The sequence below is a fragment of the Streptomyces noursei genome (genome assembly GCF_001646665.1).
GTDB lineage: Bacteria > Actinomycetota > Actinomycetes > Streptomycetales > Streptomycetaceae > Streptomyces > Streptomyces lavendulocolor.
Genome location: NZ_LWBU01000179.1, coordinates 6,759 through 64,429 on the forward strand (window position 1 = coordinate 6,759; position 57,671 = coordinate 64,429).

The 57,671-nt window shown below is 74.2% G+C and carries 42 protein-coding genes and 1 riboswitch (1 of these 43 only partly in view); of the genes, 15 read left to right on the top strand and 27 right to left on the bottom strand.

Features of this window, described 5'->3' with window-relative positions; genetic code table 11:
* The coding region (locus A4V12_RS37515; protein WP_159028872.1) for a cell division protein PerM at positions 1 to 1,254 on the bottom strand (1,254 nt) is incomplete at its 3' end.
* A 117-nt stretch (positions 1,255 to 1,371) separates the two neighbouring features.
* Here A4V12_RS37515 and A4V12_RS15135 point away from each other — a divergent pair.
* A complete protein-coding gene (locus A4V12_RS15135) occupies positions 1,372 to 2,658 on the top strand; it encodes a sigma factor-like helix-turn-helix DNA-binding protein (protein WP_064069875.1) in 1,287 nt (428 codons plus the stop codon).
* Between the two features lie 137 nt (positions 2,659 to 2,795).
* Here A4V12_RS15135 and sucD read toward each other — a convergent pair whose 3' ends face one another.
* From sucD to A4V12_RS15175, 8 genes are all read right to left on the bottom strand, one after another.
* A complete protein-coding gene (sucD, locus tag A4V12_RS15140) occupies positions 2,796 to 3,680 on the bottom strand; it encodes a succinate--CoA ligase subunit alpha (RefSeq protein ID WP_064069876.1) in 885 nt (294 codons plus the stop codon).
* A 20-nt stretch (positions 3,681 to 3,700) separates the two neighbouring features.
* Entirely contained in the window at positions 3,701 to 4,879 is a 1,179-nt protein-coding gene (gene sucC, locus A4V12_RS15145) for an ADP-forming succinate--CoA ligase subunit beta (protein WP_064069877.1), read from the bottom strand.
* A gap of 286 nt (positions 4,880 to 5,165) precedes the next feature.
* Positions 5,166 to 6,065 carry a hypothetical protein gene (locus A4V12_RS15150; RefSeq protein ID WP_064069878.1) on the bottom strand — a complete coding sequence of 300 codons (900 nt, stop codon included), beginning with the start codon at positions 6,063 to 6,065 and terminating at the stop codon, positions 5,166 to 5,168.
* A gap of 98 nt (positions 6,066 to 6,163) precedes the next feature.
* Positions 6,164 to 7,105, bottom strand: a complete 942-nt coding sequence (locus A4V12_RS15155) for a hypothetical protein (RefSeq protein WP_064069879.1) — start codon at positions 7,103 to 7,105, stop codon at positions 6,164 to 6,166.
* A gap of 93 nt (positions 7,106 to 7,198) precedes the next feature.
* Entirely contained in the window at positions 7,199 to 8,359 is a 1,161-nt protein-coding gene (locus A4V12_RS15160; protein ID WP_064069880.1) for a VWA domain-containing protein, read from the bottom strand.
* Positions 8,356 to 10,761 carry a DUF5682 family protein gene (locus A4V12_RS15165; RefSeq protein ID WP_064069881.1) on the bottom strand — a complete coding sequence of 802 codons (2,406 nt, stop codon included), beginning with the start codon at positions 10,759 to 10,761 and terminating at the stop codon, positions 8,356 to 8,358. Before A4V12_RS15165 ends, A4V12_RS15160 begins: the two co-directional genes overlap by 4 nt.
* Complete coding sequence (locus A4V12_RS15170) at positions 10,758 to 11,912, bottom strand: ATP-binding protein (protein ID WP_079137057.1); 1,155 nt, start codon at positions 11,910 to 11,912, stop codon at positions 10,758 to 10,760. Before A4V12_RS15170 ends, A4V12_RS15165 begins: the two co-directional genes overlap by 4 nt.
* 145 nt (positions 11,913 to 12,057) lie before the next feature.
* Positions 12,058 to 12,480: an MmpS family transport accessory protein gene (locus A4V12_RS15175; RefSeq protein ID WP_064069882.1), complete on the bottom strand. Its 423-nt coding sequence runs from the start codon at positions 12,478 to 12,480 to the stop codon at positions 12,058 to 12,060.
* Positions 12,481 to 12,612: 132 nt separating this feature from the next.
* Here A4V12_RS15175 and A4V12_RS15180 point away from each other — a divergent pair, with 132 nt between their 5' ends.
* Together A4V12_RS15180 and A4V12_RS15185 are read left to right on the top strand one after the other, a co-directional pair.
* Positions 12,613 to 13,968, top strand: a complete 1,356-nt coding sequence (locus tag A4V12_RS15180) for an SWIM zinc finger family protein (protein WP_199831296.1) — start codon at positions 12,613 to 12,615, stop codon at positions 13,966 to 13,968.
* A gap of 15 nt (positions 13,969 to 13,983) precedes the next feature.
* Entirely contained in the window at positions 13,984 to 15,609 is a 1,626-nt protein-coding gene (locus A4V12_RS15185) for a DUF5691 domain-containing protein (protein WP_064069884.1), read from the top strand.
* 627 nt (positions 15,610 to 16,236) lie between these two features.
* On the opposite strand, the gene A4V12_RS15190 is transcribed toward A4V12_RS15185, so the two are convergent.
* On the bottom strand, positions 16,237 to 16,650 hold the full coding sequence (locus A4V12_RS15190) for a cobalamin B12-binding domain-containing protein (protein WP_064069885.1): 414 nt from the start codon (positions 16,648 to 16,650) through the stop codon (positions 16,237 to 16,239).
* A 302-nt stretch (positions 16,651 to 16,952) separates the two neighbouring features.
* Here A4V12_RS15190 and A4V12_RS15195 point away from each other — a divergent pair, with 302 nt between their 5' ends.
* Both A4V12_RS15195 and A4V12_RS15200 read left to right on the top strand, forming a co-directional pair.
* Positions 16,953 to 17,783, top strand: a complete 831-nt coding sequence (locus tag A4V12_RS15195) for an esterase/lipase family protein (protein ID WP_234372191.1) — start codon at positions 16,953 to 16,955, stop codon at positions 17,781 to 17,783.
* A gap of 228 nt (positions 17,784 to 18,011) precedes the next feature.
* Positions 18,012 to 19,451: a M23 family metallopeptidase gene (locus tag A4V12_RS15200; protein WP_064069886.1), complete on the top strand. Its 1,440-nt coding sequence runs from the start codon at positions 18,012 to 18,014 to the stop codon at positions 19,449 to 19,451.
* Here A4V12_RS15200 and pcrA read toward each other — a convergent pair whose 3' ends face one another.
* Entirely contained in the window at positions 19,452 to 21,953 is a 2,502-nt protein-coding gene (gene pcrA, locus A4V12_RS15205) for a DNA helicase PcrA (RefSeq protein WP_064069887.1), read from the bottom strand. It lies immediately after the preceding gene.
* 210 nt (positions 21,954 to 22,163) lie between these two features.
* Positions 22,164 to 22,330: riboswitch (cyclic di-AMP (ydaO/yuaA leader) on the top strand.
* 7 nt (positions 22,331 to 22,337) lie between these two features.
* Here pcrA and A4V12_RS15210 point away from each other — a divergent pair.
* The gene (locus A4V12_RS15210) at positions 22,338 to 23,678 is read left to right on the top strand and encodes a C40 family peptidase (RefSeq protein WP_159028873.1); all 1,341 of its coding nucleotides are present in this window, start codon (positions 22,338 to 22,340) and stop codon (positions 23,676 to 23,678) included.
* 99 nt (positions 23,679 to 23,777) lie between these two features.
* Here the strand turns inward: A4V12_RS15210 and A4V12_RS15215 are convergent, their stop codons facing one another.
* Positions 23,778 to 24,131: a hypothetical protein gene (locus A4V12_RS15215; RefSeq protein WP_064069889.1), complete on the bottom strand. Its 354-nt coding sequence runs from the start codon at positions 24,129 to 24,131 to the stop codon at positions 23,778 to 23,780.
* 247 nt (positions 24,132 to 24,378) lie between these two features.
* Between A4V12_RS15215 and A4V12_RS15220 the strand changes: the two genes are divergently transcribed.
* Entirely contained in the window at positions 24,379 to 25,434 is a 1,056-nt protein-coding gene (locus tag A4V12_RS15220) for a C40 family peptidase (RefSeq protein WP_064070105.1), read from the top strand.
* 155 nt (positions 25,435 to 25,589) lie between these two features.
* Here A4V12_RS15220 and A4V12_RS15225 read toward each other — a convergent pair whose 3' ends face one another.
* The 3 genes from A4V12_RS15225 to A4V12_RS15235 all read right to left on the bottom strand — a co-directional run bounded on the left by A4V12_RS15225 (position 25,590) and on the right by A4V12_RS15235 (position 29,039).
* Positions 25,590 to 26,933 carry an alpha/beta hydrolase gene (locus A4V12_RS15225; protein ID WP_079137059.1) on the bottom strand — a complete coding sequence of 448 codons (1,344 nt, stop codon included), beginning with the start codon at positions 26,931 to 26,933 and terminating at the stop codon, positions 25,590 to 25,592.
* Positions 26,934 to 27,075: 142 nt separating this feature from the next.
* The gene (locus A4V12_RS15230; RefSeq protein WP_064069891.1) at positions 27,076 to 27,771 is read right to left on the bottom strand and encodes a LuxR C-terminal-related transcriptional regulator; all 696 of its coding nucleotides are present in this window, start codon (positions 27,769 to 27,771) and stop codon (positions 27,076 to 27,078) included.
* Entirely contained in the window at positions 27,768 to 29,039 is a 1,272-nt protein-coding gene (locus A4V12_RS15235; protein ID WP_064069892.1) for an ATP-binding protein, read from the bottom strand. The genes A4V12_RS15230 and A4V12_RS15235 overlap by 4 nt, the downstream gene beginning before the upstream one ends.
* 150 nt (positions 29,040 to 29,189) lie before the next feature.
* On the opposite strand from A4V12_RS15235, the gene A4V12_RS15240 reads away from it, so the two are divergent.
* Positions 29,190 to 30,494: a PspC domain-containing protein gene (locus A4V12_RS15240; protein ID WP_064069893.1), complete on the top strand. Its 1,305-nt coding sequence runs from the start codon at positions 29,190 to 29,192 to the stop codon at positions 30,492 to 30,494.
* Complete coding sequence (locus A4V12_RS15245) at positions 30,481 to 30,768, top strand: hypothetical protein (protein WP_064069894.1); 288 nt, start codon at positions 30,481 to 30,483, stop codon at positions 30,766 to 30,768. Before A4V12_RS15240 ends, A4V12_RS15245 begins: the two co-directional genes overlap by 14 nt.
* Here A4V12_RS15245 and A4V12_RS15250 read toward each other — a convergent pair.
* The gene (locus tag A4V12_RS15250; protein ID WP_064069895.1) at positions 30,675 to 31,193 is read right to left on the bottom strand and encodes a DoxX family membrane protein; all 519 of its coding nucleotides are present in this window, start codon (positions 31,191 to 31,193) and stop codon (positions 30,675 to 30,677) included. The genes A4V12_RS15245 and A4V12_RS15250 overlap by 94 nt on opposite strands.
* Before the next feature lie 232 nt (positions 31,194 to 31,425).
* On the opposite strand from A4V12_RS15250, the gene A4V12_RS15255 reads away from it, so the two are divergent.
* The gene (locus A4V12_RS15255) at positions 31,426 to 31,890 is read left to right on the top strand and encodes a cupin domain-containing protein (RefSeq protein WP_064069896.1); all 465 of its coding nucleotides are present in this window, start codon (positions 31,426 to 31,428) and stop codon (positions 31,888 to 31,890) included.
* Positions 31,891 to 31,990: 100 nt separating this feature from the next.
* Here A4V12_RS15255 and guaA read toward each other — a convergent pair whose 3' ends face one another.
* Entirely contained in the window at positions 31,991 to 33,574 is a 1,584-nt protein-coding gene (gene guaA / locus A4V12_RS15260; protein WP_064069897.1) for a glutamine-hydrolyzing GMP synthase, read from the bottom strand.
* Positions 33,575 to 33,883: 309 nt separating this feature from the next.
* On the opposite strand from guaA, the gene A4V12_RS15265 reads away from it, so the two are divergent.
* The gene (locus tag A4V12_RS15265) at positions 33,884 to 34,171 is read left to right on the top strand and encodes a chorismate mutase (RefSeq protein ID WP_064069898.1); all 288 of its coding nucleotides are present in this window, start codon (positions 33,884 to 33,886) and stop codon (positions 34,169 to 34,171) included.
* A 666-nt stretch (positions 34,172 to 34,837) separates the two neighbouring features.
* On the top strand, positions 34,838 to 35,977 hold the full coding sequence (locus A4V12_RS15270) for an LPXTG cell wall anchor domain-containing protein (RefSeq protein WP_159028874.1): 1,140 nt from the start codon (positions 34,838 to 34,840) through the stop codon (positions 35,975 to 35,977).
* Between the two features lie 92 nt (positions 35,978 to 36,069).
* Here the strand turns inward: A4V12_RS15270 and A4V12_RS15275 are convergent, their stop codons facing one another.
* From A4V12_RS15275 to A4V12_RS15300, 6 genes are all read right to left on the bottom strand, one after another.
* A complete protein-coding gene (locus tag A4V12_RS15275; RefSeq protein WP_064069900.1) occupies positions 36,070 to 37,878 on the bottom strand; it encodes a GMC oxidoreductase in 1,809 nt (602 codons plus the stop codon).
* Between the two features lie 41 nt (positions 37,879 to 37,919).
* Positions 37,920 to 39,563, bottom strand: coding sequence for a succinic semialdehyde dehydrogenase (locus A4V12_RS15280; RefSeq protein WP_064069901.1), 1,644 nt, complete (start codon positions 39,561 to 39,563; stop codon positions 37,920 to 37,922).
* A gap of 103 nt (positions 39,564 to 39,666) precedes the next feature.
* A complete protein-coding gene (locus A4V12_RS15285) occupies positions 39,667 to 41,586 on the bottom strand; it encodes a serine/threonine protein kinase (protein ID WP_079137078.1) in 1,920 nt (639 codons plus the stop codon).
* A gap of 100 nt (positions 41,587 to 41,686) precedes the next feature.
* Complete coding sequence (locus tag A4V12_RS15290; RefSeq protein ID WP_079137060.1) at positions 41,687 to 43,570, bottom strand: serine/threonine-protein kinase; 1,884 nt, start codon at positions 43,568 to 43,570, stop codon at positions 41,687 to 41,689.
* Between the two features lie 145 nt (positions 43,571 to 43,715).
* Positions 43,716 to 46,421, bottom strand: coding sequence for a protein kinase (locus A4V12_RS15295; protein WP_064069903.1), 2,706 nt, complete (start codon positions 46,419 to 46,421; stop codon positions 43,716 to 43,718).
* A gap of 138 nt (positions 46,422 to 46,559) precedes the next feature.
* A complete protein-coding gene (locus A4V12_RS15300) occupies positions 46,560 to 48,398 on the bottom strand; it encodes a serine/threonine-protein kinase (protein WP_064070106.1) in 1,839 nt (612 codons plus the stop codon).
* Positions 48,399 to 49,417: 1,019 nt separating this feature from the next.
* Here A4V12_RS15300 and A4V12_RS15305 point away from each other — a divergent pair.
* Positions 49,418 to 50,533: a serine hydrolase domain-containing protein gene (locus tag A4V12_RS15305; protein ID WP_064069904.1), complete on the top strand. Its 1,116-nt coding sequence runs from the start codon at positions 49,418 to 49,420 to the stop codon at positions 50,531 to 50,533.
* Between the two features lie 102 nt (positions 50,534 to 50,635).
* Here the strand turns inward: A4V12_RS15305 and A4V12_RS15310 are convergent, their stop codons facing one another.
* Positions 50,636 to 52,342, bottom strand: a complete 1,707-nt coding sequence (locus A4V12_RS15310) for a glycerol-3-phosphate dehydrogenase/oxidase (protein WP_064069905.1) — start codon at positions 52,340 to 52,342, stop codon at positions 50,636 to 50,638.
* A 234-nt stretch (positions 52,343 to 52,576) separates the two neighbouring features.
* Here A4V12_RS15310 and A4V12_RS15315 point away from each other — a divergent pair, with 234 nt between their 5' ends.
* Entirely contained in the window at positions 52,577 to 53,818 is a 1,242-nt protein-coding gene (locus A4V12_RS15315) for a nucleotide sugar dehydrogenase (protein ID WP_064069906.1), read from the top strand.
* Between the two features lie 130 nt (positions 53,819 to 53,948).
* Entirely contained in the window at positions 53,949 to 54,440 is a 492-nt protein-coding gene (locus A4V12_RS15320) for a hypothetical protein (protein ID WP_064069907.1), read from the top strand.
* 78 nt (positions 54,441 to 54,518) lie between these two features.
* Here the strand turns inward: A4V12_RS15320 and A4V12_RS15325 are convergent, their stop codons facing one another.
* From A4V12_RS15325 to A4V12_RS15335, 3 genes are all read right to left on the bottom strand, one after another.
* Positions 54,519 to 55,643 carry a GuaB3 family IMP dehydrogenase-related protein gene (locus A4V12_RS15325; RefSeq protein WP_064069908.1) on the bottom strand — a complete coding sequence of 375 codons (1,125 nt, stop codon included), beginning with the start codon at positions 55,641 to 55,643 and terminating at the stop codon, positions 54,519 to 54,521.
* Positions 55,644 to 55,749: 106 nt separating this feature from the next.
* Positions 55,750 to 57,252 carry an IMP dehydrogenase gene (gene guaB / locus A4V12_RS15330; RefSeq protein WP_064069909.1) on the bottom strand — a complete coding sequence of 501 codons (1,503 nt, stop codon included), beginning with the start codon at positions 57,250 to 57,252 and terminating at the stop codon, positions 55,750 to 55,752.
* 133 nt (positions 57,253 to 57,385) lie between these two features.
* Positions 57,386 to 57,671 carry the 3' portion of a sigma-70 family RNA polymerase sigma factor gene (locus tag A4V12_RS15335; protein ID WP_064069910.1) on the bottom strand. The gene runs 302 nt beyond the window's last position, so the window shows 286 of its 588 coding nt (coding positions 303-588); its start codon lies beyond the right edge, outside the window; it ends in the stop codon at positions 57,386 to 57,388.

Below are 57,671 nucleotides of genomic sequence, written 5' to 3' on the forward strand. Positions count from 1 at the left end.
GGGGGGGGCGCCGCCCCGCCGCCGCCCCGCCCGCAGGCCCACCCCCCCCGGTACGCCGAGGCCCGCGGCCCACGCCGCGGCGGCCCCGCCGGTACGCCACCACACCGGGCCGAACGCGGCCAGCCGGCCGGTCCCCAGGGGCCCGCCCGCGGCGGCCGCCAGGACCGCCACCGCCGCCCCGACCAGCACGGCCGCCAGCAGGGCGGCGAACGCCGCGTCCCGCAGGCCGCCGTCCCGGGCGCCCGCGCCGCGCCGCCCGCCCCCGCACGTCCAGCCCACCGCCGCGCCCGCCGCGACGGGCACCACCGCGACCGTCCAGTTCACCCAGGTCCCGGGGCCGCCCGCCGGCACCGCGGCCAGCAGCGGGAAGGGGGGCGCCACGGCGGTCCCGGTCACCCCGAGGGGGGTCACCGCCACGCCCGTACCCAGCAGGAAACCCGGGCCGAGCCCGTAGGCGGCGCCCCACACCGCGGCGTTCGGCGCGAGCGCGACGGCCAGCAGCAGGAGCGCCATCCGGCCCGACCAGACGCCGGACAGGCCCAGCAGCGACTCCCGTGCCGCGCCCGCGTGCCAGGCCAGCGACACCGCGACGAGCACCGCTCCCCCGCCGAGCAGCACACCCAGTCCGATGGCGGCGGCGCGTACCGCGAGGGCCGTCCGGGAACGGGCGAGCCCGACCCTGATCCGCTCCGGCACACGGCCCGGCAGCGGCCCCGTCGGCCGGCCGTGCGCCGTCCACACCCCGGCGGCCGCCGCGAGCGCGACGAGGGGCGGAAGGTGGAGCGCCGCGCCGAGGGGTTCGGCCGGCAGCGGCCCGCCGGTCCCGTACGCCAGCGCCGCCGCCCCGACCAGCAGGTAGCCGGCCGTGACGGCGCCCACCGCGCCGCGCGCGGACGGGCCGGGCCGGTCGAGCGCGGGCTCGGCGGCGTCCCGCGCCGTCCGGTACACCAGCCACACCGGCAGCGCCACCAGCGCCAGGGGGACCACGCCCACGGGCGCGGGCGCCCCGCCGAGGGTCGCGGGGCGGACCAGCTCGGCGCCGTGGACGAGGAGCCAGACGCCCGCGGCCACGTGGAGGGCGCCACCGGGGCCGCTGTCGGGGTACGGGGAGCTGATCCACATCACCATCACCAGGACGGTGACGGAGCCGAGCCCGAGCCCGGCGGCGAGCGCGCCGCGCACACAGGCCCCGGCCAGCGCGGCGGTCCGGCCGCCCTGCACGGGGGCCGGCGAGTGGTCGGTCGCTTCGGTCACGGGCGCCATGCTGCCAACGACACGCGCTTGATCCGCGTAACGGCGGAATAGCCGGTGTGGCGCGCAATATACGGTTATGTACTTTTTCGCCGAGTGCAGCGCTTCAGGGGGCCGGCCATGACCCGGACCACGACCGATGCCGTCCGTCCCGCGTCCCCGCTGCCCACCCCCAAGGAGCGGCGCCGGCTGCGCGAGGCGCTGTCGCTGTCCGAGGAACAGCTCGCCCAGCTGGTCGGGGTGACCCGCGCGACGGTCCGCTCCTGGGAGACGGGACGCACCAGCCCGCGCGGCCGCAAGCGGGACACGTACATGAGGATCCTGGGCGGCGCCGGGGCGGACCACCCGACCGGTACCGGTCGCGCCCACCGGGAGGCGGAGCGGGACCAGCGGGACGAGGGCGTACGACGGTCCGCCGCGCGCCGCTCCGCGCCGGACGCTCCGGCGCACCAGGCCGGCGCCACCCCGGCGGACGGGTCGCAGGACACGGCCGGGACGGAGAGCGCGGGCGGGACGCGGGGTGCGGGCGGGACGCGGGACGTGAGCGGCGCGCAGGACGCGGGCGGTGCCGTGCCGGCGGACGGGTCGGAGGCGGAGCCCGCCGTACCCTCCGACGCGTTCGAGGCGTTCGACGCCCTGTACGCGTACGCCGCGCCCGCCCTCGTCCAGCAGGCCTACCTGCTCACCGGCCGGCGGAAGCTGTCCCGCGAGGCCGTGGAGTACGCCTTCCACCTGGCCTGGGAACGTTGGCCGGAGGTCGCGGTCGACCGGGACCCGGCGGGCTGGGTGAGGGTCGCCACGCACGAGTACGCCCTGTCCCCCTGGCACCGGCTGCGCCGCGCGCACCGGCACCCCGACGCCCCGGCCACCGACCGGGCCGCCCAGGAGCTGCACACCGCGCTGCTGGAGCTGCCGCCCGCGTACCGCCGCGCGCTGCTGCTCTACGACGGCCTCGGCCTGGGCCTGCCCGAGACGGCCGCAGAGACGGAGGCGAGCACCCCCGCGACGGGCAACCGCGTCCTGCACGCCCGCGAGCTGCTGGCGGAACGGATCCCGGAGCTGGCCGACCCGCGGAGGCTGCACGAGCGGCTGGTGGCGCTCCTCGCCAAGGGCCCGGCCGTGGTGCCGGCCCCGCCCCGGACCGTACGCACGGGCAGCGAGCGCCGGGTCAGGCTCTGGACCAGGGGGGCCGTCGCGCTGACGGCGGTCGTCGTCGCGGCGACCGCCTTCACGCTGGCCACCGCGCCGACCGCGTACCAGCCGCCCCTGGCGCCGGGCGAGCCGGTCGCCGGGGTCCCGGCCCTCGGCGGCCCGCAGCGGCTCACCCCGCAGGACGAGGCGCTCCGCGACCGGCTCCGCGCCGAACCGGTCAGCGGCCCGGCCCGCCTGGTGCCCGACCCGCACTGACCGCCCCGGTCACCACCCGGCCCGGCCCCGTACCCCGTGCCGGCCCCGTGAACGGGCGATGGGCCCGCCCCCGGAGGTTCCGGGGGCGGGCCCATCGTCGGTGCGGCGGTGTGCGTGCCGTGCCGGGCGACCGGTGGTCAGCCGGCGAGGATGGCGCGCGCCAGCTTGGCCGTCTCGGTCGGCGTCTTGCCGACCTTGACGCCCGCGGCCTCGAGGGCCTCCTTCTTCGCCTGCGCGGTGCCGGACGAACCGGACACGATCGCACCGGCGTGGCCCATCGTCTTGCCCTCGGGGGCGGTGAAGCCCGCGACGTAGCCGACGACCGGCTTGGTGACGTTCGCCTTGATGAAGTCGGCCGCCCGCTCCTCCGCGTCGCCACCGATCTCGCCGATCATCACGATCAGCTCGGTCTCGGGGTCGGCCTCGAAGGCCGCGAGGCAGTCGATGTGGGTGGTGCCGATGACCGGGTCGCCACCGATGCCGACGGCGGACGAGAAGCCGATGTCGCGCAGCTCGTACATCATCTGGTAGGTCAGCGTGCCGGACTTCGACACCAGACCGATCTTGCCGGGCTTGGTGATGTCGCCCGGGATGATGCCGGCGTTGGACTGGCCCGGCGTGATCAGGCCGGGGCAGTTCGGGCCGATGATCCGGGTCTTGCCGCCCTTCTCCACCGCGTACGCGTAGAACGCGGCGGAGTCGTGGACCGCGATGCCCTCGGTGATGACGACGGCCAGCGGGATCTCGGCGTCGATGGCCTCGACGACGGCGGCCTTCGCGAAGGCCGGCGGCACGAAGAGGACGGAGACGTCCGCGCCGGTCTCCTTCATCGCCTCGGCGACCGTGCCGAAGACGGGGACGGACGTGCCGTCGAAGTCGACGGACGTGCCCGCCTTGCGCGGGTTGACGCCACCGACGATGTTGGTGCCGTCACCCAGCATCAGCTTGGTGTGCTTCATGCCCGTGGCACCGGTCATGCCCTGGACGATGACCTTGCTTTCCTTGGTCAGGAAGATAGCCATGGTGTTTCCGACCTCGTCCCTTACTTCGCAGCCGCGAGCTCGGCGGCCTTGTCGGCCGCGCCGTCCATGGTGTCCACGCGCTGGACCAGCGGGTGGTTGGCGTCCGACAGGATCTTGCGACCCAGCTCCGCGTTGTTGCCGTCGAGGCGCACGACCAGCGGCTTGGTGACGTCCTCGCCCTTGTCGGCGAGCAGCTGCAGCGCCTGGACGATGCCGTTGGCGACCTCGTCGCAGGCGGTGATGCCACCGAAGACGTTGACGAAGACGGACTTGACGTCCGGGTCGCCGAGGATGATCTCCAGGCCGTTCGCCATCACCTGGGCGGACGCGCCGCCACCGATGTCGAGGAAGTTGGCGGGCTTCACACCGCCGTGCGCCTCACCGGCGTACGCGACGACGTCCAGGGTCGACATGACCAGGCCGGCGCCGTTGCCGATGATGCCGACCTCGCCGTCGAGCTTGACGTAGTTGAGGTTCTTGGCCTTGGCGGCAGCCTCGAGCGGGTTGGCTGCGGCCTTGTCCTCGAGGGCCTCGTGCTCCGGCTGGCGGAAGTCGGCGTTGGCGTCCAGCGACACCTTGCCGTCGAGCGCGATCACGCGGCCGTCGGCGACCTTGGCCAGCGGGTTGACCTCGACGAGGAGGGCGTCCTCGGCGACGAAGGTCTTCCACAGGGTCACCAGGATCTCGGCGACCTGGTCCTTGACCGCGTCCGGGAACTTGGCGGCCTCGACGATCTCGCGGGCCTTGGCCTCGGTGACACCCTCGTTGGCGTCGACGGGGATCTTCGCCAGGGCCTCGGGCTTGGTGGCCGCGACCTCCTCGATGTCCATGCCGCCCTCGACGGACGCCATGGCGAGGAAGGTGCGGTTGGTGCGGTCGAGGAGGTACGAGACGTAGTACTCCTCGGCGATCTCGGGTGCCGTCTCGGCGATCATCACCTTGTGGACCGTGTGGCCCTTGATGTCCATACCGAGGATGTCCGTCGCGCGGGCGACGGCCTCGTCCGGCGTGGCCGCCAGCTTGACGCCACCGGCCTTGCCGCGGCCGCCGACCTTCACCTGCGCCTTGACGACCGAACGGCCGCCCAGTCGCTCGGTCGCCTCGCGCGCCGCCTCAGGCGTGTCGATGACTTCACCGGCCAGCACCGGTACACCGTGCTTGGCGAAGAGGTCCCTCGCCTGGTACTCGAACAGGTCCACGCGCGTCCGTCCCTTTTCTGGTGATCGCGGTTCGTTGTCTGCGTGGGCGTGCCGCGGAGGGCAACGTGACTGCGCTGTCACAAGGGAGGCGTACACGGTGTCCGTGGACGCGGCATGTCCGTCTCGCAGGTTATCCCCGGGAGACCGAGGGTCCTAAATCACAGATCACACCGGAGCGGTGATACCTGTCACAAGCACGGACCTCAAACGGGCGGCCCCCCTGGCTGTGAGGCCGCCCGTTGCTGCGGATTTCGTACCGGATCAGACTCCGGTCACACGGGTACGGTCACCCGCCGTACGGGAGGTAGTCCGGGGTGACCGCGCCGACCGTGCCGTGCGCACCGGTGACGGCGTTGCCGGCGAGCGGCTGGACGTCCCCGGTCACGCCCTCCACGAGGCCGGCCGCGAAGGGCCGCACCTCGCCGGTCACGCCGTACGCGAACGGCGTCGCCGCGCCGGTCACGCCCTGCGCCAGGCCGGTGGCGCTGCCGCCCACGCCCCCGACGACCGGCTGGACCTGGTCGGCGACGGCCTGGACGAGCGGCCGCACCGAGCCGGTGACGCCGTCCGCGAAGGGGTGGACCTCGCCGGCCACCCCGCCGGCGAGCGGCTGGACACCCGAGACGACGCCCTCGGCGAAGGGGTACGCATTGGAGACGACGTCCTCGGCGAGGACGCCCGCGTCGCCGGCGGCCTGGCCGGCGACCGGGAGGACCGAGTGGACCGCGCGGTACGCGACGGGCGGCAGGGTGTCCTGGGCGGCGGCGTCCGCGACGGGCGTGGCGGTGGCGGCGGGGTCGTTCGCCACCTCGTGGGCGAAGGCCGCGAGCGGCCCGAACAGGTAGTCGATCTCGCTCTCCGCCTCGGCGCCCGCCGACTGAACGGGCGCGGACACGTACCCGGCGTCGGTCCGCACGTCCTGGGTCACCTGGCCGGCGGCGTCCTGGGTGCGGTCGGCGGTCGTGCCGGTGACCGCGGTGGCGGTGCCCGTGGGGCTGCCGACGGCGGCGGTGGCCGTGCCGGCGGCGGTGTCGGCGGCGGTGTCGGCGGCCTCGAACGCCTGGTCCGGGGTGGAGAGCGGCACCGGCAGGGACACCTCGGCCGCGCTCGCGGCGGCGGTGCCGATGGCCCACATGCCGGTGGCGGTGGCGGCGACGGCTATGGAACGGCGGATGTTCTGGTGCATGGGTACGTCGGATCCTTCGAATTCGGTTCTCGGCTGGAGATGACGGGCAGACCTGTCCCGCCCCCGCGCGGCAGGTCCTGAGCGGGGGAAGGGCTGCCCTAGCCGGGGAATTCGAGAACGTCGTGGGGCCGGTCCCGCACGGGCGCGGCCGTCGCCGGCCCCGCGGTGCCGGGGGCCGGTGCGGTGTGCGCGTCCGCCGGGGACGCCACGGCCTGCTGGTCGCCCGGGCGCGGCGTGCCGCCGTCGCCGGCGGTCGACTGCCGCACGGCGCCGCCGCACGGGCCGGGTCCGAAGGGCGGTGACGGCACGGCGGCGTACGCGTCCGTGCCGCGGTGCGCGGTCGCGGTGGCGGCCGTCGCGCCGAACGCCGCGGGATGGAGGTGGGCGGCGGCCGTACGGTGCGCGGCGGCGGCCCCGCCGGGAGCCGCGGCGTCCCGGCCGGTGGCCTCGGCGGCCGGGCCGGCGCCGGCCCGCGGCGCGTCCGGGTCGGCCCAGGCGCCGGCCGGCGGGGCCTGCGATACGCCGGGACCGGAGGGCGCCGTGAGCGCCGGGAGCGCGGTGGGCGGGGCCGGGAGCACGGGCGCCGTCGACGGCACCTCGGGCAGCACCCCGGCGACCTCGGACAGGGTTTCCGTGAGCCTGGGCAGCGCCCCGGCGACGTCGCCCGCCGTGGCCGCGACGGGCCCGGTGACGACCCCCACCACCGGCTCGGCGGCCTCGCCGGCCCCGTCGACCGCACGCACGGCGGCCGTGACGGGGCCGGTCGTGAGGGAGTCGGTAGTGACGCGGTCGGTCGTGTCCCGGCCGGGCGTGAGGTGACCGGTCGTGACAGACCCGTCCACGACCGCCGTGCCCGTCCCGGGCGTGCCGCCGAGCCGGTCGGTCGTCCCGCCGGTCTCCGCCGCGTGCGCCGGGCCGCCGAGCAGGAGGCCGAGGGCCAGCAGACCGCCGAGGAACAGCAGGACCGCCAGCGCGCGGCTCGCCGCCGCCCCGCGCGCGAGGCGCGGGGCGGTGGCGGGCACGACGGCTGCTGCGGTCACGGTCTGCGGATTCCTCCCTGTCGCGGAAGGCTTCCTTCCGCGTACGTCGGGCTGATGCTCGCACGAACCCGCCGGGGTGACGCAACCCCTGTGTTACTGATGGGTCACCATGTCCGGTATGGGCAGGGGTCGTTTCTCGATCGCGGCCGCCATCACCTCGGGGAAGAGGTCGGGGGTACAGGCGAACGCCGGTGCGCCGAGTGCCGCGAGCGCCGCCGCGTGCTCACGGTCATAGGCCGGGGCGCCCTCGTCGGAGAGCGCGAGCAGCGCCACGAACTGCACGCCCGACGCCTTCATCGCCGCCACCCGCTTGAGCATCTCGTCGCGTATGCCGCCCTCGTAGAGGTCGCTGATCAGGACTACGATCGTGTCGGCGGGGCGGGTGATCTGCGACTGGCAGTACGCCAGCGCCCGGTTGATGTCCGTGCCGCCGCCGAGCTGGGTGCCGAACAGGACGTCGACCGGGTCGTCGAGCTGGTCGGTGAGGTCGACGACGGCGGTGTCGAAGACGACCAGCCGGGTCGCGATGGACCGCATGGACGCCAGCACGGCGCCGAACACCGAGGCGTACACCACGGACGCCGCCATCGAACCGGACTGGTCGATGCAGAGCACCACGTCCTTCTTCACCGACTGCGCCGCACGCCCGAAGCCGATGAGCCGCTCCGGCACGACCGTGCGGTACTCCGGCAGGTAGTTCTTCAGGTTGGCGCGGACGGTGCGGTCCCAGTCGATGTTCCGGTGGCGCGGCCTGCTGACGCGCGCACTGCGGTCGAGCGCGCCGGTGAGCGTGGCGCGCGTGCGGGTGGCCAGCCGCTTCTCCAGGTCGTCGACGACCTTGCGGACGACGGCCCGTGCCGTTTCCCTCGTGGCGTCCGGCATCGCCTTGTTCAGCGAGAGGAGCGTGCCGACGAGGTGGACGTCCGCCTCGACGGCCTCCAGCATCTCGGGCTCCAGGAGCAGCGTCGACAGGCCGAGCCGGTCGATCGCGTCCCGCTGCATGACCTGGACGACCGGCCCGGGGAAGTAGGTGCGGATGTCACCGAGCCAGCGGGCGACGGACGGTGCCGAGGCGCCGAGCCCCGCCGAACGGTCCCGCCCGCCACGCCCCTGGCCGCCGTTCCTCTCCCCGTACAGCGCGGCCAGGGTGCCGTCCATGGCGGCGTCGGCCCCGGCGAGCGCGCGTCCCGTCCCGTCGGCCTCGCCGCCGCCCAGCACCAGGCGCCAGCGCCTCAGCCTCTCGTCGTCGTTCACGTGCCCGCCCCCAGGAGTTCGTCGTCGTCCGTGTCCTCCGTGCCCAGCAGGAGCCGCAGCAGCGGCAGGACCGCGTCCGCCCGGGACGCGTCGAGCTCCGCCGCGAAGCCGGGCACCGGGGCCTCCGCGCGCGCCGGGCCGTCCACCGCCGGGCCGCGCCGCACCAGTTCGCCGAGCGTGCGCCGGACACCCGGTTCGTACGCGGAGAACGTGCGCCGCAGCAGCGGCAGTACGTCGGTGAACGCCTCCGCGGGGACCCCGGTCAGCCAGGCGTCGACCAGCCCGAGGAGCCGCTCGTCGTGGACGAGCAGCATCCCGCCGCCGGGGTCGTCCCCGCCTCCCCCGACGAAGCCCTCGATCCACGCGGCGGCCTCGGCGGGCGGGGTGCCCGGCGAGAGGGCGAGGCCCATCAGCCGCGCGGCCTCGTCCTCCGCGAGCCGCCCGTCGTCCAGCAGCAGCCGCGCGGCGCGCCCCCGCAGGACGCCGGGCACGGTGTCCCGTCCCGCCAGCCTGCCCAGGGCGTCCGCCCACCGGCCGGCGACGTCCTGCGGACCGCTGCCCGCGGCGCCTCCGGTGCCGGCGTCCGCGGGGCCCGGCAGGAGCCGGATCGCGCTGTGGACCGCGTCCAGGTGGCCGCGCATCTCGGCGGCGCCGTCCGCGTCGAGGCCCGTGCACGCGGGTGGCAGGCCGACGCAGATCCGCAGCGCGAGCCCGGTGGCGACCCCGCCGAGCGCGGCGGTGTCGGTGGACCTCACGTCGCCGTACCGGAGGGAGCGGGCCAGCGCCGGGAGGGCCTGGGCGAGGTGGCCGACGTCCGCGTCGAGCGCGGCGCGGTCGGCGAGCGCCCGCATGACGACGGGCAGCGCGTCGGACAGCCCGGCCAGCAGACACCGCTCGGCGAGGGACGTGACGTCGGCGAGGGCGGTGGCGGAGGTGGCGTCGGACTCCGCCCTGGCGGTCGCGGCGGCGAGCACGGTGGTGCCCCACACCCCGGCCTCGGCGACCCTGACGTGCAGTTCCGGTTCCCAGCGCAGTCGCCAGCTCTCCCGGAAGGTACCGGTGCCGGGGCGCCCCGCGGCGGGTTCTCCCCAGCCGACGCCGAGCAGCCTCAGCCGGTGCAGCAGGAGGCTGCGGGCAGCGTCGGTCTGCTTGCGCAGGTCCAGGTCGAGGTCGCGCTCCATCGCCTCGGGTCTGAGGCGCAGGGTGCGCTGGAGCCGGGTGAGGTCGCGCTGGAGGGGTACGGCGGGTGCGGTGTCGGGCACTTCGCCGAGCGCGTCGCCGATGATCAGCCGGTCCCTGATGAGGTCGAGCGGCACGTCGGAGCCGTCGCACATGACCGCCCGCACGGCGTCGATGGTCTCGGTGAGGCCCGCGAGGGGACGCCCGCGCATGGCGGCGAGCGTCCCGGCGAGCCGTACGGCCTCGATGACGTGCGCGGAGGAGACGATCCGGCCCTCGTCGCGCAGCAGTCCGGCGACCTTCGTCAGCCAGCGCTCGACGGGCCGGTCGGGGGCGCCGAACAGGTGCCCGTACCAGCCGGGGGAGTCGATGCCGGCGCCGTAACCGCTGTGCCGGGCGAGCCGGCGGTGCGTCCACGGCACCCAGGTGATGCCGGTCTTCACCTTGGGCAAACCCTTGAGGAGGGCCCGGTCGGCGGTGACGGTGGTCCTCGTGGTGAGGGCGGGGACGTGCCAGGCGCCGCAGACGACGGCGATCCCGTCGCCGTGCGTCTTGCGGGCGGCGCGGATCTGGAGGCGCATGTGGGCCTCGCGGACGAGGTCGCGCTCGTGTCCGCCGTGTCCGTAGGTCTCGCGCAGGGCGGCCATCGCGTCGGCGAGCTGGGCGAAGACCGCGAGCGGGTCGTGGGTGCCGGTCGCCGGCGGTCCGTTCGGCGCGGCTCCGGTGCCGCGGTGCTCGACGACGTCCTCCCACCAGCGCTCCGGGTCGTCGTACCCCGCGGTCCCGGCGAGTACGGCGATGGGGTCGACGCGCAGGCCGTGCCGCCGTTCGTCGGCTTCACCGCCGTCCGCGCCCTCGCCCTCGCCGTCGGTCCAGGTGGGGTCCCCGGCCATGGCGAGCGTGTGGGTGGCGGGCAGGTCGATGAACCGGACGGCCGCACCGTGGTCGAGCGCCCAGCGGACGGCGACCCACTCGGGCGAGAACTCGGCCATCGGCCAGAAGGAGGCCCGTCCGGGGTCGTCGACGGCGTGCGCGAGCAGCGCCACCGGCGGGCGCATCCGCTCGTCGGCGGCGAGCGGCAGCAGGGCGTCCCCCTCGGGCGGGCCCTCGATCAGCACGGCCGCGGGCGCCGCGGCGTCGAGCGCGGCCCGCACCGCGCGGGCCGAACCGGGCCCGTGGTGGCGGACTCCGAGGAGCAGGGGCCCGGTGGCTCCGTCCGTCATACGGACACCTCGCGGCACGCCCGGTAGAAGTCCTTCCAGCCGTCCCGCTCGCGCACGACGGTCTCCAGGTACTCCTGCCAGACGACGCGGTCGGCCGCCGGGTCGCGGACGACCGCGCCGAGGATGCCCGCCGCCACGTCGCCCGGGCGCAGCACACCGTCACCGAAGTGGGCGGCGAGGGCGAGGCCGTTGGTGACGACGGAGATCGCCTCGGCCGTGGACAGCGTCCCGGAGGGGGACTTGAGCCTGGTGCGGCCGTCGGTCGTCACGCCGTCGCGCAGTTCGCGGAAGACGGTGACGACCCGGCGGATCTCGTCGATCGCCTCGGGGGCCGCGGGCAGGTCGAGGGAGCGTCCTGTCTGGTCGACGCGCCGGGAGACGATCTCGACCTCGGCGTCCGGGGTGGCGGGCAGCGGGAGCACGACGGTGTTGAAGCGGCGGCGCAGGGCGCTGGACAGGTCGTTGACGCCGCGGTCGCGGTCGTTGGCCGTGGCGATGAGGTTGAACCCCCTGACGGCCTGCACCTCCTGGCCGAGTTCGGGGATCGGCAGCGTCTTCTCGGAGAGGATGGTGATCAGGCTGTCCTGCACGTCGGCGGGGATGCGGGTGAGCTCCTCGACGCGCGCGGTCATGCCGTCGGACATGGCGCGCATGACCGGGCTGGGGACGAGGGCGTCACGGCTGGGTCCGTGGGCGAGCAACTGCGCGTAGTTCCATCCGTACCGGATGGCCTCCTCGGGCGTGCCGGCGGTGCCCTGCACCAGGAGGGTCGAGTCGCCGCTGACGGCGGCGGCGAGGTGCTCCGACACCCAGGTCTTGGCGGTGCCGGGGACGCCGAGCAGCAGCAGGGCGCGGTCGGTGGCGAGGGTGGTGACGGCGACCTCGACGATCCGGCGCGGCCCGACGTACTTCGGCGTGATCACGGTGCCGTCGGGGAGCGTGCCGCCGAGCAGATAGGTGGCGACGGCCCACGGCGACAGGCGCCAACAGGCCGGGCGGGGGCGGTCGTCGGCCGCGGCGAGGGCCTTCAGCTCGTCCGCGAAGGCGTCCTCGGCGTGCGGGCGCAGGGCCTCGCCGACGGGTGCTGCGCCGGGTGCCCCGGCGGTCTCTTCAGCGGCTTCGGTGGCTTCGGTGGTTGCGGGCACGGTGATGGATCCCCCTCCAGATCATGTGCGACCGGGTGTGGGATCCACCGTGCACCATGCCACTGACAATGGGCGGTCGCCGCTGATCACGGCGGTCGCCGGTGGCTCCGGTGCCGTGCCGTGACCGGCCGGCACCGGGGGTGAGGGAGGGTCAGCCGGCGACCGGGGAGACGGCGATGCAGCCGGTCGCGGCGGCCATGCCCTTCGCGGTCTCCTCCGCGATGACCTTGCCCTGGTAGGTGATCTTGCAGGACATCTCGACGCCCGCGGGGTCGACGGCGACCGGGAGCACGCCGGGCGGCAGCAGACCGCGGAGCTTCACCGTCTTCTTCCACGGCAGCGTGGGCTTGGTGACCTTTTCGATCTTGGGCTTCGTCGCGTCCCCGCCGTCGACGTGGTAATCGATCGAGTCGATGCCCTTGCCGGAGATCTCGTACGTGACCTCGTACTGCTCGTTGACTTCCTTGTCGACCTGCTTGGCGGCCTCGTCGGCGATCTCGGAGCAGGCCCCGAGCCCGAGGACGAGACCGGCGGCGACGAGCGCCGAAGCGATGGAGCGGCTGGTGCGGTTCATGCGGTCCCCCCGGATGAGATGACGGTGTCACAGGCAGACAACAGTAAAGAGCAGGCAAGGTCAACTCGCTTCGGCCCGGCGGAAAACGCTGGTCAGAGCCGATTGTCAGTGGGGGCGCCTACGGTCGGTCCCATGAATCAGCAGGGGGTGCGCTGGACGGCGGAACAGGTGCTGGCTCTGGCTCCTGACGACGCGTCACGCAGGGCGGGCAGCAGGCTCGGCGCGGCCGGGCCGTGGTCGGGCGGGGGAAGCGACGGCTCGGGGGTGGTGTGGGGGCTGTGCAAGGGCAGCGGCAGCACGCCGTACCGGACGGTCGTCGACACCACCGGACCGGCCTACACGTGCAGTTGCCCGAGCCGGAAGTTCCCGTGCAAGCACGCGCTGGGGCTGCTGCTGCTCTGGGCGGCGGACGGGGAGCCCGTGCGCGGCTCCGAGGTGCCCGACTGGGCCGAGCAGTGGCTCGCGGGGCGCCGGGCCCGCGCGGCAGGAGGAGGGAACGGCCGGACGGGCGATGGCGGCCCGCCCGCCGCGAGCGCCGATCCGCGGGCGGCACGGCGCCGGGCCGAGCAGCGGGCCGCCCGGATCACCGCCGGCGCCGAGGAGCTGGAGCAGCGGCTGGCCGACCTGCTGCGCGGCGGCCTCGCCGCAGCCGACCGGGCGGGGTACGGGCTGTGGGAGGAGACCGCGGCCCGCATGGTCGACGCGCAGGCACCCGGCCTGGCCGGCCGGGTCAGGGAGCTGGGGGCGATACCGGGCTCGGGGCCCGGCTGGCCGGTGCGGCTGCTGGAGGAGTGCGCCCTGACGCACCTGCTCGACCGCGCGTGGCTCGACGTCGAGCGGCTGCCCGAACCCCTGGCCGCGACGGTCCGCACGAGGGTCGGACTCACGGCCCCCGCCGACGGCCCGGCCGTGCGCGACCACTGGTCGGTCCTCGCCCAGTACGACACCTCCGACGGCAAGCTGACGACACGACGCGTCTGGCTGCACGGACGGGGCACCGGCCGCGCGGCCCTGCTGCTGTCCTTCGGCGCGGCCGGGCGCGCACCCGGGCTCGCCCTGCCCGTGGGAGTCGTGATCGACGCGGAGGTCAGACCCCATGCCGGCGCCGGGCAGCTGCGGGCCGAACTCGGCGAGCAGTTCTCGGTGCCGGTGCCCGACACCGAACCGCCGGCGGGCGGGACGGTCGCCCGCGCCCTCGCCGCGTACGGAACGGCCCTGCGGGACGACCCCTGGCTGGACTCCTGGCCCGCGACGCTGACCGGCGTCATACCCGTGCCGTCGCAGGACGGCGGCTGGCAGCTCGCCGACGCGGACGGCGGCTCCGCGCTGCCGGTCGCCACGGCCGCGCTCGGCAGGCCCGGCCTGTGGCGGCTGGCCGCACTGTCCGGCGGCAGACCGGTCACGGTGTTCGGCGAGTGCGGGCACCGCGGCTTCACCCCGCTGACCGCCTGGTCCGCGGACACGCCCGAGACGGTCCCGCTGACCTGAGGTACGGAGGACACGATGACCACCACGACCTGGGAAGACCTGGTCACATCGGCGCTGCTCGGCACCGACCGCCGCCCGCCGGCCGCCGGCGCCCCGGCGCGGTCCGCCGGCGAGGACGCGCCGCTCGCCCTCCTGGACGCCGCGGCGCTCCACACCGTGCGGCGCCGGGCGGGACTCCTGCCCGGCCCCGCCGCCGCACTGCCGGAACCGGCACCGGACGACGAACGGCCGGTACTGCCCGAACCGGCCCGGCGCCGGCTCGCCCACCTGCTCGCCGACCGTTCCGGCTCGCCCTCCGGTGGGCGCCGGGGCGCCGCGCCCGACCTGACGGAGCTGCTGCCGCAGTGGCTGTCGGCCGCGAACGCGCACGGCTACCGCGCACCGGCGTCCGTGCTGCCCGCGCTGCTGGACGCCGCACGGGCACGCACCGACCTGCGGCCGGCCGCGCTCACCTTCGCCGGACCGCGCGGACTGTGGCTGGCCCGGCTCAACCCGGAGTGGCGGTTCGCGCTGCGCGGCGCCCCGGGCGGCACGGCACTGCCCGACCCCGCCGACGCCGAGGCGGTGCGCGACCTGTGGGACGAGGGCCTCTTCGCCGAGCGGGTCGCACTGCTCGGCGCCGTACGCGCACACGACCCGGACACCGCGGCCGCCCTGCTCGCCTCGACCTGGTCCACGGAACGCGCCGAGGACCGGCTGATGTTCCTCGACTCGCTGCGCACCGGACTGTCCGACGCCGACGAACCGTTCCTGGAACAGGCGCTCACCGACCGCAGCCGCAACGTCCGGTCCACCGCCGCCGAACTCCTCTCCGCGCTCCCCCGCTCGGCGTTCGCCCGCCGCATGGCCGCACGCGCCGCCACCTGCGTGGGCCTGGACCGCACGGGCCCCGAGGCCACCGTCACGGTCGAGGCGCCGCACGAGTGCGACGCCGGAATGCAACGGGACGGCGTCCAGCCCGACCCGCCGCCCGGCCGGGGCGAACGGTCCTGGTGGCTGGGCCAGCTCGTCGAAGCCGCCCCGCTGACGGTGTGGCCCGCCCGGCTCGGCGGGCGCACACCCACGGACATCGTCGCCCTCCCGGTCGCGGACGACTGGGGCGACGAACTGCACGCCGCGTGGTGCCGCGCGGCGGTCCGCCAGCGCGACCCGGACTGGGCCCGCGCGCTGCTCGGCCCCCCGAAGACACCCCCCGCGACCGGGCCGGGCACGTCCTCCCTGGCCGAGCGCTCGAAACTGCTGTCCATCCTGCCGGACGCCGAACGGGCCCTGTGGGTCGCCGACTTCATCGCGGCGCACGGACTGTCCGAGGCGTTCCAGCTGCTGGGCGTCTGCGCGGTTCCCTGGGCCGAACCGCTCGGCCGCGCGGTGGTCGACGCGCTGGACATCGCCCGCGACGCGGGAAGCTACCCCTGGAGCTTCAGCGGGGTGATGGGCCTCGCGGAACGCTGCCTCGACCCCGGCCAGGCCGACCGCCTGGAGGTCCTCACCGCCGTCCCCGACGAACCCGAAGGCGCGTCGCCCGGAGCGGGAGGTTACTGGTCGGAGGCGTTCCAGCGCCTGGTCGCCACGCTGCGGCTGCGGGCTGCGATGCACGCCGAACTCCTACCGGTGGCTCCGCCCCCGCCCCCCTGCACCTGACCCCTGCGGGGTGCTGCGCCGGCCGTCTGCCCGGCACCTGCCGGTGGAGCGGGGTGCCTCGCCGTTCGGCGCCTGCCCGGTGCGTACGGGCGTGCCGTCCGGCTGGCGCGGGTGGGCGGGGACGTCTCGTCGCCCGGCTCCTGCCCGGCGCGTGGGGCGGGTGCCGTTCGGCTTCTACCCGGTGGGTGAGGGCGGGTGCCGGGTCCTGCGGCGGGGGATGCTCGGACTCTCGCTTCGCTCGTCTTACGCCCGAGCATCCCCCACCTCCGGCCCCGACACCCTCACGCCGGCGGAAACCACCCCGGGCCCGCCCGCGGAAGGGGGACGCGCAGTGGGGGGTGTTCCGGGCGTAAGACGACCGAGCTTGCGAGGGAGAGCCCGGGACACCCGCCACGGAGCGGACCCCAACGGCAACCGAAGCCCGGCAGGGCGACCCCGGGCGCGAAATCACGGCAACCGGCACCGGGGGCGGGCGACCCCGAGGTGACCACCACGCCAACCGGGCCCTGCCGCGCAACCGGCACCGGGCGGGGCGCCGGGACAACCGGGCCCGCCGGCGGGCCGGCGCCCGCGCGGGCGCGGGGCCCGGCGCGAGGGGCGGCACGGGGCGGGAGCCCCGGAAAAGGGTTACGCCTCGGCGGAGACGCGGACGTTCGCGTTGACCCAGTCCACGATCGACGCCGTCGTCGCGCCGGGCGTGAAGATCTCCGCCACGCCCTTCTCCTTCAGCGGCGGGATGTCCGCGTCCGGGATGATCCCGCCGCCGAACACCTTGATGTCCTCGGCGTCGCGCTCCTTCAGCAGCTCGATCACCTTCGCGAACAAGGTGTTGTGGGCGCCCGACAGGATCGACAGACCGATCGCGTCCGCGTCCTCCTGGATCGCCGTGTCGACGATCTGTTCCGGCGTCTGGTGCAGGCCGGTGTAGATGACCTCCATACCGGCATCACGCAACGCCCGCGCGATCACCTTCGCGCCGCGATCGTGGCCGTCGAGACCCGGCTTGGCCACCACCACGCGGATCGGACCGGTCACACCCATCACTGCCTCCACATGCGTCCCCCGTACCTAAATGCCGGGGAGGTGAACGAACGTTATCGACAGCATCCCGCAACCGGCCGTTTCGCGGTGGACAGGGAGGGGGAAATCACACGTGGGACATGTTCGCTACGCGTCGTACCCGCACCGGGCGGCCCATCGGCCCCGGTGTTCCCGGGACGATCGCCACGGGAGAGCCGCAAAGAGGTCGTCGTACCACCGTGCCGCCGGCCGCGCGGCGCGGCGGCACGACCGCACCGCCCATCCCCCTCCGAGACGGCACCCCAGTCAATCGGAGGTCGGCCGTGAAGGTCCTCTTGCCCTGGAAGCTGCTGCCCCTTTTTCCGTTACGGCTGTCCACCGCGCTGCTCCGGGCCACCGCCCTGGAGCTGGCGATCCTCGCCGGCCATCTGGTCCTGTACCCCACGGGCATCGCACCCGAGCGGCGGCCGCGCCCCGGTGGCGTCCCGCCGACGCCGCTGTTGTCACCGGCCGGCGCCCCGCACCCGCCGACGGTGCTGCTGCACGGTTTCGTGGACAACCGCTCCGTCTTCGTCCTGCTGCGCCGGTCTCTGCTCCGGCACGGCCGGCGCCATGTGGAGTCCCTCAACTACTCGCTGCTGACCTGCGACATCCGTGCCGCGGCCGAGCTTCTCGGGCGGCACGTCGAGGAGATCTGCGACCGCACCGGGCACCATGAGGTCGACATCGTCGGGCACAGCCTCGGCGGTCTGATCGCCCGCTACTACGTCCAGCGGCTCGGCGGCGACCGACGGGTGCGCACCCTGGCCACCCTCGGCACGCCGCATGCGGGGACGACCGTCGCACCGCTGGCCGGCGCGCACCCGCTGGTCCGCCAGATGCGGCCGGGCTCGTCCGTGCTGCGGGAACTGAACGAGCCCGCGCCCGGCTGCCGTACGCGTTTCGTCGGTTTCTGGAGCGATCTGGACCAGTGGATGGTCCCGGTGGAGACGGCACGCGTGGAGCATCCGGACCTGATCGCGCAGAACGTACGCGTCACCGGGATCGGCCATCTCGCGCTGCCCGTGCACCCGGCGGTGGCGGCCGGCGTCCGGGAGGCGCTCGAAGCCGGCGGGGCGGCCGCCGGAACATCCGGTTCCGCGTCCGTGGCCTGACACCACCCGACCGGCTGTCGAACAGTTCTCGAACGTAGGGCCAAAGCTCTGCCCACACTCCGCCGAAAGACGGCCGAATGCCCGTTTCCCCCGGGGCCAAAACCCACGGAAGATTGTCGGTTGCGCGTACCGCCGGGTACAGTCGCGCCCACTGCTTTCCCCTCTGGGTCCCCTGTCGCCGGGGGCCACCCCAGACCTGGTCCTGCTGCCGAGGCGAGAGAGAAGTTGGTGAACGACCAGCACCCCCACGCCGGGTACGTCGGAGACGACGCGTATTCCACGGGCAGCCTCGAGTCCGGCAGCCAGGAGACCGGCAGCTTCGCCACCGATCCTCTGTTCGGCGCCCTTCCCGGAACCTACGGGAACGCCTACGAGACCGCTTACCAGAGCAGCGGCACCACCGGCGGGTACTACACGGACCACAGCGGTCAGTACGACGCCACCCAGTGGGCCACCGCCGACGCCACCCAGCAGTGGGCCACCACCGACACCACCGGGTACGTCGAGTACTCGGGGCACACCGGGCAGTGGGACTCCTCCGCCTGGACCGGGGCGAGCACGACGTACGACACCACCGGCCAGTGGAACGTGGCCGCCGCCGCAGCCGACACCGGCGCCTACGACGCGACGGCCTGGAACCACGCCGCCGCGCCGACCGAGACGTTCACCGTTCCCGAGCAGTACGACTACGCGGCCACCGACCAGTCGCCCGCGCCGGAACCGCTCGCCGACCAGCAGCCCGAGCCGCACGCGGCGGCCGAAGCGGCCGTCGCCGGACCGGAAGAGGCGTACGAGCCCGAGCCGGAGACCGCGCCCGAGGCGCTGCACGACAGCCTCACCGAGACCGCGATCACCCCCGTCGCGCCCCGCCCCACCCGCCGCGCGGGCGCGGCCGGCACCGGGGGCACCGGCGGCCGGGGCCGGCGCCGTACTCCCGCCAAGCGCTCCGCGCTCCTGACCGTCGCCGTGCCCTCCGCCTGCGTGATGGGCGTCGCCGGCATCGCCGCCGCCTCCGTCAGCGGCCTGACGGGCAGCGGCCCCGCCGAGGCGAAGGCCGACGAGAAGGCGGTGACCGCCGCCGACACGGTCACGGTCAAGCCGGTCGTCGCCAACAGCGAACTCGACACCCAGCTCGCCGCGCTGAGCGCCGACGCCCGTGACTTCGGCGACCGTGCCAGCCGCACCCAGGAGCGCATCGACCTCAAGGCCCGCCAGGAGGCGGAGCGCAAGAAGCGCGAGGAGGAGGCGGCCCGCCGCGAGGCGCTGCGCCCCAAGTTCGCCCTCCCCGTCGCGCTGCACCAGCTCAGCGCCCAGTACGGGCAGGCGGGCGTCAACTGGATGTCGCTGCACACCGGCATCGACTTCCCCGTCCAGTACGGGACCCCCGTCATGGCCGCGACCGACGGCACCGTCCGCACCCAGTGGAACAGCGCCTACGGCAACATGGCGATCGTGACCGCCAAGGACGGCACCGAGACCTGGTACTGCCACCTCAGCAGCACCAAGATCCGCTCCGGCGAGGTCAAGGCCGGTGAAGTGATCGCCTACTCCGGCAACTCGGGCAACTCCACCGGACCGCACCTGCACTTCGAGGTACGGCCCGGCGGCGGCGCCGCGATCGACCCGGTGCCGTGGCTGCGCGGCCACGGCCTCGACCCGACCTCCTAGCTACAGCTTCTCGACCGGCGCGTACCGCAGGAGCAGTCGCTTCGGCTTCTCGTCCCCGAAGTCGATCGTCGCCTGCGCGTCCGCGCCCGCGCCCGTCACCGCCATCACCGTGCCCAGGCCGAACTGGTCGTGCGTGACCCGGTCACCGACCGCCAGCGAGATCACCGGCTTGTCCGTGGCGCGCCGGGTGGCGAAGCCCGACGGACCGCCGGAGCGGGACCGGGACGACAGCGACGACGAGAGCGACGAGGCGATCCCGGACGTCGGCCCGGCCGGCTTGGTCATCGCGCCCGTGCGCTTCCACTCCAGGTACGCGCCCGGGATTTCCTCCAGGAACCGCGACGGCGGGTTGTACGAGGGCTGCCCCCAGGCGCTGCGCATCGTCGACCGCGTCAGGTACAGCCGCTCGCGGGCACGTGTGATGCCGACGTACGCCAGGCGCCGCTCCTCCTCCAGCTCCTTGGTCTGGCCGAGGGCGCGCATGTGCGGGAAGACGCCGTCCTCCATGCCCGTCAGGAACACCACCGGGAACTCCAGGCCCTTGGCGGTGTGCAGGGTCATCAGCGTGATGACGCCGGAGCCCTCCTCGTCCTCGTCCGGGATCTGGTCGGAGTCGGCGACGAGGGCGACCTGCTCCAGGAACTCGGCCAGCGTGCCGGTGCCCTCGCCCTCCTCGCGGCCCTGCTCGAACTCGAGGGCCACGGCCGCGAGTTCCTGAAGGTTCTCGATCCGGGTCTCGTCCTGCGGGTCGGTGGAGGCCTGGAGCTCGGCCAGGTATCCGGTCCGCTCCAGCACTGCCTCCAGGACCACCGCGGGGCCGGCGCCCGAGTCGACGATGGTGCGGAGCTCCTCCATGAGGGCGTTGAACCGCTTCACCGCGTTCGCCGACCGGGCCGCCATGCCGTAGGCCTCGTCGACCCGGCGCAGCGCCTGCGGGAAGGTGATCCTCTCGCGCAGCGCGAGCGCGTCGATCATCGCCTCGGCGCGCTCGCCGATGCCCCGCTTGGGGACGTTGAGGATGCGGCGCAGCGGGACGTTGTCCTCGGGGTTGGCCAGCACGCGCAGGTACGCGAGGACGTCGCGGACCTCCTTGCGCTCGTAGAAGCGGACGCCGCCGACGACCTTGTACGGCAGGCCGACGCGGATGAGGATCTCCTCGAAGACACGGGACTGGGCGTTCGTCCGGTAGAAGACGGCGACGTCGCCGGCCTTGGCCTCGCCCGCGTCCGTCAGCCGGTCGATCTCGTCGGCGACGAACTGCGCCTCGTCGTGCTCGGTGTCCGCGACGTACCCGGTGATCCGGGCGCCTTCGCCGGCGTTGGTCCACAGGTTCTTGGGGCGGCGGCTCTCGTTGCGCTCGATGACCGCGTTGGCGGCGGACAGGATGGTCTGCGTGGAGCGGTAGTTCTGCTCCAGCAGGATGGTGGTGGCGTCCGGGTAGTCCTCCTCGAACTGGAGGATGTTGCGGATGGTGGCGCCGCGGAAGGCGTAGATCGACTGGTCGGCGTCGCCGACGACGCACAGTTCGGCCGGTTCCAGGTCCTCGTAGCCGGTCCCCACCAGCTCGCGGACCAGGGTGTACTGCGCGTGGTTGGTGTCCTGGTACTCGTCGACGAGGACGTGCCGGAAGCGTCGGCGGTAGTGCTCGGCGACGTCGGGGAACGCCTGGAGCAGGTGGACCGTCGTCATGATGATGTCGTCGAAGTCCAGGGCGTTGGCCTCGCGCAGCCGCGCCTGGTACATCCGGTACGCCTCGGCGAGGGTCTTCTCGAAGCCTCCCCCTACGCCTTCGGCGTGGGAGGTGCCCCCAGCGACCTGGTCGGCGAAGGCCTCCTCGTCGATCAGCTCGTTCTTCAGGTTCGAGATCTTGGCGCTGAAGGACTTCGGCGGGAACTTCTTCGGGTCGAGGTCCAGGTCGCGGCAGACCAGTGCCATCAGCCGCTTGGAGTCGGCGGCGTCGTAGATCGAGAACGACGAGGTGAAGCCGAGCTTCTTCGACTCGCGGCGCAGGATGCGGACGCAGGCGCTGTGGAACGTCATGACCCACATGGCGTTGGCGCGCGGGCCGACGAGGTGCTCGACGCGCTCCTTCATCTCGCCGGCGGCCTTGTTGGTGAAGGTGATCGCCAGTATCTGGCCGGGGTGGACGTGGCGGGTCGCCAGCAGGTGGGCGATGCGGTGGGTCAGCACCCGGGTCTTGCCGGAACCGGCACCGGCGACGATGAGCAGCGGCGAGCCGGTGTGGACCACGGCGGCGCGCTGCTGGTCGTTCAGCCCCTCCAGCAGCGCGGCGGGGTCGACGACGGTGCGCGGGGCGCCGTCGCGGTGGTAGGCGTCCCGGGCCGGGGGCACGTCGAAGCGGTCGCCGAAGAGGTCGTGCGGGACCCCCTCCGCGGCCGGGGCGTCCCCGGGGCCCTCGGAGTCCTCGGGCGGCGGCGGGGGCTCCTCGGAGCCGTGGTTCCGGAGGTCCGCCAGGAAACTGTCGTCAAAGAGGCTGCTCATCGCCTATCGAGTCTAGGCGGCCCCACTGACAGCCGTGGACGAACCGGAAACAGGTCCGACTCGTCACCCTCCGTGCCGATTCGGCCACATCACGCCAAGGTCACGAATACGTATCGGGCATATCGCACATCATCCTTCACAGCACCGCCACAGTTTGGCTAGCGTGCTCGCCCAAGCGGTCCGTTCTCTCATCGGCGAACCACGCCAGTCGGACCGCCCACGCCGAATTCGTGCTGTCCGCACGGCAGTACGGAACCGGGGACCCACACGTACGACCGAGGTGAATCGGCCCGCAGCCCCTCGGGCGCGGCCGTAGGGCACCTTCCGTTCGGCCCGAACCTGACAGCTGACCCGGTAGGCGGTCCACGGAAGGAGATGCCGGCCTTGGCGTCGCATCGCAAGCCGCGCGCATCGCGCACCTTGCAGACCCTGCATGCCCACTCCCCCGCCGTCGGGGTAACGACGGCCGCCGCCCTGGCCTCGGTCACGCTCCTGTCGTCACAGAGCGCGACCGCCGCACCGGGTGCGTCGGGCGACCCGGAGCGCAAGCCGACGGTCGAGGAGGTACAGAGAAAGGTCGACGACCTCTACCGGCAGGCGGGCACGGCGACGCAGCAGTACGGCAGGGCCAAGGAGAGCGCGGAGCCGCAGCAGCGGCGCGGGGCCGGTGCAGTGCCCGCCGCCCGGCGTACGGAAGCGCCGGACGCGCCCCGCCGCGCCTTCGGCAGCCTCACGGGCGTCCCGCACCGCTCCGGCGGGCAGGCCCCGGCCGCGTCCCTGCTCCGGGCGGAGGGCCCGCCGGTGTTCGCGGACCCGGCGCCTCCGGCCGGCCGGCCCGCCGGCCTGCCGCAGGAGGCGCCCACCGAGCTGCTGCCGCGGCAGACCGGGCCCGAACCGGTGGCCGCGGCGGTGCCCGCCGCCCCGGCCGACCCGCTGCCCGAGCCCCTGACGGCCCCCGCGGCCGTCCTCCTGCCGGAGCCCGAGCCCGCGCCGGAGCCCGCGACCCGGCTGGACACGTGGGCCGCCGAGCCCGTACGGCAGCGGGCGGAGGCGGCGCCGGGGCCCGAGTCGCTCAGCGCCTCCCAGGCATCCCTGCGCGCCACCAAGCGCGCCGTGCAGCACAAGCTCGTCGAGGCGCGGGCGCTGCTGATACGGCTGACGGCCGGGAAGCGGGTGGAGGCGGAGGAGGCCCGCACTCGCCACGAGCCGCCGCGGACCCAGCCGCAACCGGAGCCGCACCTGTACCAGGACCCCCACCAGCCGCTGCCGCCAGAAGCGCACCTGCCGCGGCACGAGCCGCAGCAGCCGTCGCCCTCGCCCCCGTCGTACCTGTCGCAGCAGCAGCAGCCGCAGCCGGACGACGACGGCGGCCCCGGCGCCAAGGCCCGCGAGGTGCTCGCCTTCGCCGAGGCGCAGACGGGCAAGCCGTACGTGTGGGGCGCGACCGGCCCGAGCTCGTACGACTGCTCGGGGCTCACCCAGGCCGCGTGGCGGGCGGCGGGGGTCGACCTCCCCCGTACGACGCTGGAGCAGGCGGGGGCCGGGACCCCGGTGGCGATCGAGGACCTGCGCCCGGGAGACCTGGTCTTCTTCCACGCCGACATCAGCCACGTCGGCATCTACAAGGGCGACGGGCGGATGATCCACGCACCCCGGCCCGGCGAGGTCGTCCGCGAGGAGTCCATCCACCACCTGCCCGTCCACAGCAGCGTGCGCCCGGCCTGACGGGGACGGCCGCGGCGGGTGGGGGAACTCCGCCGGGGCCACCCGCCGCACGGCCGCGGCGGGCGCCAGGGGTGCCGCCGCGGCGGGTGCCGGCCGGGATCAGGTCCAGAGGGTGGCGATGAAGACGTTGGCGGCGGTCAGGCCGCCCACGGCACCGAAGACGGCCTTGTCGACCCGCTCCTCGTCGCGCTTGACGTAGACCAGGCCGAGGACGACGACCAGGATCGCCAGCTTCACACCGATCTTGACGTTGTTCACGGCCTGGTCGTCGGCCTGGTTGAGCCCCACCAGCGCCACGCCCGTGACCAGCATGGTCAGCGCGCCGTGCAGCATGGCGGGGCCGAAGCGCGCCGTACCCTCGCCCATCGCCTTCATCTGGGTCAGGAAGCCGCCCAGCAGGGCGGCGATGCCGATGACGTGCAGGGCGACGAAGACATTGATGAGGACGTCCATGGGGCGGAGCCTAACCGGGGCCATAGCACCGGATGCCGGTCGGGGTCGCCTCATCCGACGCAACGGTCGCAGCCGATACGGAACTCGGGATTCCGGGAACGTGGCGCTCTCCGAATCCGCTCCGGAACCCTCATCCGCGGCCAATTGCGGTCATTTGGCCGCCCGGCCGTCACCCCCGGATCTAGCGTCCTGCCCCGAGCCCCACCCGACGCACGCCCCTCCCCGACGAAGGGAAGTGACCGCCCTCGTGGCAGCGCACCGGAGACCCAGGCAGCACCCGCAGGCCGGGCGCGCGGCCGTCGCCCTGGCGCTGGCCGGGGCGGCCACCGCCACCGCCTTCGGGGGCACCGCTCACGCCGATCCCCGGCTCGGCCCGGCGCGCGTCGGGGCGGAGGCCGACCGGCTGTACCGGCAGGCCGAGGAGGCGGCCGAGAAGTACAACGGCGCCAAGGAGGCGGCGGAGACGGCCCGGGCGGAACTGGACGCGCTGCGCGACGAGGCCGCCCGCCGGACCGCCCGGCTCAACACGGCCCGCGACGCTCTCGGGTCGGTGGCCACCGACCAGTACCGCGGTGGCGGCCTCGGCCCCACCGCCCGGCTCGCCCTCTCCGGCGACCCCGGCGCCTACCTCCGGGGGGCCGCCCTGGCCGAGCGGGTCGGCGACCGGCAGGCCGCGGCCGTCCGCACCGTACGGAGCCAGGTCACCGAGCTGGCCCGGCTGCGCGCCGAGGCCACCGGGCGGCTGCGCGACCTGACCGCCCGGCAGGCCGAGCTGGCCCGCCACAAGGCGACCGTCCGTGACCGGCTCGCCGCCGCCGAGAAGCTCCTCGCGCGGCTCACCACCGCCGAGCGGGCCGCCTACGACGCCGCGGGCGACCGGGGCGGCGCCTCCGGCCCCACTTCCCGGGGCGGCACGCGGGACGCCGCCCCGGGGGCCGTCGCCGACGCCCCGAACCCGCGCGCCGCGCAGGCCGTCGCGTACGCCTACGGGGCCTTGGGCAAGCCGTACGTGTGGGGGGCCACCGGCCCGTCGGCCTTCGACTGCTCGGGGCTCACCCAGGCCGCCTGGCGCTCGGCGGGCGTGTCGCTGCCGCGCACGACGTACAGCCAGATCGACGCCGGACGGCGGGTGTCCCGTTCCGCGCTGGCCCCGGGCGACCTGGTGTTCTTCTACTCGGGCGTCAGCCACGTCGGCCTGTACATCGGCGACGGGAGGATGATCCACGCCCCGCGGCCCGGCGCCCCGGTCAGGATCGCGCCGATCGACGAGATGCCCTGGGCGGGCGCGGCCCGCGTGGCGTGAGCACGGCCCCCAGGGCCCTTCAGGGCCCTTCACGGCCCCTCACGGCCGCCGCCCGCACCACCCCGGCGTATCGGCAGCCGGCGGTCGGCACGGCGTTCGGCAGCAGGCACACCGGCCGCCGCGCGGGACCCCGTCGCCGGTCCCTCGGGCCGTCGTCAGGGCCGGCCGCCGACGGACAGGGTCCCCCGGCCCGACCCCGTACCGGCTCCTTCGCCGCCCGCGGCCATTCCCGCGTCCGGGCCCGGCCCCTGGCCCGGCCCCTGGCCCTGCTCGTGGTCCGGCTGCCCGCCGGTTTCACGGCCCCGCTCGTCGCCCCGCCCCCCGTCGCGGTCCCCACCGGCGGCCGGCGCGCCCGGCCCCGTACCCCCGACGTCCTTCCCGGCGGCCGCGGCCTCGGTGCGGAACTGCTGCGTGAGCCACTGGAAGACGGACGGCACCTCCCGCACCCACGTGCTGACCCGGTGGCCGCCGTACACCTGCTGGACGTCGACGCGCGTGGGCGCCTTGGAGACCTCCCGCAGGGCGACGCCCTGCTGGTAGCCGTCGCCCCCGTCGCCGGTCAGCAGGAGCGTGACGCGGGGCGGCACCGGGGCGTCCCTGAGCATGTTGACCGGGTTGTGGGCGCGCCGGAGCTCGGGGTCCTTGCCGGTGAGGGAGGACGGCTCGGCGGCCGGGTCGTTGTAGCCGGACATGCTGACGCCGAACCGGTAGCGGTCGGGGTGCGCGATGGCGAGCTTGGTGGCGCAGTGGGCGCCGGACGAGAAGCCGGCGACCGCCCAGCCGTCGGCGGTGTCGGTGGCGCGGAAGTTGTCGGTGACCATCTTGCGGACGTCGACGCTGAGCCAGGTGTCGGCGTTGATCCTGCCCGGCACGTTGGCGCAGCCGGTGTCGGTGCGGCCGAGGAGGTGGCTGCGCGGCGCGACGAGGATGAACGGCTCGACGGTGCCGTTGCGCATGAGCGGTTCGAGCTGCCGGTTGGCGTGCATGCCGACGAACCAGGACTTCGGCGAGCCGGGGAACCCGGAGAGCAGTTCCACCACGGGGAACTTCCGGTCCTTGTACGCCGGGTCGTCGTACTGCGGTGGCAGCCAGACGTACACCTCGGCCTTCACACCGGATATCCCGCCCTTCAGCACGGTCCTGCGGACGCCGGGGCCCATCGCGGGGTCGTCGACCGGTGCGAAGGTCTGCTTCACCTTCGGCAGGTCCGAGATGCGCCTGCCGCCCAGTCCGTCGGGACCGAGGTCGATCGCCGACTCGACGTGGTCGCTGGTGCCGAGGAGGTCGTCCCAGCTGTCGTAGAGGCCGTTGACGTTGTTGACGGCGACGAAGACCACGACGATCGCCGTGAGCTGCGCGAAACCGACCATGCCCAACCGCGTCGCGGCCCGGACGACGGCGGGGCCGCGCACGCGGCTCCAGAGCGCCAGGGGCAGCAGGACGGCGATCACGGCCAGCACGACCGCGGTCACGAGGAAGGGAGTACCTGTCAGGCTCATCACGGGGAGTAGGAGGGCACCTTCGCCGTACGGGTTGCCGCTCCTATGTACCGTTTATCTCACAAATACTCCGACCGGCTTCCTCGGCCGACCGCCGGGCCTCCTCGGCCGACCGCCGACCGCCGACCGCCGACCGCCGGCCTCACACCAGGCGGCGGGCCGTCGCCCAGCGGGTCAGCTCGTGACGGTTCGACAGCTGGAGCTTGCGCAGCACGGCCGAGACGTGCGACTCGACCGTCTTGACCGAGATGAACAGCTGCTTGGCGATCTCCTTGTACGCGTATCCGCGCGCGATCAGCCGCAGCACCTCGCGCTCCCGCTGGGTGAGCCGGTCCAGGTCCTCGTCGACCGGCGGGGCGTCCGTCGAGGCGAACGCGTCCAGCACGAATCCCGCCAGCCGGGGCGAGAACACCGCGTCGCCCTCCTGGACCCGGAAAACGGAGTCGACCAGGTCGGCACCGGTGATCGTCTTGGTGACGTACCCCCGCGCACCGCCCCGGATGACCCCGATGACGTCCTCGGCGGCGTCCGAGACGGACAGCGCCAGGAAGCGCACCGGGTTCTCGGGGGCCGTCATCAGGCTCGCGCAGCGGCGCAGCACCTCCACGCCTCCGCCGCCCGGCAGGTGCACGTCCAGGAGGACCACCTCGGGGCGCGTCGCGGTGATCACGGCGACCGCCTGGTCGACGTCGGCGGCCTCACCGACCACCTCCACACCGGTCGTCTCGGTCCGGCCGATCTCGGCCTGCACCCCGGTGCGGAACATCCGGTGGTCGTCCACCAGCACGACCCGCACCCGCCGCTCCGTGCCCGCGACAGCCGTCGTGTCCTCGGTCATCCGTCCGCCCTCTCCATCTCCAGCTCCACCTCGGTGCCGTCGCCCGGCACCGACCGCAGCCGCGCGGTGCCGCCGTTGCGCTGCATCCGCCCGATGATCGATTCTCGTACGCCCATCCGGTCGGCGGGTACGGCGTCGAGGTCGAAGCCCGGACCCCGGTCCCGTACGGACACGAAGACCGTGCGGCCCTCCACCTCCGCGTACACCTGCACCGCCCCTCCCCCGCCACCGTACTTGGCGGCGTTGACCATGGCCTCGCGCGCGGCCTGCATCTGCGCGGCCAGTCCTTCGTCGAGCGGGCAGTCGCCGACGACGACCACCTCCAGGGGCACGCCGTGGGCGTCCTCCACCTCGGCGGCGGTCCTCTTGACCGCCTCGGCCAGGGTGTCGGGCTCCTCGTCCTCGTCCTTGCCGGTGCCCTCGGGCCGGTACAGCCAGTTGCGCAGCTCGCGCTCCTGGGCGCGGGCGAGCCGGCGGACCTCGCCGGGGTCCTCGGCATGACGCTGGATCAGGGTGAGGGTGTGCAGCACCGAGTCGTGCACGTGGGCGGCGACCTCGGCCCGCTCCTGGGCGCGGATGCGCATGGTGCGCTCCTCGGACAGGTCCTGCGACATGCGCACCAGCCAGGGGCCCGCCAGCAGGGCCATCCCGGCGAGGACGGCGATCGCGGCGGTGAGCGCCGTGCCGAGCTGGGCCGCCGAGCCGCGCACCACCATGAAGACCGTCAGGCCCATGCCGACGAGCGCCACCCCGGCCAGGCCCCGCACCAGCTGGAAGAGCCGCTTGCGGCCGCCCGGCTCGGTCCAGCTGGCCCGCCGCGCGTTGTCCGCCTGACGCCACACCAGGACCACGCCGACGCCCACCAGCAGCGTCGGCCACACGTACCGGTTGGCCTCGCCGCCGAGGTCGACGCTGGTCACGAAGCCGATCGCGCCGATGGTGAGCGCGACGAGCGCCACCACCTGGCCCTTGTCCGGCTTGCGGAGCCGGCGCCGCCCGTCGGGCCCGGTCGCGAAGACGGAGCGGGGCCCGGAGCGGCCGCCGACGCCCAGCGGCACGACGATCCAGAAGACGGCGTACACCAGGACGCCGAGGCCGTCGGCGAGGAACAGGGCGAGGAAGACCAGCCGCACCCAGATGACGGGAAGCCCCAGGTGCCCCGCCAGGCCCCGGGCGACACCGCCGAGCATCCGCCCGTCGGCGCTGCGGTACAGCTTGCGCACGGGCGGCTCGTCGGTCGTCTCGGGCGGGCGGGCGGCGACTGGCATGCCCCGATCGTCACACGCCGGCCGGGGCCGGACATCAGGGCCGTCCCTCATCCGACCCTGAGAACCCGGGGCGGCGCCAGGGGCAATATCAGGGACGGTCCAGGGTCGAGGAAGGTGCCGGGGCGGCGCACGGCCCGTCACCATGGACGCATGACGCGTACCACCCCCGCTCCCGCCGAGGCCGGCGGAGCACCGCCCCGTCCGCCACTGCGGCGCGCCACGCGCCGGAAGGTGGTGGCCGGGGTGTGCGGCGGGCTGGGGCGGTACTACGACCTGGACCCGGTGATCTTCCGCGTGGCGGTCGGGGTGCTGTCCGTGACCGGAGGGCTCGGGCTGGTCTTCTACGGCTTCGCCTGGCTCCTGGTCACGGCGGACGGCGACGACGAGAACGAGGCGCGGCGGCTGCTGTCCGGCCGGGTGGACGGCGCCTCGCTGATCGCGCTGCTGATGGCCCTGGTGGGGTGCGGTCTGTTCCTGTCGATGCTGGGCAACGTCAGCACCGTCTCGTTCTCGCTGCTGCTGATCGTCGCGGTGAGCGGGGCGGCCGTGTGGTCGCAGCGCCGCCGGCTGGCCGACGGCACCGAGGCGGTGGCGGACCCGGTGACGGCGCACACGGTGGCGGAGGCCCCGCCGGAGACCAAGGCGCCGCCGCCGCCCGAGTCCCCGTCGTGGTGGCGGGAGCCGATCGTCAAGGACGGTACGTCGGGGCCGGTCCCGCTCGGATACCTGTGGGGCCCGGAGGACGGCGTCGGGGTGGAGGCCGCCCTGCTGGGGCGCCCCGCGCGGAGCGCCGGGCCGGGGCCGGCGGCCGTGCGCGGCCGGGGCCCGCGGTCCATCGGCGGGCCGGTCCTCCTGCTCGCCCTGGTGGCCGGCGGGCTCGGCACGGGCCTCTCCTGGGGCTCGCAACCGTTCGGCGCGGCCCTGCAGACCGGGCTGGCGTCGGCGCTGGCCGTCTTCGCGCTCGGGCTGGTGGTCTCCTCGTTCCTGGGGCGCACCGGCGCGGGCACGGTCTTCATGACGGTGGTCACGGCCGTGCTGCTGGCGGGCGCGGCGCTGGTGCCCCGGCAGATCGACACGGAGTGGGTGCGTACGCGGTGGGCCCCGGCGACCACGGCGGACCTGCGGCCGCGGTACGAACTGGGCACCGGCGTCGGCACCCTGGACCTGTCCCGGCTGACCGTTCCGGTGAAGGGCACGGCGCGCACCGCCGCCGAGGTCGGCGCGGGCCGCCTGCACGTCGTCGTCCCGAGGGACGTGACCGTGACGGTGCGCGCCGAGGTGGGGCTCGGCGACCTGCGCCTGCCGGCCGACCCGCCCGGCGACATCGACGTCGCCCCGGGCCGCGAGGCGGACCGCACGCTGACCCCGCCGAAGGGCGCGGCCCCGGCGGGCACGCTCGACCTCACCCTGGAGGTCGCGCTCGGACAGGTGGAGGTCACCCGTGCCGCGTCCTGACGCGCCCCGCCCGTGGCGCCACGGCTTCCGGCCCGGGCGCCTGGTCCTGGGCCTCACCGGCCTGGGCGTCGCGGCGCTCTACGCGGGCGACGCCGCCGGGGCGTGGCACACGCCCTGGTACGCGGTGCTGCCGCTGCTCGCCGCCGGGCTGGTGCTGGCGGGCGGCGCCGGCCTGCTCGGTCAGCGCGCCCGGCGCCGCCGTGCCGCCAGGGCCGCGTCGAGCGACAGCACCGGGGCGCCGGCCAGCACGAGCGGCAGCCAGGCCATCAGGTAGGCGAGGTCGTTGCCGTAGTAGTACGGGTCGGACTGCCAGCTCACGGTCAGCCACAGGCTCAGCGAGATCAGGGCCCCGCCCAGCGCGGCGAGCCGCGCCAGCAGTCCGGCGAGGGTGCCGAGACCGACGGCCACCTCGCCCAGGGCGATGGCGTGGCCGAACCCCTCGGGGTTCTTCAGGGCCAGGTCGACGAGCCAGGGCACGGCGGAGGAGTCCCGGACGGACCGCATCATGTCGCCGACCGACCCGGTACCGGACGCCGCCAGGAAGCGGTCGTCGGTGAGCTTGTCGAGCCCCGCGTAGACGAAGGTGACCCCGAGGAAGATCCGCAGCGGCAGCAGCGCGTACCGCTCGGCGGTCGCGCGCAGGCCGGGTGGCCCGCCGCCGTCCCCGTAGGTCGCTCTCATCCGGTGGCTGTGCGTCATCGCCGGCCTGCCTCTCCACACGGCTGTCCCCGAACCGATTCTCCTCGGCGTTCCCGCCCTTGGATACGCGACGGACCGCGCACCGGTTCACGCCGCGCACCGGCATCCGTACGGGCACGCCGGAGATCCGGCCCCTCGCGGCGGGGGCGCCGCCGCGCGAGGTCCGCCCGCGCGGGGCCGCCGCCGCGCTACGTCCGCCCGCGCCCGGGGTCGTTGGAGCACAATGCAGCGCATGACGGACGACGACCGCACCCCGCCCTCGCCGCTGGTCGAGCTTCTGGAACTGGAGCCCCACATCGAGGGGGGCTGGTTCCGGGAGACCTGGAAGACGGCCGGCACGACCGCGCCCGACGGCTATCCCGGCCCCCGCACCTACGCGACCGGCATCTATTTCCTGCTGCACCCCGGCGAGCGGTCGCGCTGGCACCGCGTGCGCTCCGACGAGCTGTGGCTGTGGCACCGCGGCGGACCGCTCCGCCTCTCGCTCGGCGGGGAGGGCGACGACCCGTCCGAGCCGTGGGACCTGGTGCTCGGCCCGTCGGTCGAGGCCGGCGAGCAGCCGCAGCTCCTCGTCCCGGCGGGCACCTGGCAGGCCGCCGAGCCGGCGGGCGACGAACCGGTGCTCGTCACCTGCGTCGTCGCGCCGGGCTTCCACTACGACGACTTCACGCTCGAAGCCGCCGCCCACAGGACGTAGGCGACGGCTCCGGTCGGACGTGCGGCGGGATCACCCCTCCGGGGGTCCCGTCACGGGCTCCCCCCGGGGGGAGCCCATGTGGGGGCTCAGGCCCCGGGGATCACTCCCACTCGATGGTGCCCGGCGGCTTCGACGTCACGTCGAGCACGACCCGGTTGACGTCCTTCACCTCGTTGGTGATGCGCGTCGAGATCTTCGCCAGCACGTCGTACGGCATCCGCGTCCAGTCCGCCGTCATCGCGTCCTCGGACGAGACGGGCCGCAGCACGATCGGGTGCCCGTACGTGCGCCCGTCACCCTGCACGCCCACCGACCTGACGTCGGCGAGCAGGACGACCGGGCACTGCCAGATGTCGCGGTCGAGACCGGCGGCCGTCAGCTCCTCGCGGGCGATCGCGTCGGCCTCGCGCAGCAGGTCCAGACGCTCCTTGGTGACCTCGCCGACGATCCGGATACCGAGGCCGGGGCCCGGGAACGGCTGGCGCTGGACGATCTCCTCCGGCAGGCCCAGCTCCGCGCCGACCATCCGGACCTCGTCCTTGAACAGCTTGCGCAGCGGCTCGATCAGCTGGAACTCGAGGTCCTCGGGGAGCCCGCCCACGTTGTGATGCGACTTGATGTTGGCCGTGCCGGTACCGCCGCCCGACTCGACGACGTCCGGGTAGAGCGTGCCCTGCACCAGGAACTCGACGGGGTGGTCGTCCGGCGCCTCGGCGACGATCTCGGCCTGGGCCTGCTCGAAGACGCGGATGAACTCCCGGCCGATGATCTTGCGCTTCTCCTCGGGGTCGGACACCCCGGCGAGCGCCTTCAGGAAGCGCTCCTGGGCGTCGACGACCTTCAGCTGGACGCCGGTGGCGGCCACGAAGTCCTTCTCGACCTGCTCGGTCTCGCCCTTGCGCATCAGGCCGTGGTCGACGTACACGCAGGTCAGCTGCGAGCCGATGGCCTTCTGGACCAGAGCGGCGGCCACGGCGGAGTCCACGCCGCCGGACAGGCCGCAGATGGCGCGCTTCTCGCCGACCTGGGCGCGGATCGCCTCGATCTGCTCCTCGATGACGTTGCCGGTGGTCCAGTCGGGACGCAGCCCGGCGCCGCGGTAGAGGAAGTGCTCCAGGATCTGCTGGCCGTGCGTGGAGTGCATCACCTCGGGGTGGTACTGCACGCCGTACAGCTTCTTCTCGTCGTTCTCGAACGCGGCGACCGGCACGACGTCCGTGGACGCGGTGACGGTGAACCCCTCCGGGGCGGCGGAGCAGGCGTCGCCGTGCGACATCCACACCGGCTGCTCGGCCGGGGTGCCCTCGAAGAGGGTGGAGGAGGTCCTGCTGACGTGCAGGGGCGTACGGCCGTACTCGCGCGCGCCGGTGTTGTCGACGGTGCCGCCGAGGGTGGTCGCCATCAGCTGGAAGCCGTAGCACATGCCGAAGACCGGGACGCCGGCCTCGAAGATCTCGCGGTCGAGCTGGGGAGCGCCCTCCTCGTAGACGGAGGACGGGCCGCCGGAGAGGATGATCGCCTTGGGGTTCTTGGCCAGCATCTCGGCCACCGGCATGGTGGACGGGACGATCTCGCTGTAGACCCGGGCCTCACGGACGCGGCGGGCGATGAGCTGGGCGTACTGCGCGCCGAAGTCGACGACCAGTACGGCGTCGGGCGCGGCAGCGGGATTCGCTGATGACACTACGGCGGCCTTCCGGCGGGGAGGAGTCTGTATGTCGATTCTACCGGCGCGGCCGGGTACGCCTTTGTCTCACCATCCGAACCGGGGGCCGTCCCGCTGGGCGGATGGTCCATACTGGCGGCATGCGCAAGCTCTCGACCTTCGTCTTTACCTATGGCACCGGGCCCGTCCGGCTGCCATGGTCGTGCTGCTTGAGCAACTGACAAGCGACTTCCCCAGGCGCCCCGGGCCGACAAGGTCCGGGGCGCCTGTCGTTTTCCCGGATCCGTCACCGGCCCGGGGGCCCGACCCTCCCGAGGAGCCCCCGCCATGACCGCAGTGCACACCGACCGGACCGGCGCCCGTACCGACCAGGCCGCGGACGTCATCACGGGCGCGCGTGAACGCATCGACGCGCTCGACGACCGGATCATCGGCCTCATCCAGGAACGGATGGCCGTCTCGGCCGTCATCCAGGACGCCCGCATCTCCTCCGGCGGCCGGCGGGTGAACCTGGCGCGCGAGATGGAGGTCCTGGCCCACTACCGCGACGCGCTGGGCAGGCCGGGCACGTCGCTGGCGATGACGATGCTGGAGCTCTGCCGCGGCCGCATCTGAGTTCGGACACGGTTCTCACCCGTACGGCGCGTGACCGGTTCCGTACGGCTTCGTTGGTCCCGGTGTCCGTGTCATCCAGGGGCGGGCCGAAGAAACCACGCGTGGCTCCGCTGGGGCGTGTGGCGTTCCCCGTGGGGGGCGCCGTGGGACCTCGCTCCAGCGTGCGTGACCGGACGGCAGGGGACAGCAGCCCGGTCACCCGAAAAAGCGGTCGGCTCCGGGGACGCCCGGAGCCGACCGCATCCGGTGCGGACGATCGCACCGCCCCCGGCCGGTGTTGTCCCCCACCCCGCTCCCACACCCCCCTCCCCTCCCTCTCCCACGACCACTGCCCAGCGGCGTCTCCCCCCGGCGCCGCCACTCTCGGCCCCGGCGCTGCCCTGACGCCGGTGCCGACGGCCAAGGGCCCCGCGGAAGCGATTCCGCGGGGCCCTTGTTCTGTGCGCTCCGGGTCGAAGCGCCAGCCCCGGACCACACCCGGTGCACACAAGCGGAATGTGTGATGCAGCGCACATAAGTTTTTCGTCAGGTGGCGTGCAACCATCCCCCCTCTTCGCAGGTCATGCATGCGAAACAACGGCCACACCCGTGACACCCCCACGCCGGGTCGGCCCCACGACTCCGTACCGCGTCACAGCGGTACGCCCGGACTTCACTGAGGTCTTCATGAAGCTTCGCCGCGCCATGGCGGTCGCCGCCGCGACCGCCGTCATAGCCCCTGCCGCCTTCCTGGCGGCTCCGGCCGCGTACGCGACGGACGGCACCACCAGCACGACCTCCACCTCCGGCACCACGGGCGGGACGGAGACGGGCACCACCGACGGCACCACGGCGACCGACGAGGGCACCAAGACCGACGACGGCGCGGCCACCACCGAGGGCGGCACCACCACCGAGGACGGCGCGCAGACCGGCGACGACGCCACGTCCACCGAGGACGGCGCGGAGACCGAGGACGGCTCCGCCACGGACGAGGGCGCGAAGACCGAGGACGAGACCACGGACGGCACCGAGGACGGCGCCGACAAGCCGGGCGCCGAGACCGGCAAGGACGAGGAAGAGCCCGGCAAGGACGAGGTCGTCGACGAGGAAGAGCCCGTCGACGAGGAAGAGGAGATCATCGAGGAGGAGGTCTGCGAGCAGGCCGCCGTCGACGTCTCCCTGTCCAACCTCCCCGGCAAGATCGTCGCGGGCAGCGGCTGGAAGAACTTCCAGCTCAACGTCAAGAACAACAGCAAGGCCGCCCTGGACGAGGTCGTCGTCGGCGCCTGGGCCTCGTACGCGAAGGACGTCGACGAGGAGGCGTACACCGACCGCCTGGTCGAGAAGTACGCCAAGATCGAGTACAAGCTGCCCAACGGCCAGTGGGAGAACGGCGCCAACCTCTCGGGCCAGAACATCGGCTTCTTCTTCGACGTCGTCAACCTGAAGAAGGACGAGAACCGCACGATCCAGCTGCGCATCTCGATCGACAAGGCCGCCCCGGCCGGCGCCGCCCTCGGCTTCGCCGCCACGGGCTACGACAAGGACGACGAGTGCTACGAGGACTACGCGTCCTACGACTTCCAGGTCGTCGCGGCCGGTGGTACCGGCGGTGACGGCGGCGAGGCCAAGCCGTCCGACGAGAAGCCGGCCGACCTGAAGCCGCAGGGCGGCTCGACCCCGATCAAGGTCGAGGGTGAGCTCGCCGAGACCGGTTCTTCCTCGATGCTGCCGACCATCGGTATCGCCGGTGGTATCGCCATCGTCGCCGGTGCCGGTGTCGTCTTCGCGCTGAAGCGCCGCAGCAACGGTGCCGCCGCGTAACACGGGCACCCCATAGCAAGAGGCGCTGCACTCGGAGGGGGGTGCAGCGCCTCTGTCGTGTCCGCGCGCGGCGGACGGTCGCGCGGCGGGCGCTACTGCTTGGGCGGGACCGCCGGGATGCCGAGGAACGGCAGCTTCAGGGCACCGAAGGCGTCGGCCGGGACCGCCGGGGACTTGGGCGCGACGGGGGCGAGGCGCGCGTAGGCCGCGTCCTGCGCCGGGCGCGGGTCCTCCTCGCCCTTGTTGGGCCAGAAGGACATGGCGCGCTCCGCCTGGGCGGTGATGGTGAGCGAGGGGTTCACCCCGAGGTTCGCCGAGACGGCCGCGCCGTCCACGACCGAGATGCCCGGGTGGCCGTGGAGGCGGTGGTACGGGTCGATGACACCGTCCTGCGCGGTGGCGCCGATGACGCAGCCGCCCAGGAAGTGGGCGGTGAGCGGGGTGCCCATCAGCTCGCCGACGTTGGAGCCGGCGAAGCCGTTGATCTCCTCCGCCAGGAGGGTCGCCGCGCGGGTTCCCTCGGCGATCTGCTTGGGGTTGGGGGCGCCGTGGCCCTGCCGGGCGGTGAGGAGGCCCTTCCCGACGCCGTCGGGCTTGCGGTAGGTCGTCAGGGAGTTGTCGAGGGACTGCATGACGAGCCCGATGATGGTCCGCTCCGACCAGCGGCGGTTGGACAGCGACCGCAGCGTCAGCAACGGGTGGCGGGCCACGTTGCCGAGCCATGCCCTGACCCGGCGTTCGGCGTAGGGGACCTGGAGGATGGAGAGGGACCCCATGGCGTTGGAGCCCTTGCCGTAGCGGACCGGTTCGATGTGGGTGCTGGCGTCCGGGTGGATGGAGCTGGTGATGGCGACGCCCTGGGTGAAGTCCGCCCTCTTGTGGCCGTGGCGCTTGCGGTAGCGGCGGTCCGTGGTCTGGGAGCCCACCAGCGCCTCGGAGTTGGTCCGGGTCAGCTCGCCCAGGCGGGCGGAGATGCGGGGCAGCCTGCCCTCGTCCTTCATGCGGTGCAGCAGCGTCTGGGTGCCGTACGTGCCGGCCGCGACGACGACGTACCGGCAGCGCAGCTCCCGGGGGGTGGCCTTGCGGCGGCGGTGCGTGGGGACGGTCGAGACGGCGTAGCCCTCGCCGGACGGCGCCTCGGTGACGGCGGTGACCGTGGTCATCGGGTGGATGACGGCCCCGGCCTTCTCGGCCAGGTACAGGTAGTTCTCGGTGAGGTTGTTCTTCGCGCCGTGCCGGCAGCCCGTCATGCACTCGCCGCACTCGGTGCACGCGCGCCGCGCCGGGCCGGCGCCGCCGAAGTAGGGGTCGTCGACCTGCTGGCCCGGCCGGACCTTCGCCGAGCCGCCGGCGTCCCGGCCGTCCCCGAAGAAGACGCCGACGGGCGCGAGGTGGAACGTGTCGCCGACGCCCATGGCCTGGGCGGCCGCCTTGAGGTGCACGTCGGAGGGGGTCATCGTCGGGTTGAGCCGCACCCCCAGCATGCGCTTGGCCTGGTCGTAGTAGGGGGCAAGCTCCTCCTGCCAGTCGGTGATCGACGCCCACTGCCGGTCCCGGAAGAACGGCTCCGGCGGTACGTAGAGGGTGTTGGCGTAGTTGAGGGAGCCGCCGCCCACCCCGGCGCCCGCCAGGACCATGACGTTGCCGAGGAGATGGATGCGCTGGAGGCCGAAGAGGCCCAGGGCCGGGGCCCAGAGGTAGTTCTTCACGTCCCAGGAGCTCTTGGGCAGCGTGCCGGGGGTGAAGCGGCGGCCCGCCTCCAGGACGCCGACCCGGTAGCCCTTCTCCGTCAGGCGGAGGGCCGCGACCGAGCCGCCGAAACCGGAGCCGACGACAATCACGTCGTAGTCGTACTCATCGGGCGAATCGCCCTGTTCGCGGGCAGCGGGGACCTGGGGCATGGGCTCTCCTCGTACCGAAGCTCGTACCGAAGGGGGAAGGTCTAGCGGAAGCGGAACGCCTTCATCAGGCGCAGGCTGCGGCTCATGAGCGCCGCGTACTGCTCGTCGTCCATGCCGAGGACCGGCGCGAGCGGGATGACCCGCTGCTGGGCCACCGTCTGGGCCTCGGTGTACTTGAGAATGCCCTCGGAGCCGTGCCGGCGCCCGAGCCCGGAGTCCTTCATGCCGCCCATCGGCGACTGGACGCTGCCGTACGCCGGCGCGTACCCCTCGTTGATGTTGACGGTGCCGGTGCGGAGCTTCGCGGCGACGGCGTGGCCGCGGCGGCCGTCCCTGGTCCAGACGCTGGCGTTGAGGCCGTACGCGGTGGCGTTGGCGCGCTCGACGACCTCGTCCTCGTCGGAGAAGCGGTAGACGGAGACGACGGGGCCGAAGGTCTCCTCGGCGCACACGGCCATCGGCTCCTGCACGCCCTCCAGGATGGTCGGCTCGTAGAAGAGGGGGCCGATGTCGGGCCGGGCGACGCCGCCCGCGACGACCGTGGCGCCCTTGGCGACGGCCTCCTCGACGTGCCGCGTGACGGTCTCCAGCTGCCGCTGCCCCACCAGGCACCCCATGTCGGCGCCGTACGCGAGGGAGTTGCCGAGCCGCATCGCGCGCGTACGGGCGGCGAAGCGCTCGACGAAGTCGTCGGCGACCGACTCGTGGACGTACAGCCGCTCGATGGAGATGCAGAGCTGGCCCGCCGAGGAGAAGCAGGCGCGCACGGCGCCCGCGGCGGCCTTCTCCACGTCGGCGTCGTGCAGCACCAGCATGGCGTTCTTGCCGCCGAGTTCGAGGGAGACGCCGACCAGGCGGGCGGCCGCCCCCTGCGCGACCTCGCGGCCGGTGCGGGTGGAGCCGGTGAACGACACGTAGTCGGCGTGCCTGACGACCTCGGGTCCGACGACCGGGCCCTCACCGAGGACCACCTGGAACACCTCGGCGGGCAGGCCGGCCTCGATCAGGAGGTCCCGTGCCCACAGGGCGGTGAGCGCCGTCTCGGTGTCGGGCTTCATCACGACGGCGTTGCCGGAGACGAAGGCGGGAAGCGCGTCGCCGACGGACAGCTCCAGCGGGTAGTTCCACGGGGCTATCTGCCCGACCACACCGCGCGGCTGGCGCAGTTCGGTGACCTTGGTGAGGGTCGGTACGACACCGGTGTGGCGCCTGGGCCGGAGGTAGGCGGCCGCGCGGCGGCCGTAGTGGCGGGCGGCGACGGCGACGGCCTGGACCTCCTCGTGGGCGTGCAGCCGGGCCTTGCCCGTCTCCAGCTGGATGAGGTCGAGGACCTCGGCCTGCCGCTGGAGGACCAGGTCGTGGAAGCGGAGGAGGACCGCGGCACGCGCGCGTACGGGGGTGGCGGCCCAGGCGGGTTGCGCGGCGCGGGCACGGGCGAACGCCTCGGCGACGTCCTCGGGCGTGGACTCCGGCAGTTCGGCGAGGCGCTCCCCGGTGAACGGCGTGTGGTTGGCGGTCCGGCCGGACCCGACGACGCCGCGGGTGAGCCGGGCGACCACGTCCGGCGTCACCACGTCGGCGGCGGTGCGGGCGCCGGCCGGGGCGGGGGCGATCGGGTTGGTGCCGAGTGGCGTGGCGGGGGCGGCCTGCGTGTCCGTCGCCTGCGTGTCCGTCGTGTCCGTCATGGGGGCGAGGGTATGCCGGATGAGGCCCGTGCGGTACCCGCCGGTAACAGCTTTTCACCGGCCGCTCACACCTTGCCAGTGTTCGCTGGCAAATAAGCCCTGATCAGGAGTGCCGTACCCGGAAGGAATCGAGAACGGTGTCGAAGTGACGCTTCAGCTCGTCGAGCCGGGCGACCGGGGCGGAGACCCACACGTCGTACATCCGCCCGCTCTCGTCCCAGCAGATGTCGTAGGTGCGCCGGGCCCCTCCGGAGGCCGGGAAACCGTCCCAGGTGAACTCCCTCAGGGCGGCCGCCAGTCCGTTGTGCGTGGTCGCCGTGACCCTGGCGTCGCGGTAACCGGGGTGGGCCGCGGGGCCGTTCGCGTGCGCCCGGCGCATGTGGCCGAGGGGGCCGTCCGCGGCCGGCGCCTGGACCCGGACGCCGATCCGCATCGACCGGTCCGACGACATGTAGAACACCCGCCGGTCGTCGGTGGACCGGACGTACCCCACGGGCACGGACAGCGAGAAGCCGCGCGGATCGGAGGCGGAACGGTAACCGCTGGGCACGCGCGCGTGCGGGGTGCCCGGGGCGTGGCTCCCGGCCGGCGGGCGGGAGGCACCGGGTGCGGTACCGGTGGCGGTGGGCACGGGGCCGGCGGTGGCTCCCGGGCCGGCGCCGGTGCCCGCCGCCGCGCCCGGCGTGTTGGGCGAGCCGGGCGGATCGGGCGGGCCGGGCCGGTCGAGGGACGGGGACACCGTGGTCGTCCGGTGGTCGTCGCCCCCGCCGCCACCGCCCCCCTCCCCCCGCAGGAGCAGGACGCCCGCGACGCCCGCCCCGGCGAGGGCGATCAGGAGCGCGGCGGCCACCACCGGCGTGCGGAGGCGGGGCCGGTCCGGGCGGCCGGCGCGCGGGGGCACGGCGTCGCGGTGCGGGGGCAGGGCGCCGGCGCGGGGCCGCTCGCGGTCGCGCAGACGGGCCCGGGCGCGGGCGCCGACGCCCCCCGCGCGGGCCGGGACGGCGTCGGAGGGCGCGGGGCGGGAGCGGCCGGCGCGGGGCGGGACGGCATCGGTGCAGGGGCCGGCGGCGCCGGGGTACGGGTGCGGCGCGGCGCCGGGGTGGGGCTCGGCGGGGCCGGGGGACGCGTGCGGGGCGCCCGGGTACGGGCCGCCCACACCGGGTTCCCCGTACCCGCGCCGCCCCCGCCCGCGGCCCTCCTCGCCGTCCTGCTCGTACGCCCGCTCCCCGTACCGTCCCCGCTCGTACGCCCGCTGCTCGTAGGCCCGCTGCTCGTAGTCGCGCGGCCCGCCCGCCTCCGCGTACGCCCGCAGCAGCCGTTCCGCCTCGGCCGCCCCCATCCTCCGGGCCGGGTCCCGCTGCAACAGGCCCCGTACGACGGGCAGCAGGGGTCCCGCCGCGGCGGGCGGCCGGAAGTCCTCCTCCACGACCGCGTGCAGCACCCCGCCCAGCGAGTCCCGGTGGAACGGCGACTGGCCGGTCAGGGTCGCGCACAGCAGCGCCCCCAGCGACCACAGGTCCGTCTCGGGACCGGCCTGCGAGCCCTGCATCCGCTCGGGCGCGGTGTACTCGGGCGAGCCGACGAACATCCCCGCCTCGGTGATGGTCGTCGACCCGGCGAGCTGGGCGATCCCGAAGTCGGTGAGCACGACACGCCCGGTGCCCTCCTCCAGCAGCACGTTGGCGGGTTTCAGGTCCCGGTGCAGGACCCCGAGCGCGTGGGCGGCGCGCAGGGCGCTGAGCAGGGCGAGGCCGACGCGGGCCGCCTCGCGGGCGTCGAGCGGGCCGCCGGCCGCGATCCGCTCGGCCAGCGAACCGCCCTCGATCAGCTCCATCACGATGTACGGGACGTCGTCCTCCTCGACGACGTCGTGGACGCAGACGATGTGCGGGTGGTGCACGCGCGCGATGGCGCGCGCCTCGCGGAGGGTGGGGTGGACGGCCGATCCCACGTCGACGTGGAGCTCCTTGACGGCCACCCGGCGGCCGAGCAGCTCGTCGTACGCCCGCCAGACCGTACCCATGCCGCCGCGCCCGAGCCGGGCCTCCAGCCGGTAGCGTCCGACGATCCGCCGCTGCTGCCCCGATCCGGACACGGCACATCCCCTCTGCTCGCGCCGAGGGTCACTCCTCGGCGGGACGCCAGCCGCGCAGCACGATGTCGAACTGCTCCCTGGTCACCGGCCAGTCGGCCGCGGGAGCGGACATGAACAGCGCGTACTCGGTTCCGTCGTCCGCGTAGTACACCTGGTCGATCGCGCGCCGCTCGCCCGCATGGGCGTTCTTCTCGACCCAGGTGAACTCCCACAGACAGGATTCCAGTTGATCACGGAACGTGTTCGTGTGCAGCTCCTTCCGTTCATAGCGGGGGAGCCGCTTCTTCAGCCCTTTCTCGATATCGAGCATGTGGAGGCAGGGAGTTTCGAAGTCCGGTGAGGCGTCGGCGCTGATACGGATGAGGTGGCGGCCGTTGTCGGGCGTGTAGTCGATCTGACCGCCTTCCGTCCGGCGCTTCCAGCCCTCCGGTACGAGAAGGCTGAAACCCGACGGGTCCTCGACGCGGTCCCAGCCATCCGGAACGGAGTTCTCCGACCCCTTCCGGTCGGGCGGGGCCGTCCGGGCGGTGTCGTCGTTCCCGTACCGCATCACGGCGAAACCGGCGGCGCTGCCCACGAGGGCGGCGAGGACGGTCATCAGGGCGGCCGTCCGCCACGGTGCGCGGCGCGGCCGCGTCCCGCCGGACGCCCGGTCGCCAGGGCTGCCGGAAGTGCCCGGGGCGCCGGGGGTGCCGGGGGTGGGGCGGTCCCCGGCCGGGCGGTCCGCGGTGGCGTGGGGCGGGGCGGCGGTGCGGGCGTTGCGGTCTTCGGTCGCGTGGTCGTGGCGGGTCGGGCGGTCGTCGTGGGACCGGTGGTCGTCACGGGACCGGTGGTCCGGGGACGGGTGGCGGGTGGCGGGGCGGTCGGCCGTGCGGGGGTCCGTCGCCGCCGGGTCCGCCGTCCGGGGGTCCGCCGTCCGGGGGTCCGCCGTCCGGGGGTCCGCCGCCGTCCGGCCCCCGGCCTGCCCGTCCGCGGCCCGCCGGCCGGACGGCGGCAGCGTCGCGGTCGCCCCCGGCAGTTCGTCCCGGCTGATCGTCCGCGTCGGGACGTACGCCTGCGCGGCGGCCGGAGTGCGGCCCTCCATCGCCTCCAGCAGCATCTGTTCGGCCTCCGCGGCGCCCGGGCGGTCGGCCGGGTCCTTGCGCAGCAGGGCGATGATGACGGGCGCGAGGGGGCCCGCGTACCGGGCGGGCGGGGGCTCCTCGGTCACCACGGCCTGCATGACGCTCAGCGGTGACGTGTGGTGGAACGGCGAGGTGCCCTCGACCGCCGTGTACAGCGTGACGCCCAGTGACCAGAGGTCGGAGGCGGGGCCCGGGTCGCCGCCGCGCACCCGCTCGGGCGCCAGGTACTCGATGGAACCGACGAGTTCGCCGGTCCGGGTGATGGTGGAGTCGCCCTCGATGGCGGCGATCCCGAAGTCGGTGAGCAGGACGCGGCCGTCGCGGGCCAGCAGGACGTTGCCCGGCTTGACGTCCCGGTGCAGCACCCCGGCGCCGTGCGCGGCGCGCAGCGCTCCGAGGACGTGCAGCCCGATACGGGCCGCCTCACGCGCCTCGATACGGCGATTTTCGGCCGCCTTCGCGGCCTCGGCGAGGGACGGCCCGTCGACGTACTGCATCACGATCCAGGGACGGTCGTCGTGTTCCAGCACGTCGTGGACGGTGACCACGCCCGGGTGCGTGATGCGGGCGGCGGCGCGCGCCTCCTTCTGCGTACGGGCGTGGAGGACGGCCCGGTCGGCCTCGGAGACGTACTTGCCGGCCGTCAGCTCCTTGACGGCCACGGTGCGGTGCAGCACCTCGTCGTGGGCGCGCCAGACCTTGCCCATGCCACCGCGGCCGATGGCCTCGCTCAGCCGGTACCGTCCGGCGAGCACGAGTCCCGCGCCCATGCCTTGAGAATGTTCCACTGTCCCCCGCTCGTTCCTTCGGAGTCCAGGTTACGGAGGGTGGCGCCCTGGCCGAAACCTCGGGGTTGCCAAGGAGACCGCTCTGTGATGCGTACCCGGGGTTACGCGCACATTTGGGGTGTACGGGCGGTCGCCGGGACGGCGCTCAGCGGGTCGACCGGTAGGCGCCCACGGCCTGTTGGTAGATCTCCGACACCTTGTCGCGCTCGCTCTCCGGACCGATGACCTGGACGACGTGGTACCGGTCGCCGACGACCAGGGCGAGGTTGCGGACGTACACCTCACGGCCGTTGGCGTCCGACCAGGTGAACTGCCCTTCCGCCATGACCTGTCGGCCCACCTCCATCCGGCGCAGCCCGGTGGCCGTCGCCCAGCTGCTGTCCCGCCAGGGCTGCAGCTCACGCTCCTTGGTGCGCTGGTACTCCAGGGGGTCGCTGCCCCCGGCGCGGACGGTGTCGCGGCCGGGGACGACGATCAGCGTGAAGTCGCCGCCGGTGTAGCGGACCTGGCCCACGTCGTTGATGGGGCTGCGCCGCCAGCTCCTGTCGACGCCGACACGGAAGCCCTCGGGATCGTCACGCACCGTATACCCCTCCGCCAGGTCGGGGGTGTCCGGAGCGTCCGGGGCGCCGGGGGTGACGGTGTTGGTGGAGGGCGCCGGACCACTGGGGGCGGGCTGCTCCGCGGGGCCTCCGGACGGCTGCTCCTGGGAGGGCTGTCGGGGCTCCTGGGGCTGCTGCGATCTCTGCGGGGCCTGCCCCTGGGAGCGGGTGTCGGACTTCGGCATGAACATCACCGCGTACGCGACGGCGGCGGCGAGCAGCAGCAGGATGGCGAGCAGGAGGACCCGCCCGAGGGTGCGCGGGCCACGGCTCTCGCGCGGCTCGCGGGACACACGGGGTTCACGCGTCACACGCGGCTCACGAGGCGCCGCGGGGACCGGCTTCGCGGATCGCGCCCGCTTGCTGTGGCGGTGGCGTCCGTGGGCCGCGCCGGACGCGCCGAAGCGGCGCCGGCGGACCAGCTCGCCCCGGCGGCGCACGACGGGCAGGCGGGCGGCGTCGACGGAGGGCATCGGCACGACCGCGGTGCCCGCCTCGGGCTCCGGCGCCGACCGGACGAGCGAGCGCAGCCAGCCACGCAGTTCCTCGAAGTCGGGCCGCTCCGTGGGGTCCTGGCGCAGCAGCGACTCGACGACCGGGCGCAGCGGGCCGCACTCCTCGGCGAAGGCGGGCGGCTCGGAGCACACCATCTGGACCAGCTCGCCGGCGTTCTCCTCCGGGTAGGGGGCGTGGCCCTGGACCGCGCGGTAGAGGAGCGCGCCGAGCGCCCACAGGTCGGTGGAGGGGCCGATGGGCGGCGCCAGCTGCCAGGTGTCGTGGACGGGACCGGCCTGTTCGGGAGCCCACCGCTCGGTGACGGCTCCGACGACGTTGATGCGGGCCTGGCGGGCGCGCTCGGCGGCGAGGGGCGTGGTCGGGCCGCGGTACACGGGCGCGGCGGCCGGGTCGCCCTCCCCGGCGTCCTCCCACCGGCCGGGCGGACCGGCGGCCGGGCCGGTGCGCGGCTCGGGGGCCTCCGCGCCGGGCCGGCGGGCCTCGCGCCGGGCGTCGGCGCGCAGCGCGTCCCTGGTGCCGTACGGGGAGACGCCCCCGCCCGCCGGGACGGAGCCGCCGCCCGTGCCGGGCCGGTCGCTCCAGGTACCGGCCAGCATGACGCGGCGCGGCGTCCCGTCGCCGTCCTCGCCGCCCTCCCGGGTGTCGTCGTCCTCGTCGTCGTCGAGGTCCGCCGCGTGGGACCACCACTGCGGTTCGTAGTCCGCGGGGGTGCCGCCCGCGGGTGCCGCGGGGCCCCGCGGCGGGGGCGGCAGGGAGAGGGCGGCGCCCGCCTCCTCCGCGCGGGCCGCGGCACGCGCGCCGGCCCGCCACGCGGCGATGGCGCCCGCCCGCGTGGCGCGGTCGTCCGGCGGGGGCTGTTCCGCCGGCGCGGGTGCCCCCGGGAGCGCGGGCGGTTCGAAGCGTACGGGCGGGGCCGGGCGACCGTGCCCCGGATCGGGGCGGGTGTGATCCGGGCCGGGGAGCGCCGGGCCGGGGCCGGAGCCGGGGAGCGCCGGGCCGGAGGGCTGCGGCGGCACCGGCGTGGCCGGTTCGTACCCCGGGGCGAGCGCCGGCAGGGACACCGGGGCGTGGCCGGAGGGGACCGGGGCGGGCGGCAGGTCGTCGTCGGCGTCCGGATCGGGCACCGGGGCGTACCCGCACAGCGCCTCCTCGGCCGCGCCCGCCGCGAGGCCCGTCAGCACGACCCGTCCGTCGTCGCAGACCAGCACCGTGCGCACCGTGATGTTGCGGTGGACCCAGCCGTGCGCGTGGAGCGCGCGCAGCGCGGTGAGCACGTCGGAGCCGATCTCGGCGGCCCGGTAGGGGCTCAGGGGCTTCTCCGCGAGCAGGGCCGCGAGCGGCCTGGCGGCGACCAGTTCACTCACTATCCACAACGACCCGGCCTCGGCGAAGACGTCGAACACCTGGTCGAGGCGGGGGTGGTCCGGGATCTGCGCGGCGGCCTGCGCGGCCTCGATGGCCCGCCGCACCGCCGGGTCGCCGGAGCGCCGGACCGCCCGGCCCGCCGCGTGCGGGGGCACCCGTCCGCCGGCCGCCGGGCCGGGGAACCGGCCGTTGCCCTCCGGCTCGACCACCTCGGCGTCGACGACCTCCGGCAACGGCACCTGCCGGACCAGCACTTCCTGGCCGCTGTACGTGTCGAAGGCGCGCGTCTCGACGAGTTCGTACTCGTCGGACGGCGGCAGCGGAAGGCGGTAGCGGTCGGCCAGCACCCTCCCCGCATAGTCGTCCACGACGCCGCCTCCCCACGAGCGCGCTGTCCCCCGGCTTCACAACCCGTGCAAAACCGTCACTTCCGGTCGTTCGGTGCGCAGTTACCCGCTCTTTCAGGCTGCGTACGGCTCACGAGCTCTCACGATACGTGGCCCAGGTCAGTCCTTGGGGCTGAATGTCGCGAACGCCGTGTCCCGCAGCGTGCGGCACTCCGGGCCGTCCCACTCCGCGGCCTTGCAGGTGATCATGATCGCGTAGCCGTGGTCGGCGTCGACCTTGAAGCCCCGGTTGATCACCCGCACCCGCTCCCCGTTCTGTTCGCGCTCGAACTTCCAGTCGGCGACCGTCGGATAGCCCTTGTAGTCCACCGTGTCGATCCCATGGTGCCGGTAGCCACTGACACTGGACCTGAGACCGACCAGGGCGGCCGTCCACGCGGCCTTGGCGTCGTCCTTGGGGTTGTCGGTGAAGTCCACCTGGACCCGCGGGAAGCCACCGCTCCGGCTGTATATCGCGCCCGAGCCCTGCCCGGCCACGGCGGTCTGGCGGAAGCCGGACGGCATCGCCATCGTGAAGTGGAACCGGGCGTTGGTGACCGTGGCGTACCCGGCCGGCAGCGCCGCCCCGCCCCCGCCCGACGAGGGCGTGCCGGAGGGCGTCGTACCGCCGCCGCTGCCGGTGCCCCCGGTGCCGGGCTGCTCGCCGCCCTGGCCCTTGTCCTGCTCCTGACCCTGCTCCTGGCCCTGTTCGCCGTCGGGACGGCCGTCGTTGCCGCTGGTGGCGCCCTGGGCGACGGCGGCACCGGCCGAGGCCGTCCGGTCGGCCGCCGGAGTGCCCTGCCCCTTGGCGCCCGGCTCGTCGTCGCCGTTCATGACGAGGGCGAGGACGGTGGCCAGCACCGCGAGCACGACGACGACCGCGATGATCACCAGCGTCCGGCGCGGCACCACGTCGGTGAGCGGTGCCCGCGCGGGGGCCACCGGAGCCGAACGCTCGGCGGTCTGCGGCCCGGACGCCGGCTCCGCCTTGGCGAACGCCGCCGCGTTGCGCACGGAGCGCAGCGCGCCGCGCATCCGCTCGGCCGCCGGGTCGTCCACGTCCTTCGGCTTGGACGCGGCGTCCTCGCCGGGCAGCGGCAGCAGCGGCACGATGCGCGTGACCTCGGGCGACGGCTCGGCCGCCGGTGCGGGCGTCTGCGGCGCGTGGATCACGTCGTTGAGCAGCACCCGGGCGCCGGCGTCGTCGAGGCGCTTGGCCGGGTCCTTGTGGAGCAGGCCGTAGATGACCTCCTCCAGCGGGCCGGCGTTCTTCGGCGGGTCGAGCTGCTCGGTCATCACGGCGGTCAGCGTCGCGATGGCGGAGCCCTTGTCGTACGGCGGGCAGCCCTCCACGCACGCGTAGAGCAGGCCGCCGAGGGACCACATGTCCGCCGCGGGGCCGGGCTTGTGGCCGCGGGCCCGCTCGGGCGAGATGTAGGAGGGCGCGCCGACGAGCATGCCCGTCGACGTGATGGACGGGTCGCCCTCGACCTGCGCGATGCCGAAGTCGGTGAGCACGACCCGGCCGTCGTCGGCGATGAGGACGTTGGACGGCTTCACGTCGCGGTGCAGGATGCCCTCGCGGTGCGCGGAGCGCAGGACGTCGAGGATGGCGAGCCCGACCTCGGCCGCGCGCCGGGGCGGGAGCACCCCGTCCTCGCGGATGGCGTCGGCGAGCGACTTGCCCTCGATCAGTTCCATGACGATCCAGGGGCGGTCGTCCTCGTCCACGACGTCGTAGACGGTCACGGCGCCGTTGTTGCGGATCCGGGCGATGGCCTTGGCCTCGCGGAGGGTCCGCGTGATGAGGCGGCGCTTCTCGTCCTCGTCGATGCTGCTGGGGAAGCGCAGCTCCTTGACGGCGACGGTGCGTCCGAGCGTCTCGTCCACGGCACGCCAGACGGTTCCCATGCCACCGCGGCCCAGCACACCGCCGAGCCGGTAGCGGCCGGCGAGCAGGCGCCCTTCGCCGGTCGCCCGCGCGGCGGGCGCCGTGTCGCCCCGGCCGCCGGCGCGTCCGCCGGCCGGCGCCGGCTTGGCGCCCTTCGGCTCCTTGCCGCCGCCGGACTCCCCGGAGGCCCCGGCCGCCTGCGGCTCGCCGGCCTTGCCGGAGCCCTCGGCCTTCGTCTCCGCCGGGCCCTGCGCGCTCCGGTCCTTCAGCGGGCCCCCGGACTTCTCAAGGCTCCTGGGCCCCGCCGGACCTGACGGCCCCGCCGACGCGGACGGTTCCGAAGACGCCGAAGAAGCCGAAGTCGCCGGAGCGGGCGGTGCCGCGGGCCCCGTCTGCCTGCCCGGACCTGCCGCGGCGTCCGAACCCTCGGGCTTCTTCGCGCCCTTGGGGTCCGGCGCCTGCGCGGCACCCGCGGCGGAGCCGGAACGGGCCGCGGGGACGGCGCCCGAGGCGCTGCCCGCGCCGGTGGACGACGGCGCGCCGGCCGGCGCCTCGTCATCCGCCGGCGGCGCGCCGCGGCGGGCGGTGTCCCGCTTCCCGGCCGTGTCCCCGCCCGGGCGGTCGCCGGCCCCGGCGGGTGCCGCCTCCTCGCCCGGCCCGTCGTCCGGCGCGCCCGACCGGGGGGCGGGGACGGAACCGCCCACGTCCTTGCCCGAGGGGGCGCCGGACTCACCGGCCGCCGCCTCGGCGCGGCCGGCGCCCAGCTTCATCGTCGCGTCCTTGACCGGCTCGGTTCCCGACGTGGCGGGTGCGTCCCCGGTCGATTCGGCGCGCGGTTCCTCGTCCGGCCCGTCCGCCCCGACGCCCGGCTTCGCCGCGTCCCGCTGAGGTTCCCGAGCCGCGTTCCGCGACTGCTCCGCTCCCGACATGCGTCCCCTCTGCGATCCCTGATCCTCGCCCGCGCCTGCCGCTTCCGCGCGATGCGGTAACCCGCCCTGGAAGAGCGTCCATTGTCTCTCACTCCGGGACCGGCGAAACTCCCGGGTCCTCCGTCCGTCAGGATGGGCCCGGAAGGAGGGACCCCACGATGCCACTACTTCGCGCCAGGATCGCGGTTCCGCTGGTCACGGCCCTGCTCGGGCTCGGCGCCTGCCAGCTGCCGGGGGAACCCTCCCCCACCCCTCCCAGCGCCGTCCTGCCCCGTCTCGTCACCGAGGGCCGCGCTCCGGCCGCGGCGCTGCTGGCCGCCTCACCGGCCGGATCGCGGTTCCGGACGGCGGGCCCGGGCGTCCACCGCGCCGACCGCTTCCGCGCGGGCAGCGTCACCAAGACGTTCGTCGCGACGGTCGTGCTCCAACTCGCCGCCGAGGGGCGGCTGCGCCTCGACGACCCGGTCGACCGGCACCTGCCCGGCCTGGTCCCGGCGCCTGCGGGCGGGCGCGTCACGCTGCGCGCGCTGCTCACCCACACCAGCGGTCTGCCGGAGTACGCCGGTGCCGCGGCCGGCCCGCCGTCCACGGGGCGGCCCACGGCACGCGAGGCGGTCCGCCGCGCCCTGGCCCTCCCGCCGGGGCCTGTCGGACGCTACGCCTACTCCAACACCAACTACGTCCTGCTCGGCCTCGTCATCGAACGCGTCACCCACCGCACCTACGCCGCGGAGGCCGGCCGGCGCATCATCAGACCCCTCCGTCTCACCGGCACTTCCTTCCCGGGCGCGCGCACCGAACTGCCCGCGCCGCACGGGCGCGCGTACGACGCCGCCGGCCGGGACGTGACCGCCCTCGATCCGCGTGTCGCCGACGCCGCGGGCGAGCTGATCAGCACCCTCGACGACCTGAACCGCTTCTACGCGGGCCTCCTCTCCGGGCGCCTCCTGCCCGCACCCCAGCTCAGGGAGCTGCTCGACACCCGGCTCTCGAACGGCGCCTACGGCATGGGCATCTATCCGTCCCGGCTCTCCTGCGGGACCACGGTGTGGGGCCACAACGGCCGCATCACCGGCGGGTACGTCCGTTCCGCCACGACAGGCGACGGCCGACACACCGTCACCTTCCGCACCAATACGGACGGGACCCCCGAGCGTGTCCTGCGCACCCTGGAACCCGCGCTGCTGGAGGCCGAGTTCTGCCACCGCGGGCCGCCCGGCGGCCGGACGGGCACCGGACGGGCACCCCACCGTCCCGGCACGCCCGGCGCCTGATCCACGGGGGCGACCGGACTCCCACCGCCCGGACGCCCCCTCCCCTCGGCCCCGGAGCCGGGGCGGAGCGCCGAGCGCCGAGGGGGAGCAGGGCGGCGGGGACTACAGCGGCACGATGTCCGGAGCGCCCAGCCGGGCCGCGTCCGCGGTCAGGTCGTCCGGCTGGCGCTGCGACTCGCGCTCCGCCTCGACCCGCTTCTCGTAGTGCTCGACCTCCCGTTCGATCTGCCCCTCGTCCCAGCCCAGCACCGGCGCCATCAGCCGCGCGCACTCCCGCGCGCTGCGCGTCCCGCGGTCGAAGGTCTCGATGGAGATACGGGTCCTGCGGGTGAGCACGTCGTCCAGGTGGCGGGCCCCCTCGTGCGACGCGGCGTACACGACCTCCGCGCGCAGGTAGTCGTCCGCGCCGCCCAGCGGCTCGCCCAGCTTCGGGTCGGCCAGGATGAGCTCCAGCACCTCCTCCACCAGCGAGCCGTACCGGTTCAACAGGTGCTCCACACGCGCCACGTGAAGCCCCGTCCGGGCGGCGATCCTCGCGCGCGCGTTCCACAGCGCCCGGTACCCCTCGGCGCCCAGCAGCGGGACGTCCTCGGTGACGCAGGCGGCCACCCGCATGTCGAGGCCGTGCACGGCCTCGTCCACCGCGTCCTTGGCCATGACGCGGTACGTCGTGTACTTCCCGCCCGCCACGACGACGAGACCCGGCACCGGGTGGGCCACGGTGTGCTCGCGCGACAGCTTGCTGGTGGCGTCGGACTCGCCGGCCAGCAGGGGCCTCAGGCCCGCGTACACGCCCTGGACGTCGTCCCGGGTGAGCGGGACCGCCAGCACGGCGTTCACCCGCTCCAGCAGGTAGTCGATGTCGGCGCTGGACGCCGCCGGATGAGCCTTGTCCAGGTCCCAGCCGGTGTCGGTGGTCCCCACGATCCAGTGCCGGCCCCAGGGGATGACGAACAGGACCGACTTCTCGGTGCGCAGGATGAGGCCGGTGGTCGAGTGGATCCGGTCCTTGGGCACGACCAGGTGGATGCCCTTGGACGCCCGGACGTGGAACTGCCCCCTCTCCCCGATCAGCGCCTGGGTGTCGTCCGTCCACACCCCGGTCGCGTTGACGACCTGCTTGGCGCGGACCTCGTACTCGCCGCCCGCCTCGACGTCCTGCACCCGGGCGCCGACCACCCGCTCGCCCTCGCGCAGGAAGCCGATCACCCGTGCCCGGCTGGCGGTGTGCGCGCCGTAGCTCGCGGCGGTGCGCACCAGGGTGGTCACGAAGCGCGCGTCGTCCATCTGCGCGTCGTAGTACTGCAACGCCCCGACCAGCGCGTCCTTCTTCAGCGCGGGCGCCACCCGCAGCGCCCGGCGCCGCGACAGGTGCCGGTGCACGGGCAGGCCGCGCCCGTGCCCGGAGGAGAGGGACATCGCGTCGTACAGCGCCACGCCGGAGCCGGCGTAGAACCGCTCCCAGCCCTTGTGCTGGAGCGGGTAGAGGAACGGCACCGGTTTCACCAGGTGCGGGGCGAGGCGCTCCAGCAGCAGCCCGCGCTCCTTGAGCGCTTCCCGCACGAGCGCGAAGTCCAGCATCTCGAGGTACCGCAGTCCGCCGTGGATCAGCTTGCTCGACCGGCTGGAGGTGCCCGACGCCCAGTCGCGCGCCTCCACCAGCCCGGTGGCCAGCCCGCGTGTCGCCGCGTCGAGGGCCGTCCCGGCGCCGACCACCCCCGCTCCGACGACCAGCACGTCCAGTTCACGATCGGCCATGGCCGCCAGCGCCTGCGCGCGCTCGGCGGGTCCCAGTGTCGCTGTCCTCACCGCTGCCTCCCGTCGCCCCCGTGTGGTCCCCGTGTGGTCGGGCTCACGCATTCGATTCTGTCCCGGCCCCCCGACTTCAGCCACCGCCTGTGGACAACACTCGGCCGAACCACGGCCCACAATGCCGCATAACGGTCATATTTACGCCTAGTCTGACATTGCGTTGCGCTCGTTCTGTCCACAGGACTTGCGTCTCACGTCCCCTCCGGCTACTGGGAAGGACGGCATCACCCCATGCCCGCAGACCTCGCCGTCATCGGCCTCGGCCACCTCGGACTGCCCCTCGCCCAAGCCGCCACTGCCGCCGGTGTCGACACCATCGGCTACGACACCGACCCGCGCCCCGTGGCGGAACTGGCGGCCGGCCGACCACCGGTCGACGGTTCGCTCACCGCCTCGGAGATCCGCCGGATGCTCTCGGGGGGCTTCCGGCCGACCACCAACCCGACCGAACTGGGCCGGGTCCGTACCGCCGTCATCTGCGCCCCCACGCCCCTCGCCGCCGACCGGACGCCGGACCTCTCCGCCGTCACCGGCGCGGCGCGGGCGCTGGCCGCGCGGCTGCGGCCCAACACCACGGTCCTGCTGGAATCGCCGGTCCACCCCGGCACCACCGAGGACGTCCTGCGCCCACTGCTGGAGGAGGGGTCGGGCCTCACGGCCGGCCGCGACTTCCACCTCGCGTACTCGCCGGGCCGTCTCGACCCCGGCAACCGCGCCCACGGCATCGCCCACACGCCCCGGGTCATCGGCGGCCTCACCCCGGCCTGCACGGAATCGGCCGCCGCCTTCTACGGCCGCCTCACCGACAAGGTCGTACGGGCCAGGGGCACCCGCGAGGCCGAGACCGTCAAGGTGCTGGAAACCAACTTCCGCCATGTCAACATCGCCCTGGTCAACGAGATGGCGGTGCTCTGCCACGAACTGGGCGTCGACCTGTGGGACGTCATCCGGTGCGCCGAGACCAAGCCCTTCGGCTTCCAGGCCTTCCGCCCCGGCCCCGGTGTCGGCGGCCACGGCGTCCCCGTCGACACCATCGGCCCGCACCGCCCGCTGCGCCTGGTGGAACTGGCGGGCCAGGTCAACGAACGCATGCCGCAGTACGTCATCCAGCGCTGCGCCACGCTCCTCAACGAGCACGGCAAGTCCGCGCGCGGCGCCCGCGTCCTGCTGCTCGGCGTCACCTACAAGCCGGACCTGGCCGACCAGGAGGGCTCCCCCGCCGCCGAGATCGGCCGCCGCCTCATGGACCTGGGCGCGGTGGTCAGCTACCACGACCCCTACGTCGCCCACTGGCGCGTCCGCGACCTGCCGGTGCCCCGGGCGGACTCCCTGTACGAGGCGGCCGCCGCGGCGGACCTGACGGTCCTGCTCCAGCACCACCGCACGTACGACCTGCAAGGGCTGGCCGTCAAGGCGCAGCTCCTGCTGGACACCCGCGGCGTCACCCCGGCCGGGGCGGCCCACCGGCTGTAGGCGCGGCCCGGGATACCGGGGGGCGGATGTCGTACCGGGCTGTTAGTCTCCGGACCCTCTACTTCACACGGCCTTTATCCGCACAGGTGTACGTGCACGGCCGTGGCCGCTTCAGGGGGGATTTCCCAGCATGAGCCAGCCCGTTCCGCCGCCCGGCAACCCGTTCGGCGGCCCCGCCGGTGCCGCACCCTTCCCGCCCGCGCCTGCCCCGGCCCCCGCGCGGGACAACGTCGCGCTCGGCCTGGTGACCGCGGTCGTGGCCGCCCTCGTCGCCGCCGTCGCCTACGGCGCGATCGGCGGCGCCATCGAGCGCGAGATCGGGTACGCCGCGGTGGGTGTCGGCTTCCTCGTCGGCTTCGCCGCCGCGAAGGTCGGCGGCCGCAACCCCGCCCTGCCGGTGGTCGCCGCGATCCTGTCGATCGCCGCCGTCTACCTCGGCCAGCTGATCGCGATAGCCGTCGTCATCGCCAACACCCTGGGCGGGTCCGCCCCCGAGATCCTCATGGAGGACCTCGGCTCGCTGACCGACCTGTGGAAGGAGACCGCGGACGCCATGACCTACCTCTTCCTCGCCATCGCCGCGGTCACCGCCTTCGCCGGCGCCAAGAAGGCCAACGCCTGACCGGCCCCCGCACACGAGGAAGGGCCCGCACCACCCGGTGCGGGCCCTTCCTCGTGTTCCTGCGGACGGACGGCGGTGTCAGCGCTTGTGCTGGGCGTCCGCGACCGTGACCTCGACGCGCTGGAACTCCTTGAGCTCGCTGTAGCCCGTGGTGGCCATCGCCCGGCGCAGGGCGCCGAAGAAGTTCATGGACCCGTCCGGCGAGTGCGACGGACCGGCCAGGATCTCCTCGGTGGTGCCGACGATGCCGAGGTCGACCAGCTTGCCGCGCGGCACGTCCTCGTGGACGGCCTCCATGCCCCAGTGGTGACCCTTGCCGGGCGCGTCGGTCGCCCGCGCCAGCGGGGAGCCGATCATCACCGAGTCGGCACCGCACGCGATCGCCTTGGGCAGGTCGCCGGACCAGCCCACGCCACCGTCCGCGATGACGTGCACGTAACGGCCGCCGGACTCGTCCATGTAGTCGCGGCGGGCGGCCGCGACGTCCGCGACGGCGGTCGCCATGGGGACCTGGATGCCCAGCACGTTCCGGGTGGTGTGCGCGGCGCCGCCGCCGAAGCCGACCAGGACGCCCGCCGCGCCGGTGCGCATCAGGTGCAGGGCGGCGGTGTAGGTGGCGCAGCCGCCGACGATGACCGGGACGTCCAGCTCGTAGATGAACTGCTTCAGGTTCAGCGGCTCGGCCGCGCCCGACACGTGCTCGGCGGAGACGGTCGTCCCCCGGATGACGAAGATGTCCACACCGGCGTCGACCACGGCCTTGGAGAACTGGGCGGTGCGCTGCGGCGAGAGCGCGGCCGCGGTGACCACGCCCGAGTCGCGCACCTCCTTGATGCGCTGCCCGATCAGCTCTTCCTTGATCGGGGCGGCGTAGATCTCCTGCAGACGGCGGGTGGCGTTCGCCTCGTCCAGCCCGGCGATCTCGTCGAGCAGCGGCTGCGGGTCCTCGTACCGGGTCCACAGGCCCTCGAGGTTCAGCACGCCCAGGCCGCCGAGCTGCCCGATGCGGATCGCGGTCTGCGGGGAGACCACCGAGTCCATGGGGGCGGCCAGGAAGGGCAGCTCGAAGCGGTAGGCGTCGATCTGCCAGGCGATCGAGACCTCCTTCGGGTCCCGGGTGCGCCGGCTCGGTACGACGGCGATGTCGTCGAACGCGTACGCCCTGCGGCCGCGCTTGCCGCGCCCGATCTCGATCTCAGTCACGATGTGTGGCCTTTCCCTCTACGTCTGCGCCTACCAGTATCCCCGACACGCGCGTGAGGGGCGGTCCCGGCCGTATGGCGGGACCGCCCCTCATCGCGGGCGTGGACTACTTCCTGCTGTAGTTCGGCGCCTCGACCGTCATCTGGATGTCGTGCGGGTGGCTCTCCTTGAGACCCGCCGAGGTGATCCGGACGAAGCGGCCCTTGGACTCCATCTCCGCGACGGTGGCCGCGCCCACGTAGCCCATGGTCTGGCGCAGACCGCCGACGAGCTGGTGCAGGACGTTGGCCAGCGGGCCGCGGTAGGGCACCTGGCCCTCGATGCCCTCGGGCACGAGCTTGTCGTCGGAGGCGACCTCGCCCTGGAAGTAGCGGTCCTTGGAGTACGACCGGCCCTGGCCGCGCGACTGCATGGCGCCGAGCGAGCCCATGCCGCGGTAGGACTTGAACTGCTTGCCGTTGATGAACAGCAGCTCGCCGGGCGACTCCTCGCAGCCCGCGAGGAGGCTGCCGAGCATCACGGTGTCGGCGCCGGCGGCGAGCGCCTTGCCGATGTCGCCGGAGTACTGCAGACCGCCGTCGCCGATCAGCGGGATGCCGGCGGCACGGGCTGCGAGCGAGGCCTCGTAGATGGCGGTGACCTGCGGGACGCCGATGCCGGCGACCACGCGGGTGGTGCAGATCGAGCCGGGGCCCACGCCGACCTTGATGCCGTCGACACCGGCGTCGATCAGCGCCTGCGCGCCGTCGCGGGTGGCGACGTTGCCGCCGATCACGTCGACGTCCACGCTCGACTTGATCTTCGCCATCCAGCTCAGGGCGTTGCTGTTGTGGCCGTGGGAGGTGTCGACGACCAGGAAGTCCACCCCCGCGCCGGCGAGCGCCTGGGCGCGCTCCAGGGCCTCGGGGCTGGCGCCGACGGCGGCGCCGACGAGCAGCCGGCCCTCCTTGTCCTTCGCCGCGTTGGGGTACTTCTCCGCCTTGACGAAGTCCTTGACGGTGATGAGGCCCTTGAGGATGCCGGCGTCGTCGACCAGCGGCAGCTTCTCGATCTTGTGGCGGCGCAGCAGCTCCATGGCGTCGACGCCCGAGATGCCGACCTTGCCGGTGACCAGCGGCATCGGCGTCATGACCTCGCGGACCTGACGGCTGCGGTCGCTCTCGAAGGCCATGTCGCGGTTGGTCACGATGCCGAGGAGCTTGCCGGCCGGGTCGGTGACCGGGACGCCGCTGATGCGGAACTTGGCGCACAGGGCGTCCGCCTCGGCGAGCGTCGCCTCGGGGTGCACGGTGATGGGGTCGGTGACCATGCCGGACTCGGAGCGCTTGACCAGGTCGACCTGGTTGACCTGGTCCTCTACGGAGAGGTTCCGGTGCAGCACGCCGACGCCGCCGAGGCGGGCCATCGCGATCGCCATGCGGGACTCGGTGACCTTGTCCATCGCCGCCGAGAGCAGCGGGATGTTCACCCGGACGTTGCGGGAGATGCGGGACGAGGTGTCGACCGCGTTCGGGAGCACCTCGGAGGCTCCCGGCAGCAGCAGCACGTCGTCGTAGGTCAGCCCGAGTGTCGCGAATTTCTCGGGCACTCCGTCGACGTTGGCAGTCATGACACCTTCCCCAAATGGCCTTGATCGGTGCGGATGTCCATGCTAACGGCCTGCGGCGGTGTCTCATTCCACGAGCAAGATCACTCAGAAGGTTTGTACGTTCACACGTACGGCCGCACGGGCGCCCCGCGGCTCACTGCTCGGCGAGCGCCCGCAGCCGGCTGAGCGCACGGTGCTGGGCCACCCGGACCGCTCCGGGGGACATGCCCAGCATCTGGCCCGTCTCCTCGGCGGTCAGGCCGACGGCGACGCGCAGCACCAGCAGCTCGCGCTGGTTCTCCGGGAGGTTGGCGAGCAGGCGCTTGGCCCACTCCGCGTCGTCGCTGAGCAGCGCCCGCTCCTCCGGACCGAGGGAGTCGTCGGGCCGCTCGGGCATCTCGTCGGAGGGCACGGCGGTGGAGCCGGGGTGCCGCATGGCG

Excerpts from the sequence above, each read along its gene's own strand:
- A4V12_RS15135 (WP_064069875.1), top strand. The coding sequence starts at position 1,372 with ATGACCCGGACCACGACCGATGCCGTCCGTCCCGCGTCCCCGCTGCCC.
- sucD (WP_064069876.1), bottom strand. The coding sequence starts at position 3,680 with ATGGCTATCTTCCTGACCAAGGAAAGCAAGGTCATCGTCCAGGGCATG.
- A4V12_RS15150 (WP_064069878.1), bottom strand. The coding sequence starts at position 6,065 with ATGCACCAGAACATCCGCCGTTCCATAGCCGTCGCCGCCACCGCCACC.
- A4V12_RS15165 (WP_064069881.1), bottom strand. The coding sequence starts at position 10,761 with ATGACGGACGGAGCCACCGGGCCCCTGCTCCTCGGAGTCCGCCACCAC.
- A4V12_RS15175 (WP_064069882.1), bottom strand. The coding sequence starts at position 12,480 with ATGAACCGCACCAGCCGCTCCATCGCTTCGGCGCTCGTCGCCGCCGGT.
- A4V12_RS15180 (WP_199831296.1), top strand. The coding sequence starts at position 12,613 with ATGAATCAGCAGGGGGTGCGCTGGACGGCGGAACAGGTGCTGGCTCTG.
- A4V12_RS15185 (WP_064069884.1), top strand. The coding sequence starts at position 13,984 with ATGACCACCACGACCTGGGAAGACCTGGTCACATCGGCGCTGCTCGGC.
- A4V12_RS15190 (WP_064069885.1), bottom strand. The coding sequence starts at position 16,650 with ATGGGTGTGACCGGTCCGATCCGCGTGGTGGTGGCCAAGCCGGGTCTC.
- pcrA (WP_064069887.1), bottom strand. The coding sequence starts at position 21,953 with ATGAGCAGCCTCTTTGACGACAGTTTCCTGGCGGACCTCCGGAACCAC.
- A4V12_RS15215 (WP_064069889.1), bottom strand. The coding sequence starts at position 24,131 with ATGGACGTCCTCATCAATGTCTTCGTCGCCCTGCACGTCATCGGCATC.
- A4V12_RS15225 (WP_079137059.1), bottom strand. The coding sequence starts at position 26,933 with ATGAGCCTGACAGGTACTCCCTTCCTCGTGACCGCGGTCGTGCTGGCC.
- A4V12_RS15230 (WP_064069891.1), bottom strand. The coding sequence starts at position 27,771 with ATGACCGAGGACACGACGGCTGTCGCGGGCACGGAGCGGCGGGTGCGG.
- A4V12_RS15235 (WP_064069892.1), bottom strand. The coding sequence starts at position 29,039 with ATGCCAGTCGCCGCCCGCCCGCCCGAGACGACCGACGAGCCGCCCGTG.
- A4V12_RS15240 (WP_064069893.1), top strand. The coding sequence starts at position 29,190 with ATGACGCGTACCACCCCCGCTCCCGCCGAGGCCGGCGGAGCACCGCCC.
- A4V12_RS15250 (WP_064069895.1), bottom strand. The coding sequence starts at position 31,193 with ATGACGCACAGCCACCGGATGAGAGCGACCTACGGGGACGGCGGCGGG.
- A4V12_RS15255 (WP_064069896.1), top strand. The coding sequence starts at position 31,426 with ATGACGGACGACGACCGCACCCCGCCCTCGCCGCTGGTCGAGCTTCTG.
- A4V12_RS15265 (WP_064069898.1), top strand. The coding sequence starts at position 33,884 with ATGACCGCAGTGCACACCGACCGGACCGGCGCCCGTACCGACCAGGCC.
- A4V12_RS15270 (WP_159028874.1), top strand. The coding sequence starts at position 34,838 with ATGAAGCTTCGCCGCGCCATGGCGGTCGCCGCCGCGACCGCCGTCATA.
- A4V12_RS15275 (WP_064069900.1), bottom strand. The coding sequence starts at position 37,878 with ATGCCCCAGGTCCCCGCTGCCCGCGAACAGGGCGATTCGCCCGATGAG.
- A4V12_RS15280 (WP_064069901.1), bottom strand. The coding sequence starts at position 39,563 with ATGACGGACACGACGGACACGCAGGCGACGGACACGCAGGCCGCCCCC.
- A4V12_RS15285 (WP_079137078.1), bottom strand. The coding sequence starts at position 41,586 with ATGGGTACGGTCTGGCGGGCGTACGACGAGCTGCTCGGCCGCCGGGTG.
- A4V12_RS15305 (WP_064069904.1), top strand. The coding sequence starts at position 49,418 with ATGCCACTACTTCGCGCCAGGATCGCGGTTCCGCTGGTCACGGCCCTG.
- A4V12_RS15315 (WP_064069906.1), top strand. The coding sequence starts at position 52,577 with ATGCCCGCAGACCTCGCCGTCATCGGCCTCGGCCACCTCGGACTGCCC.
- A4V12_RS15320 (WP_064069907.1), top strand. The coding sequence starts at position 53,949 with ATGAGCCAGCCCGTTCCGCCGCCCGGCAACCCGTTCGGCGGCCCCGCC.
- guaB (WP_064069909.1), bottom strand. The coding sequence starts at position 57,252 with ATGACTGCCAACGTCGACGGAGTGCCCGAGAAATTCGCGACACTCGGG.